The 47,128-nt window shown below is 34.7% G+C and carries 43 protein-coding genes, 2 tRNA genes, 1 pseudogene, 1 riboswitch and 1 other annotated feature; of the genes and pseudogenes, 32 read left to right on the top strand and 14 right to left on the bottom strand.

The genetic code is table 11. The features are described 5' to 3' along the window. Positions 1 to 363 precede the first annotated feature (363 nt). Positions 364 to 1,995: an AAA family ATPase gene (locus tag ACFOZZ_RS01440; protein WP_376814535.1), complete on the top strand. Its 1,632-nt coding sequence runs from the start codon at positions 364 to 366 to the stop codon at positions 1,993 to 1,995. Between the two features lie 75 nt (positions 1,996 to 2,070). Here ACFOZZ_RS01440 and ACFOZZ_RS01435 read toward each other — a convergent pair whose 3' ends face one another. From ACFOZZ_RS01435 to pepV, 5 genes are all read right to left on the bottom strand, one after another. After that, a complete protein-coding gene (locus ACFOZZ_RS01435) occupies positions 2,071 to 2,337 on the bottom strand; it encodes a hypothetical protein (protein ID WP_055289488.1) in 267 nt (88 codons plus the stop codon). A 57-nt stretch (positions 2,338 to 2,394) separates the two neighbouring features. Next, positions 2,395 to 4,215 (bottom strand): transposase, encoded by a 1,821-nt coding sequence (locus ACFOZZ_RS01430; RefSeq protein ID WP_376814534.1) that lies wholly within the window; start codon positions 4,213 to 4,215, stop codon positions 2,395 to 2,397. Positions 4,216 to 4,686: 471 nt separating this feature from the next. Next, a complete protein-coding gene (locus ACFOZZ_RS01425) occupies positions 4,687 to 5,268 on the bottom strand; it encodes a hypothetical protein (RefSeq protein WP_055233723.1) in 582 nt (193 codons plus the stop codon). 56 nt (positions 5,269 to 5,324) lie between these two features. After that, positions 5,325 to 5,410: transfer RNA gene (locus ACFOZZ_RS01420), tRNA-Leu, on the bottom strand. Positions 5,411 to 5,456: 46 nt separating this feature from the next. Further along, positions 5,457 to 6,821 (bottom strand): dipeptidase PepV, encoded by a 1,365-nt coding sequence (pepV, locus tag ACFOZZ_RS01415; RefSeq protein WP_376814533.1) that lies wholly within the window; start codon positions 6,819 to 6,821, stop codon positions 5,457 to 5,459. A gap of 120 nt (positions 6,822 to 6,941) precedes the next feature. On the opposite strand from pepV, the gene ACFOZZ_RS01410 reads away from it, so the two are divergent. Continuing rightward, the gene (locus ACFOZZ_RS01410; RefSeq protein WP_055233721.1) at positions 6,942 to 7,391 is read left to right on the top strand and encodes an NUDIX hydrolase; all 450 of its coding nucleotides are present in this window, start codon (positions 6,942 to 6,944) and stop codon (positions 7,389 to 7,391) included. A gap of 8 nt (positions 7,392 to 7,399) precedes the next feature. Here the strand turns inward: ACFOZZ_RS01410 and ACFOZZ_RS01405 are convergent, their stop codons facing one another. Continuing rightward, positions 7,400 to 7,900, bottom strand: coding sequence for a flavin reductase (locus tag ACFOZZ_RS01405; RefSeq protein ID WP_376814532.1), 501 nt, complete (start codon positions 7,898 to 7,900; stop codon positions 7,400 to 7,402). Between the two features lie 90 nt (positions 7,901 to 7,990). Further along, positions 7,991 to 8,071: riboswitch (ZMP/ZTP riboswitch) on the top strand. Positions 8,072 to 8,185: 114 nt separating this feature from the next. Between ACFOZZ_RS01405 and ACFOZZ_RS01400 the strand changes: the two genes are divergently transcribed. The 16 genes from ACFOZZ_RS01400 to ACFOZZ_RS01325 all read left to right on the top strand — a co-directional run bounded on the left by ACFOZZ_RS01400 (position 8,186) and on the right by ACFOZZ_RS01325 (position 28,261). After that, positions 8,186 to 9,856, top strand: coding sequence for a formate--tetrahydrofolate ligase (locus ACFOZZ_RS01400; RefSeq protein WP_376814531.1), 1,671 nt, complete (start codon positions 8,186 to 8,188; stop codon positions 9,854 to 9,856). 79 nt (positions 9,857 to 9,935) lie between these two features. Further along, the gene (gene purE / locus ACFOZZ_RS01395) at positions 9,936 to 10,424 is read left to right on the top strand and encodes a 5-(carboxyamino)imidazole ribonucleotide mutase (protein WP_006506993.1); all 489 of its coding nucleotides are present in this window, start codon (positions 9,936 to 9,938) and stop codon (positions 10,422 to 10,424) included. 15 nt (positions 10,425 to 10,439) lie between these two features. Then, the gene (gene purC / locus ACFOZZ_RS01390) at positions 10,440 to 11,147 is read left to right on the top strand and encodes a phosphoribosylaminoimidazolesuccinocarboxamide synthase (RefSeq protein ID WP_006506992.1); all 708 of its coding nucleotides are present in this window, start codon (positions 10,440 to 10,442) and stop codon (positions 11,145 to 11,147) included. Positions 11,148 to 11,168: 21 nt separating this feature from the next. Then, positions 11,169 to 12,194 carry a phosphoribosylformylglycinamidine cyclo-ligase gene (gene purM / locus ACFOZZ_RS01385; RefSeq protein ID WP_055233718.1) on the top strand — a complete coding sequence of 342 codons (1,026 nt, stop codon included), beginning with the start codon at positions 11,169 to 11,171 and terminating at the stop codon, positions 12,192 to 12,194. Beyond that, on the top strand, positions 12,188 to 12,778 hold the full coding sequence (gene purN / locus ACFOZZ_RS01380; protein WP_055233717.1) for a phosphoribosylglycinamide formyltransferase: 591 nt from the start codon (positions 12,188 to 12,190) through the stop codon (positions 12,776 to 12,778). Before purM ends, purN begins: the two co-directional genes overlap by 7 nt. Beyond that, positions 12,775 to 14,298, top strand: a complete 1,524-nt coding sequence (purH, locus tag ACFOZZ_RS01375) for a bifunctional phosphoribosylaminoimidazolecarboxamide formyltransferase/IMP cyclohydrolase (protein ID WP_055289588.1) — start codon at positions 12,775 to 12,777, stop codon at positions 14,296 to 14,298. The genes purN and purH overlap by 4 nt, the downstream gene beginning before the upstream one ends. Positions 14,299 to 14,309: 11 nt before the next feature. After that, on the top strand, positions 14,310 to 15,560 hold the full coding sequence (purD, locus tag ACFOZZ_RS01370) for a phosphoribosylamine--glycine ligase (protein ID WP_376814530.1): 1,251 nt from the start codon (positions 14,310 to 14,312) through the stop codon (positions 15,558 to 15,560). Positions 15,561 to 15,569: 9 nt separating this feature from the next. Next, entirely contained in the window at positions 15,570 to 19,325 is a 3,756-nt protein-coding gene (locus tag ACFOZZ_RS01365) for a phosphoribosylformylglycinamidine synthase (RefSeq protein WP_278778949.1), read from the top strand. Between the two features lie 3 nt (positions 19,326 to 19,328). Next, positions 19,329 to 20,708, top strand: coding sequence for an adenylosuccinate lyase (gene purB, locus ACFOZZ_RS01360; RefSeq protein WP_147556488.1), 1,380 nt, complete (start codon positions 19,329 to 19,331; stop codon positions 20,706 to 20,708). A gap of 82 nt (positions 20,709 to 20,790) precedes the next feature. Then, positions 20,791 to 21,336, top strand: coding sequence for a TetR/AcrR family transcriptional regulator C-terminal domain-containing protein (locus ACFOZZ_RS01355; RefSeq protein ID WP_147556487.1), 546 nt, complete (start codon positions 20,791 to 20,793; stop codon positions 21,334 to 21,336). 225 nt (positions 21,337 to 21,561) lie between these two features. Beyond that, positions 21,562 to 22,272: an LPXTG cell wall anchor domain-containing protein gene (locus ACFOZZ_RS01350; RefSeq protein WP_376814529.1), complete on the top strand. Its 711-nt coding sequence runs from the start codon at positions 21,562 to 21,564 to the stop codon at positions 22,270 to 22,272. A 200-nt stretch (positions 22,273 to 22,472) separates the two neighbouring features. Further along, positions 22,473 to 23,621, top strand: a complete 1,149-nt coding sequence (gene fucO / locus ACFOZZ_RS01345; RefSeq protein ID WP_055233711.1) for a lactaldehyde reductase — start codon at positions 22,473 to 22,475, stop codon at positions 23,619 to 23,621. Positions 23,622 to 23,771: 150 nt separating this feature from the next. Beyond that, positions 23,772 to 25,055 carry an HlyC/CorC family transporter gene (locus ACFOZZ_RS01340; protein ID WP_278861569.1) on the top strand — a complete coding sequence of 428 codons (1,284 nt, stop codon included), beginning with the start codon at positions 23,772 to 23,774 and terminating at the stop codon, positions 25,053 to 25,055. A gap of 29 nt (positions 25,056 to 25,084) precedes the next feature. Then, positions 25,085 to 26,071: a YihY/virulence factor BrkB family protein gene (locus ACFOZZ_RS01335; protein WP_238703676.1), complete on the top strand. Its 987-nt coding sequence runs from the start codon at positions 25,085 to 25,087 to the stop codon at positions 26,069 to 26,071. Then, the gene (rlmD, locus tag ACFOZZ_RS01330) at positions 26,068 to 27,351 is read left to right on the top strand and encodes a 23S rRNA (uracil(1939)-C(5))-methyltransferase RlmD (RefSeq protein ID WP_376814537.1); all 1,284 of its coding nucleotides are present in this window, start codon (positions 26,068 to 26,070) and stop codon (positions 27,349 to 27,351) included. The genes ACFOZZ_RS01335 and rlmD overlap by 4 nt, the downstream gene beginning before the upstream one ends. Before the next feature lies 1 nt (position 27,352). Further along, entirely contained in the window at positions 27,353 to 28,261 is a 909-nt protein-coding gene (locus ACFOZZ_RS01325; RefSeq protein ID WP_376814528.1) for a DNA recombination protein RmuC, read from the top strand. Between the two features lie 49 nt (positions 28,262 to 28,310). Here the strand turns inward: ACFOZZ_RS01325 and ACFOZZ_RS01320 are convergent, their stop codons facing one another. From ACFOZZ_RS01320 to aroF, 3 genes are read right to left on the bottom strand one after another with little or no spacing between them, the layout of a single operon-like run. After that, a complete protein-coding gene (locus ACFOZZ_RS01320; RefSeq protein ID WP_055233707.1) occupies positions 28,311 to 28,757 on the bottom strand; it encodes a hypothetical protein in 447 nt (148 codons plus the stop codon). Next, positions 28,757 to 29,746 carry an ornithine carbamoyltransferase gene (gene argF / locus ACFOZZ_RS01315; RefSeq protein WP_278861498.1) on the bottom strand — a complete coding sequence of 330 codons (990 nt, stop codon included), beginning with the start codon at positions 29,744 to 29,746 and terminating at the stop codon, positions 28,757 to 28,759. Before argF ends, ACFOZZ_RS01320 begins: the two co-directional genes overlap by 1 nt. A gap of 19 nt (positions 29,747 to 29,765) precedes the next feature. Further along, positions 29,766 to 30,782 carry a 3-deoxy-7-phosphoheptulonate synthase gene (aroF, locus tag ACFOZZ_RS01310; protein WP_376814527.1) on the bottom strand — a complete coding sequence of 339 codons (1,017 nt, stop codon included), beginning with the start codon at positions 30,780 to 30,782 and terminating at the stop codon, positions 29,766 to 29,768. A 40-nt stretch (positions 30,783 to 30,822) separates the two neighbouring features. Then, positions 30,823 to 31,057: a binding site (T-box leader), on the bottom strand. Positions 31,058 to 31,286: 229 nt separating this feature from the next. Here aroF and ACFOZZ_RS01305 point away from each other — a divergent pair. Further along, a tRNA-Leu gene (locus ACFOZZ_RS01305) sits at positions 31,287 to 31,373 on the top strand. Positions 31,374 to 31,436: 63 nt separating this feature from the next. Here the strand turns inward: ACFOZZ_RS01305 and ACFOZZ_RS01300 are convergent. Beyond that, the gene (locus tag ACFOZZ_RS01300; protein WP_278860643.1) at positions 31,437 to 31,847 is read right to left on the bottom strand and encodes a C-GCAxxG-C-C family protein; all 411 of its coding nucleotides are present in this window, start codon (positions 31,845 to 31,847) and stop codon (positions 31,437 to 31,439) included. 5 nt (positions 31,848 to 31,852) lie between these two features. Next, positions 31,853 to 32,056, bottom strand: coding sequence for a DNA-3-methyladenine glycosylase I (locus tag ACFOZZ_RS01295; protein ID WP_376814536.1), 204 nt, complete (start codon positions 32,054 to 32,056; stop codon positions 31,853 to 31,855). 260 nt (positions 32,057 to 32,316) lie between these two features. Between ACFOZZ_RS01295 and ACFOZZ_RS01290 the strand changes: the two genes are divergently transcribed. Then, the gene (locus tag ACFOZZ_RS01290) at positions 32,317 to 33,714 is read left to right on the top strand and encodes an IS1182 family transposase (protein ID WP_376814526.1); all 1,398 of its coding nucleotides are present in this window, start codon (positions 32,317 to 32,319) and stop codon (positions 33,712 to 33,714) included. 48 nt (positions 33,715 to 33,762) lie between these two features. Here ACFOZZ_RS01290 and ACFOZZ_RS01285 read toward each other — a convergent pair whose 3' ends face one another. Next, a complete protein-coding gene (locus ACFOZZ_RS01285; RefSeq protein WP_376814525.1) occupies positions 33,763 to 34,128 on the bottom strand; it encodes a DNA-3-methyladenine glycosylase I in 366 nt (121 codons plus the stop codon). Between the two features lie 90 nt (positions 34,129 to 34,218). On the opposite strand from ACFOZZ_RS01285, the gene ACFOZZ_RS01280 reads away from it, so the two are divergent. The 3 genes from ACFOZZ_RS01280 (at position 34,219) to ACFOZZ_RS01270 (ending at position 37,386) form a co-directional block, all read left to right on the top strand. Then, complete coding sequence (locus ACFOZZ_RS01280; protein ID WP_055234235.1) at positions 34,219 to 35,532, top strand: RsmB/NOP family class I SAM-dependent RNA methyltransferase; 1,314 nt, start codon at positions 34,219 to 34,221, stop codon at positions 35,530 to 35,532. Further along, on the top strand, positions 35,529 to 35,969 hold the full coding sequence (locus ACFOZZ_RS01275) for an HD domain-containing protein (RefSeq protein WP_279068525.1): 441 nt from the start codon (positions 35,529 to 35,531) through the stop codon (positions 35,967 to 35,969). Before ACFOZZ_RS01280 ends, ACFOZZ_RS01275 begins: the two co-directional genes overlap by 4 nt. 70 nt (positions 35,970 to 36,039) lie before the next feature. Beyond that, positions 36,040 to 37,386 (top strand): C40 family peptidase, encoded by a 1,347-nt coding sequence (locus ACFOZZ_RS01270; protein ID WP_055234237.1) that lies wholly within the window; start codon positions 36,040 to 36,042, stop codon positions 37,384 to 37,386. A 378-nt stretch (positions 37,387 to 37,764) separates the two neighbouring features. Here ACFOZZ_RS01270 and ACFOZZ_RS01265 read toward each other — a convergent pair whose 3' ends face one another. Then, positions 37,765 to 38,040, bottom strand: a complete 276-nt coding sequence (locus ACFOZZ_RS01265) for a hypothetical protein (protein ID WP_055234238.1) — start codon at positions 38,038 to 38,040, stop codon at positions 37,765 to 37,767. Between the two features lie 183 nt (positions 38,041 to 38,223). Between ACFOZZ_RS01265 and ACFOZZ_RS01260 the strand changes: the two genes are divergently transcribed. The 6 genes and pseudogenes from ACFOZZ_RS01260 (at position 38,224) to ACFOZZ_RS01235 (ending at position 43,166) form a co-directional block, all read left to right on the top strand. Continuing rightward, positions 38,224 to 39,456 (top strand): M15 family metallopeptidase, encoded by a 1,233-nt coding sequence (locus tag ACFOZZ_RS01260; protein WP_055234239.1) that lies wholly within the window; start codon positions 38,224 to 38,226, stop codon positions 39,454 to 39,456. 43 nt (positions 39,457 to 39,499) lie between these two features. Beyond that, positions 39,500 to 40,015, top strand: a complete 516-nt coding sequence (locus ACFOZZ_RS01255; RefSeq protein WP_055234240.1) for a tRNA (mnm(5)s(2)U34)-methyltransferase — start codon at positions 39,500 to 39,502, stop codon at positions 40,013 to 40,015. A gap of 119 nt (positions 40,016 to 40,134) precedes the next feature. After that, a pseudogene (locus ACFOZZ_RS01250) lies at positions 40,135 to 40,632 on the top strand (HAD family hydrolase); the annotation flags it as partial. 31 nt (positions 40,633 to 40,663) lie between these two features. Beyond that, entirely contained in the window at positions 40,664 to 41,218 is a 555-nt protein-coding gene (locus ACFOZZ_RS01245) for a Sir2 family NAD-dependent protein deacetylase (RefSeq protein ID WP_055234242.1), read from the top strand. Beyond that, the gene (locus ACFOZZ_RS01240; protein WP_278860655.1) at positions 41,218 to 42,105 is read left to right on the top strand and encodes a hypothetical protein; all 888 of its coding nucleotides are present in this window, start codon (positions 41,218 to 41,220) and stop codon (positions 42,103 to 42,105) included. Before ACFOZZ_RS01245 ends, ACFOZZ_RS01240 begins: the two co-directional genes overlap by 1 nt. Positions 42,106 to 42,137: 32 nt before the next feature. Continuing rightward, complete coding sequence (locus ACFOZZ_RS01235) at positions 42,138 to 43,166, top strand: M42 family metallopeptidase (RefSeq protein WP_055289777.1); 1,029 nt, start codon at positions 42,138 to 42,140, stop codon at positions 43,164 to 43,166. Positions 43,167 to 43,197: 31 nt separating this feature from the next. On the opposite strand, the gene ACFOZZ_RS01230 is transcribed toward ACFOZZ_RS01235, so the two are convergent. Further along, positions 43,198 to 43,401 carry a cold shock domain-containing protein gene (locus ACFOZZ_RS01230; RefSeq protein ID WP_055289779.1) on the bottom strand — a complete coding sequence of 68 codons (204 nt, stop codon included), beginning with the start codon at positions 43,399 to 43,401 and terminating at the stop codon, positions 43,198 to 43,200. 238 nt (positions 43,402 to 43,639) lie between these two features. On the opposite strand from ACFOZZ_RS01230, the gene ACFOZZ_RS01225 reads away from it, so the two are divergent. The 3 genes from ACFOZZ_RS01225 to ACFOZZ_RS01215 are packed head-to-tail and all read left to right on the top strand — an operon-like array spanning position 43,640 to position 47,103. Continuing rightward, entirely contained in the window at positions 43,640 to 44,857 is a 1,218-nt protein-coding gene (locus ACFOZZ_RS01225; RefSeq protein ID WP_376814524.1) for an aminopeptidase, read from the top strand. A 9-nt stretch (positions 44,858 to 44,866) separates the two neighbouring features. Further along, a complete protein-coding gene (locus ACFOZZ_RS01220) occupies positions 44,867 to 46,456 on the top strand; it encodes a peptide chain release factor 3 (protein ID WP_006505441.1) in 1,590 nt (529 codons plus the stop codon). Positions 46,457 to 46,488: 32 nt separating this feature from the next. After that, positions 46,489 to 47,103 (top strand): hypothetical protein, encoded by a 615-nt coding sequence (locus tag ACFOZZ_RS01215; protein ID WP_376814523.1) that lies wholly within the window; start codon positions 46,489 to 46,491, stop codon positions 47,101 to 47,103. Positions 47,104 to 47,128: the final 25 nt, after the last annotated feature.

The following is a 47,128-nucleotide window of genomic DNA, read 5'->3' as shown; positions in this document are numbered from 1 at the left end:
TTTGCCTTTAGAGGAGTCCATGCCAACATAAAGAATATAATTGTTTTCCATAAATAATGACCTTCTTTCATATGTAATCGGTTTTGAATTGCACCTCTAAATCAAGACAAACGCAACCTCGCAAATACGGAGACAAGTGTAGAAACACTGCTGCAACAAACTAATTCGGGTATAAAGTGATGTCAAGTCTAAAGGATTAAGTCTTTTTGAAGTGGACGTACATGAAGTAGCCACAGGGAGTGTGAATAAAACCTTCATTCAAAACAAAACTATTATCTAGAAATTAGAATGTACAATCAATGATGAATTTAATAAAATTCATTAACTGATTACGTACATATTATACGAGAAAGGAGTGTCCATATGAGAAAAGCTATACCTTTAGGAGTAGTAGATTATGAAACCTTAAAGAATCAGAATTATTTTTTTATCGATAAAAGTATGATGATTTATGATTTTTTAATGAGAAAAAGTACTGTCACTCTTATTACTCGACCTAGAAGGTTTGGAAAAACAATCAATATATCAATGATGTCTTCATTCTTTGATATTACTAAAGATTCTAAAGAAATATTCAAAGATACAAAAATTGTTGAAACAGAGTATATATCAGAAATGAATCAATATCCTACAATCTTCATTTCGTTTGCGAATGCGAAGAATGATAAATGGAATGTTGTAAAGGAAATTAAATTACAACTGCGTAAAGAATATGATCGATATGCTCATGTATTTGAACAAAAAATGACTGTATTTGAACAAAACGAGTATGAATCTCTTGTACAAGGATTAATGACAAAAAATGATGGACTTCTAGATAATATTATCGATGCACTTTCTTTTTTGATGGAACGATTAGAGAAATACTACCACAAAAAAGTAATGGTATTCATAGATGAATATGACACACCTTTTATTGAAGCTCATGTTGGAGGATATTATGACGAGTTGCGAGGGGGATTATCTTCTCTGCTGCATAATGCATTAAAGACATCTACGAGTCTACATTATGCAATGATGACTGGTATTCAAAGAGTTGCGAAAGAGAACATCTTCAGCGATTTGAATAATCTGGTTGTATGTACAGTAAAAGATTCAGAATATTCTCAATACTTTGGCTTTACAGAAGAAGAAACGAAACAAACATTAGAATATTATGATTTATCACTCAATGATGAAGTGAAATCTATGTATGATGGATATCATTTTGGAGAACATGATATCTATAATCCATGGTCTATCTTGAATTATGCTTCTAGAAAAGTATTAGAACCTTATTGGGTGAATACGAGCAGTAATACAATGATTAAAAAAGCAATATCTAGCAGTGATGAAGCTTTTGAGAGAGGCTATGAGGAGCTTATTCGAAATGGTGAACTCGAAACCACTGTAAAAATGGATACGAGCTTTTTTGAAGTAAACAATACAGAAAACTTGTGGGGTCTTTTGGTTAATGCTGGATATCTAACATTACACAAAACAATATCTATTCAAGATAGCCTGTATATCATAAAAATTCCTAATCAAGAAGTTCAATTAGAGTTTAGAAAACTTACAGCCTATCATTTGAAAGCGACTGAAACAGATCTGACAGTACTATTCAATTCATTAAAGCGTTGCAAAAAAGAAGATTTTGAAGATAGATATCGAAAGATTCTACTCACATTACCTTCTTATCATGATTTAAAAGATGAAAATAGTTATCATATGATGCTGCTTGGAATGTGTGCCTGGCTTTCTAGTGAGTATGAAGTAATCAGTAATCGAAAAGTAGGAAAGGGAAGATGTGATATCATACTAAAATCCAAGAAAAATCAAATATCATATATTCTAGAATTTAAGTATACAAATGATAGTTCAGTTGATTTGAAACAACTTGCAAAATCAGCAATAGATCAAATTAACAGTAGAAGATATGATAGTGAATTAAGTGGAACAGTGATTCGCATAGGACTAGCACATTATCAGAAAAATGTAGAAATTGAATGGCAATAGGAATATCGGATATTATTTCTGATATTCTTTTTCTATGAAAAAGAACTGTAACGCTCAAGTATTCGTTACAGCCTTTCACAAGTATTTTCCAATTTTACTATTCTTATTCTGCTTAATTTCTTCGACAGTTCCCATCGCAATAATCTCTCCACCAAGTTGACCGCCCTCAGGTCCCATATCAATAATATAATCAGAATTTCTACTGACCACTCCCACGGGCAAGCCCGTGGGGTTCTGATTGCCAAGTGTAGCTTGTAATCGTACATCATTTTCAGACTTTGGAGTTACAAGTGTAAATCTATTTGAATCAGAACTTTCATTACCAAGCAGTCCAACGACCACATTAACGGTAAATTTCTACTTTCGTAAGGAAGTATAATCAATCTCCCTGAATATGTTTTACGCTGTCTTAATTCCGCTATTTAATATTTTGATCTCGTTAACCTTAATCCATTCGATTAGAGCTTTTTCTTTGCTGTAACACTTATCAAATTCAGAAATACATTTGTTTTTATCTATATCCTGGGTTCTGTAATCGTAACAGTATAATAGGAATGATGAATACCAGTCTCTTTGTACTTCAGTACCATCTTGCAGCTTATACATTCGGTCAGATAATCTCTTTTTAATATAGTCATCAACAGTATGATCATATTGACTTGATCTGTAATCATTAGATACTTCAATATATGTGCCACCTGATACCTTGAATTTCTGTTCTACAGCAGCTTGAAACCCGGAAGGACATCTGTTCTTTATGGATTTGCCAAAACGCTTTTTCCTGTTAAACTTGCCTTTACTATTGACCGTAGTTTCTTTAGCTCGTCTCATAAGCCTGCCTGCATTTTTAGGTTCTGTGATAAATACATCTCCAAGACTTCTTAAATGGTTAGCGTCTTCATTTATTGCAAGCTGTCTGTTTATGGCATTGATGCGACATAGTTCAGAGTGCTTTGATTTCAGCTTCTTATAATGATTAGAATATTTCCAGGTTTTGCGGCCTTTTTTAACAGTACCATCATCATTATAATTCTGCGGATTAGTTGCACGTCTTGACCTGTCCATTGCACGGTATAGCAGACGTTCTTTTCTCTCGGAAGTCTGAATACTATTGCCACGCTCTGAAAGATTCTTCAAGCCCACCTCCGTATCAGATGTATAAGCAACAGTCTGTGTACCAATATCAGCACCGATCATTCCTTTGCCATATTTATGTCTTGGATTGCCATGCTTATCATATTTTGGCTTTGCTTTACCCTCGATAGTAAGATGCAGATATACTCTGTATTTACCTCTTATCATCCTGGGAACAAGCGTAGCATAGCAGGGTCTGTATGTATCTATGCAACAGCCATCTTTAATAAGAGTATTAACAGCCCTGTCATCCAGAATCTCAGATTCGGCAAGATATGATAAAATCGCATCTACTTCATCCTGTTGGAATCTATCATTTATTTGTATTCCAAATACCATCCTGCCAAGTTTGAACTGTAGTTTATTATCTATAACGGATATAGGTATACCACGATTCATCTGCTTTGCACGAATACAAGGCAGTTCTCCATATCTTGAGAAATGAATGGCATTGCCATTACCATATAAGCATTTTTCAATACCACGCCAAATATCTTCGGCTTTAGTCAGAGCAAATACAGCGTCTACACCATATTTCTTGCCTATTGGAATCATGGACGTTCTGCAGTATTCCCATGTAATATTATAAGCTTTCTGCATTTCATTAAGTTGTTCAGCATAAGTTTTTCGTTTAGCCTTATCTTTAGAATTACCATAAAGAAAGAGTAATTTACGGTATCTCTTTGTACGCATAAGCTGGTCATAATTCTTTCTCATAAGACCAACAAGCTCATTCCCAGCTTTGCGCATCTTATCAGAAAGAGCCACTACTTTAAGTACATCAGAATAAGACATATCGGTTTCTACAGCCATGATATGCCTGTCAGAAAGTTTATGAAATCGTTTAAGAATCCTTTTGTATTCTTCGTCAGTCATCATTTTTCTGCTCCTTAATATTATCTTAATTACTGTAGATACAAAATATCCTCTAGACCATAAAATACCGCATCCTGCATAGGATTGTATTAATTGTGGAAATGCCTTGAATAGTTCAATAGCACTTATATCTTTAAAAGTCCCTACAACATCACAGGGAGCAGCAGTTTGTGGTACATCTACAAAGACATGTATATGGTCAGGCTTCACTTCAAGAGCCTTAATGTGGTAATAGATTTTTCTGTAATATCTGTTTCAATATTTCCTCTACATTACCTTTTAATACCAGAAATATGAATTTAGAATATCTGATGATGTGATACTGTATCAGATATTTTCAATACGAATCAAGTCAAGAAATATGATACTCTCACCTTCCTCAACAGAATAGATACGTGCAGGGTTTTCAAGTTCTATTTTCCATCCAGCAGGAATGGAAATATTTATTTGTACATTGTCACTTTTAGTTCGTGCCGTTACTTATTTCCACAACTTGAATGATATGCTGAATTATTAGGATAGCACTGTTATGCATGGTTATTATTGTTCGCTATATGTGCAGCATTATTAGGATTTTTCTGATTACAGTGATGGTTGTTTTGTTGTATGTGTATTCATATCATAGTTACTTTTACTAATGATCTGTTTACTTTCTATACTTTAATATACATAGATTATATATCATTTTTCTAAGTATTTATCAAGTGAAATGTGGCTTTCATCCCACACGCAAGCGTGTGGGATGAAAGCCACAAATTTATAACCATGGTACATTATAGAATCCTCATCATTGCTGTACCGTGTACCATCACAATGTTCACAAGTCATTTCTATATCTAGAAGAAACTGTATATCCATAGAAATAGTACCAGTACCTTCACACACAGGACATCTTAACTTACCTGTATTATAAGAAAAATCACCTGCACTATATTGATCACTTAATCTTCCATACAACCTTCTTAAATGATAAAATACACCAGAATAAGTTGCAACAGTACTTCTGACATTATTTCCAATAGGGGAGGCATCAATCAAATCAATCTTATTGACCCATGATGCATCCAATTCTTTTACATGATTAGGAAGTGTTTCATGATTTAATGAAGCCTTTATGGCAGGATATAAAGATTCAAGAATCAATGTTGTCTTACCACTTCCTGATACACCAGAAATAGCTACAATCTTATTTAAAGGAATATCAACGTCGATATTTTTTAAATTATGTACCTTTGCGCCTCTTATTTCCATATGATCAATCATACAAAATCCTCCTAAACAAAAAAACTAGCTATCTCTAGCTAGTTCATCTTAATTAATGGTGCGGCCGATGAGATTTGAACTCACACAGACGTACGTCCACAAGTCCCTCAAACTTGCGTGTCTACCATTCCACCACGGCCGCAACTTTGTGCAACTAAAATTATACTTGAGTTGCACATAGAATTCAACTATTTTTTAAGAAGATTATAGAGAGACTGAGCGTAGATAGCAGCTGCAGTTAATAAATCATCTAATGAAATTAATTCATTTTCTTCATGCATATGATGGTTTTTACCAGGGAATTCACAACCAAAAGCAACACAGTTAGGCATTTCTTTTGCATAAGTTCCACCACCGATAGTCTGAGGACCATGTTCATGATCATTTGTGAACTGTACATATGATTCATGAAGCTTCTGAACTAATTCACTATTAGGATCTACATATAATGCAGGACCAATATCATGTTCTTCACTCAAGCCATACTTATTAACAGCTTCATCTACATTCTTAACAAGTTCATCATTGTCTGAGTCATGAGGAAGACGTAAATCAAGAGTTAATGAACCTTCATTATTTTCATAATCTAAGATACCTAGGTTAACAGTTAAAGCACCCATTTCACCAGTAAATGCGACATTGAACTTTTCGCCTAAATAATCATTGTATAAATATTCATCAACGAATTTTGCGTAGCTATTATCAGTTACACTTGCAATATAATGACATAAGTTACTTGCGGCATTATTACCTAACTGAGGCTGAGATGCATGGGCACTCTTACCTTTTAAGAATAAGTGTGTGTTACCATCTACAACTTCTAAAGAACCTTTGAAGTTATTTTCTTTTAAGAATGCATTATATGATTCTTCATAGTCAGTACCCTTTAATACAGCTTTAGCCTGATCTGGTACGATATTCACTACACGTCCTGAATGAATAGAGATTACCTTATCATCATCTGTTTTACTCTTGATGATGAAATGACAGTTACCTTTTTCACCATATACAACAGGGAAATCAGCATCTGGAGTAAATCCCATCTTTGGATATGGACGATGCTGGAAATAGTAATGCATACAGCGAGAACCATTTTCTTCATTACATCCAAAAATGATACGAACCTTCATCTTCTTTTCAAAATCAAGTTCATTAACAATTTTAGCAGCATAATAAGCAGCAATTAAAGGCCCCTTATCATCAGCCACACCACGACCATAGAGTGTATCTCCATCAAGAGTCATATCATATTCTGGATAATCCCATTCCTGACCTTCAGTAGGCACAACATCTAAGTGTCCAAGAATACCAAAACATTCTTCTCCTTCACCAATATCAATAGAACCAGCATATCCATCACAATCATCAGTAACAAATCCATCTCTTTGACCGATAGAAAGCATTAAATCAAGCGCTTTACGGTTATTTTCACCAAATGGCTGATTTTCTTTCGCAGTAGATTCATCAAGAGTTGAAGGAATCAGACATAAGTCCTTTAAATCTTTCAGCATTTCTTCTTTATGCTTTAATACTTCTTCTTTAAAATCAATCATTTTATTCACCTCAGTGACTATTATATACAATTTTTGAATTATTTGAAACACACATACTGCACCTTTTTGTAACGTTCATTCAAGAGTTGTGCTAATATAGTAAAAAGGGGGCAAAAGAATATGGAGAATAAGGACATACAATTTCATATTACAGTCAAAGGTATTGTGATTTATGAAGGCAAGACATTAATCTTAAAACGTGTGAGACCTTCATCAGATGGACTTGGTTATTGGGAATTACCAGGTGGGGGATTAGAATACGGGGAAGATCCTCACCAGGCGCTTGTTAGAGAATTAAAGGAAGAAACAGGACTAGATATTGAAATCATTAAGCCAGTTTATACATTTACGGCTATTAGACCACATTATCAGACAGTGGGTATTGGTTTCTTGTGTATTCCTACAAATGATCAAGTTAAGATTTCATTTGAACATACAGATTATAAGTTTGTGGATGAAGGTGAATTAGAGAAGACACTTGACCCACATATCTTTAATGATATTAAGAAAACAATCGAAGAATATAACCAGATAAGAGAATACAATGAACTAAAAAGAGAAGCGAACTAGCGCTTCTCTTATTTCATATAGATCTTTTCAACTTCACAGATATACATTGTATGGAAATCTTTATTAGGGTAATTCTTATCCACAAGTGTTTCATCTAAGAAACATTCAGGCTTGATTGTATCTTCATAGAGTTTCTTTCCCACAACGATAATGTCTGCTTCTTCAAATGTAGGAAGACCTTCAATAAATGTAGGTGTTAAATCAGTCTTCGCAATCTTATCTCCATCACGTCCAGATTCTCTACCTAATACTGTTAAATCTTTCATATGTTCTCCATTAAAGAATGAAAGAGTCATCTTATCATTAGAATCTATAAATTCCTTTGTATAACGCTGCGGTCTTACAAAACAAGTCATCACTGGCTTATTCCATAATGTACCCATCTCGCCCCATGAAATAGTCATAGTATTAAATGCGTCTTTATTACCTGCACTGAGTAGTGCCCATTCCTTATTCAATTTATTGAATATTTTTAAATCAAATGTCTTTACATCTACTTCTTTAAACATAGTCATTACCTCCGTTTTTATATTATAAACTTATGCCACTATTTAATCAAATTTGTGCTTGTCAAACAATAGGTTATTTGATACACTACAACTGTATTATACGACTGACGGAAGTGGAATTAACCACATGGAGTATAATTTCTTGAAGAGCCGACCGTCTGGGCAACGTCCTGGACTTAGTAGGCTCTTTTTTTGTTTTTTTGAAAAAATGGAAGCATGCAGGTACTGGATTAGTATATAATTGTTTTGAAAGAAAATAACCTGAAAGAGAGGAAAAACAAAAAAATGTTAACAGACGTAGAAATTGCACAGAGTACAGTCATGGAGCCAATTAAAAATGTGGCTGAAAAGATTGGACTGACTGAAGATGATTTAGAATTATATGGTAAATATAAAGCAAAAATCTCTTTAGAAACTATTAAGAAAGTTGAAAATAATCCAGATGGTAAATTAATCCTTGTGACTGCAATTAACCCAACACCTGCAGGTGAGGGTAAGACAACTACAATGATTGGTTTATCACAGGCATTACATCAGTTAGGTAAGAAGTCTATCGTTGCAATGCGTGAACCAAGTTTAGGTCCTTGCTTTGGTATTAAAGGTGGTGCAGCTGGTGGAGGATATGCCCAGGTTGTTCCTATGGAAGATATCAACCTTCATTTTACAGGTGATATTCATGCCATCACTTCAGCAAATAACTTGATTGCGGCAATGCTTGATAACTCTATTCAGCAGGGTAACCCTTTGAATATTGATACTAGACAGGTTGTATGGAAGAGAGTTGTTGACTTAAACGATCGTGCTTTAAGACATATTGTTGTTGGTTTAGGCGGTAAACCAAATGGTGTTCCTCGTGAAGATGGTTTTGATATTAGTGTTGCAAGTGAAGTGATGGGTATCTTATGTTTATCTACTTCTCTTGAAGATTTAAAAGCAAGAGCTGCAAGAATGATTGTTGCTTATAATTATGATGGTGAGCCAGTCACTGTTGATGATATTCATGCAACTGGTGCTGTAACTTTATTATTAAAGGATGCTATCAAGCCAAACCTTGTTCAGACTTTAGATCATACTCCAGTATTTGTACATGGTGGTCCATTCGCCAATATCGCTCATGGATGTAACTCAGTTATGGCTACAAAGCTTGCTATGAAACTTGGCGATTATGCCATTACTGAAGCAGGATTTGGGGCTGATTTAGGTGCTGAAAAGTTCTTAGATATCAAGTGTCGTCAGGCTGGATTAAATCCAGATGCAGTTGTCATTGTTGCGACTGTTCGTGCATTAAAGATGCATGGTGGTGTCAATAAGAAAGAATTAGGTACTGAAAACCTTGAAGCATTAAAGAAGGGTATTGGTAACTTAACTAAACATATTGAAAACATCAAGAAGTTTGGTTTACCTTGTATCGTTGCTATTAACGCTTTCCCTACAGATACAGAAGCTGAATTAAAGCTATTAGATGATATATGTAAGGAATTAAATGTTGAAGTATCTATTTCTGAAGTATGGGCTAAGGGTGGCGAAGGAGGCATTGATCTTGCTAACAAGCTATTAAATATTCTTGATACAGAAGAATCTCATTATGCACCTATCTATTCATTAGATATGCCTATTGATGAAAAGATCAAGACAATCGCCAAAGAAATCTATGGTGCAGATGATGTTGTCTTCACTAAGAAGGCAGCTAACAAGATCAAGAAGTTCACTGCTCAGGGCTTAGGTGATTTACCAATCTGTATTGCGAAAACTCAGTATTCTTTATCAGATGATGCGACTTTACTTGGACGTCCTGAAGGATTCAAGGTAACAATCAATGATTTGATTCCAAATACTGGTTCTGGATTCTTAGTTGCTATTTCTGGAAATATTATGCGTATGCCAGGTTTACCAAAAGTACCAGCTGCTAATAATATGGACATTGATGAAGAAGGTAAGATTACTGGTTTATTCTAATAATTGAGGTCAAGTTTAGGTGAAAGGCCTCTGAGCACCTAGATCATGAAAGTCATAATGAAAATAATGGAGGACTGAAATGAAAGCTGCAGTAATTATGGGTTCTGCCTCTGATGAAGCAAAGGTAGAAAAAGGAATTGCTATATTAAAAGAATATGGCGTAGATGTTGAAGTACGTGCTTTATCTGCACACCGTGCACATCGTGCATTGAGTGAATTTGTAGAAGAATGCAACAACAATGGAACAGATGTTATTTTAACAGCTGCGGGTATGGCTGCTGCCTTACCTGGTGTCGTTGCTTCTATGACAGTGTTACCAGTTATTGGTATTCCAATTAAAGGTGCAAGTTTAGATGGAATGGATGCCTTATTATCAATTGTCCAGATGCCTTCTGGTATCCCAGTTGCAACAGTTGCAATTGATGGTGCTAAGAATGCTGCTTGGTTAGCACTTGAAATCATGGCAATCAAATATCCAGAATTAAGTGAAAAATTAAAGAACAACCGTCAGGCTATGGAAAAAGCCTGCTTAGATACAAATAACGAAATTTCAGAAAAATACAGATAAGAGGAGAAAACAACAATGGAAAAGAAAGAATTAATGTACGAAGGAAAAGCTAAGGAAATTTTTGCAACTGATAATGAAGATGTTATCTTAATGCATTATAAAGATGATGCAACTGCAGGTAATGGTGTAAAACATGATCAGTTTGCTGGTAAGGGTGTATTAAACCACACTATTTCAGGTATTATCTTTGATATGTTAGAAGAAGCTGGTATCAAGACTCATATGATTGAAAAGTTAAATGATACTGATGATTTAGTTAAGAAAGTAGAAATCTTCCCACTAGAAGTTATTGTGCGTAATATTACAACAGGTTCTTTCTGTAAGAGACTTGGGGCTAAGGAAGGTGTTGTTTTAGCAGAACCAATTTTTGAAATTAGTTATAAGAATGATGAATATGGTGATCCATTAATCAATGAAGACCATGCTGTTGCTTTAGGTCTTTGCACTAGAGATGAATATAACACTATTAAATCTGAAACATTAAAGATCAACGAATTACTTAAGGCTTTCTTTTTAAGATTAAACTTAAAGCTTGTAGATTTCAAAATCGAATTTGGTAAGACTAAAGAAGGCGAAATCGTATTAGCTGATGAAATCTCACCAGATTCTTGCCGTTTATGGGATGTAGATACTAACAAGAAGTATGACAAAGACGTATTCAGACAGGATATCGGAGATTTAATTGAAACTTATAAAGCAGTTCTTGCAAGAATGGAAAAATAATAGATAAAAGGATGAAGAAACATGGATTATAAAAAAGCTGGAGTAGACATTGAAGCAGGTTATAAGTCAGTAGAATTAATGAAGAAGCATGTTAAAGCGACTATGAGACCAGAAGTACTTGGTGGTATTGGTGGTTTTGCTGGTGCTTTTGATTTAAGCAAGATCAAGGATATGGAAGAACCAGTTCTTTTATCTGGTACTGATGGCTGTGGTACAAAGGTAAAACTTGCTTTTGTAATGGATAAACACGATACAATTGGTATTGATGCAGTCGCAATGTGTGTGAATGATATTGCTTGTTCAGGTGGAGAACCTCTATTCTTCCTTGATTACATTGCATGTGGTAAGAATTATCCTGAAAAGATTGCGACTATCGTTAAGGGTGTTGCTGAAGGATGTATTCAGTCTGAATGTGCCCTTGTTGGTGGTGAAACTGCAGAACATCCAGGGTTAATGCCTATTGATGATTATGATTTAGCTGGTTTTGCAGTAGGTGTTGTAGATAAGAAAGATATTATTGATGGTTCTACAATCAAGCCTGGTGATGCTTTAATTGGTATTGCATCTACTGGTGTACATAGTAATGGATTCTCTTTAGTACGTAGCGTATTTGAAATGACTAAGGAATCTTTAGATACTTATTATGATGAATTAGGTACTACTTTAGGTGAAGCATTAATTGCCCCTACTAAGATTTATGTAAAAGCATTAAAGAGCGTAAAGAATGCTGGTATCAAGGTTAAGGGATGTAGCCATATTACTGGTGGAGGATTCTATGAAAACCTTCCTAGAATGTTACCTGATGGTGTAAAGGCTGTTGTTAAGAAGGACAGCTATAAAGTACCTCCTATCTTTGGCTTAATTGCAAAAGCAGGAAACGTTGAAGAAAAGATGATGTACAACACATTCAATATGGGATTAGGTATGGTTCTTGCTGTTGATCCTGCAGATGTTGAAAAGACTATCGAAGCAATTAATGCTGCTGGCTATGAAAGCTATGAAGTAGGTTATATTGCTGAAGGTGAAAAGGGAGCAGAATTATGCTAAACATAGCTGTATGCGTATCTGGTGGTGGAACTGATCTTCAGTCCATCATCGATGCGTGTGAAGCCGGAAAAATCAATGGACAGATCCGTCTGGTTATTTCTAACCGTAAGAAGGCTTACGGTTTAGAAAGAGCCCGTCTTCATGGTATTCAGGCAGAATGGATCAAGGATGAAGATGTGATCTTAAAGAGATTTGAAGAAGAAAAGATTGATGTTGTTGTATTAGCTGGTTATCTTGCTATTGTTGGAGATAAGCTGATTGAACAATATAAGAATCGTATTATTAATATTCATCCCTCACTTATTCCATCTTTCTGTGGTCCTGGATTCTATGGAATGCATGTCCATGAAGCGGTGTTTAAAAGAGGTGTGAAGGTATCAGGTGCAACTGTTCATTTCGTTACTGGAGAAGTGGATGGTGGGCCAATCATCTTACAAAGAGCGGTTGATATTTCAGATTTAGAGACTCCTGAAGATATTCAGGCACGTGTCTTGGAAATCGAACATGAAATCTTACCAGAAGCTGTTGCTTTATATTGTGAAGGACGTGTTTCTGTAGAAAATGAAAGGGTGAAGATCAGTTGAAAAGAGCGTTAGTATCAGTTACAAATAAAGAAGGTATTGTTGAATTTGCGAAAGGTCTTGAAGAATTAGGATTTGAAGTTGTTTCTACTGGTGGAACATATAAGAAACTATTAGAAGCAGGTGTAAAAGCTATTGAAATCGATGATGTGACAGGTTTCCCTGAAATTCTTGATGGAAGAGTTAAGACACTTCATCCAAAAGTACATGGTGGTATTCTATTTAGAAGAGATGTAGAAGAACATGTCAAGACTGTAGAAGAAATGGGTATTACACCTATTGATCTTGTTTGTTGTAATCTCTATGAGTTTGAAAAAGCGCTTAAGGCTGGAAAGCCAATGGCTGAAATGATTGAAAATATTGATATCGGTGGACCTTCAATGATCCGTTCTGCTGCTAAGAACTTCAAGGATGTATTGATTGTTACTGATCCAAAAGATTATGATGCTGTATTAGAAGCTATTAGAGAAGATAAGACTGATTTTGAATTCAGAATGAATCTTGCTTATAAGGCTTATAGCTTAACAGGAAGCTATGATGCAATGATTTCTCGTTATTTCGCTGATCAGGTACATGATGAATTCCCTGATATCTTAAATATTTCATTAAAGAAGACAGATCATTTACGTTATGGTGAAAACTCTCAGCAGAGTGCAAATGCCTACGTTGATCCATATGTTCAGCATTCTTTATTAGATTATGAACAGTTACATGGTAAAGAAATTTCTTTCAATAACGTGAATGACTTATATGGTGCAGTTGCCTGCGTAAGAGAATTTGGTGATCAGTTAGTGACTGTTGCAATTAAGCATTCAACACCTTGTGGAGTTGCTATTGGTAAGACTGGTTATGAATCTTATAAGCGTGCTTATGAAGGTGATCCAACTTCTATCTTTGGTGGAATCATCGCTGTAAACTATAAGATTGATAAGGAAACTGCTTTAGAAATGAAGAAGACTTTCTTAGAAATCATTGCAGCACCTGATTTTGATGATGATGCTTTAGAAGTATTAGAAAAGAAGAAGAACTTACGTTTATTAAAGCTTAAGAATCTTGATGCACGTGATGCTAAGTATGATATTAAGTATCTTGAAGGTAAAGCACTTGTTCAGGAATTAAATACTAAGCTTATTGATGAAATGAAAGTAGTGACTAAAAAGCAGCCAACAGAAGCTGAATTATCTGATATGGAATTTGGTTTAAAGGTTGTTAAATATGTTAAGTCTAATGCAATCGTACTAGTGAAAAACGGATGTACTTTAGCTGTTGGTGGAGGACAGACTTCACGTATCTGGGCATTAGAAAATGCAATTCATAATAATCCTGATAAGGATTTCCATGGTGCTGTATTAGCAAGTGATGCTTTCTTCCCATTTAGTGATTGTGCACAGGTGGCTGATGAAGCAGGTATTAAGGCTATTGTACAGCCTGGTGGATCAGTTCGTGATCAGGAATCCATTGACTATTGTGATGAACATGATATGACAATGGTATTCAATGGTTATAGACATTTTAGACACTAAGGAGGCGTCATATGAAGGTTCTTGTTATTGGTAGTGGTGGAAGAGAACATGCAATTGCCTGGAAATTAAAACAGAGTAAACATGTTACTGAATTATATGCTATTCCTGGTAATCCTGGTATGGATGCTGTATGTATTCCAGGTAGTGTAGAAGATATGCCTTTTATCTTAAAGACTGTTGAAGAAAAGGGTATTGATTTAACTGTTATTGGTCCTGAAGTACCATTATGTATGGGACTTGCTGACTATTTAGAAGAAAGAGGACACAAAGTATTTGGTCCTAGAAAAGAATCAGCTATTCTTGAAGGTTCTAAAGCCTTCTCTAAGGATTTCATGAAAAAGCACAATATTCCTACTGCAAAGTATGAAGAAGTGACTGATTATGAATCAGCTGTTGAAGCATTAGATGCTTTTGATCTTCCTGTTGTTGTTAAGGCTGATGGTCTTGCAGCAGGTAAGGGCGTAGTAATCTGTGAAACAAAAGAACAGGCTAAAGAAGAACTTAAAGTGATGCTTGATGGCAGTGCTTTTGGTGATGCTGGTAAAAAGGTTGTTTTAGAAGAATTCTTAACTGGTTTTGAATGTTCTCTATTATGCTTTGTAGACCATGATACAATCGTACCTATGGTATCTGCAAAAGATCATAAACAGATTTATGATAATAATGAAGGTCCAAATACTGGAGGTATGGGTACTGTATCACCTAACCCATTTTTACCTGAAGGTATGGAAGGGACTTTCAAAGAAAAGATTCTTGACCCATTCATGAAAGGCTTACATGAAGATCATATGGATTATCGTGGGGTTGTCTTTATTGGATTAATGATCAAGGATCAGGATGTAAAGGTATTAGAATTCAATGTTCGTTTTGGTGATCCTGAAACTCAGGTTATCTTAATGAGACTTGAAAGTGATTTATATGAAGTGATGTATGGATGTGCTACAAATACATTAAAAGATGTAGATGTTAAGTGGAAAGATGAACAGGCAACATGTGTTGTTCTTGCAAGTGGAGGCTATCCTGGATCTTACGAAAAGGGTAAAGTCATTACTGGTTTAGATCATCTTCCAGAAGGTATTGTTGTCTTCCATGCAGGTACTAAACGTAATGAAAACAATGAAATCGTTACAAATGGTGGACGTGTATTAAATGTTTGTGCATTAGGACATGATCTTGAAGAAACAAGAAAGAAAGTCTATGATGCAATTGAAAACATTCATTTTGATGGCATGTATATGCGTAAAGATATTGGCTTACATTAGGAGGATAACATGGCTAAAGTTTATCGCGTTTATGTAGAAAAAAGAAAAGAAAATGCGGTTGAAGCAGACTCTATCAAACATGATTTGATGACAAGACTTGGTTTGACTGACATTTCTAACTTAACAGTTGTCAACCGTTATGATCTTCAGGGTATTACTGAAGAAGTATTAGAAGAAGGTATTCCTACTATTCTTTCTGAGCCAATGGTAGATGAAGTATATCGTGAAGAATATGCAATTCCAGAAGGAGCTGTAAGTTTTGCGATTGAATATCTTCCAGGACAGTATGATGCTAGAGCTGATGCCTGTGAACAGTGCTTCCAGTTATTAACTGGTGAAAAAGGCGTTAAGGTTAAATGTGCAAAGCTTATTGTGATCGAAGGTGTTTCTAGTGATGAATTACCAGCAATTAAACATTATTTAATTAACCCTGTTGATTCTAGAGAAGCGTCTTTAGAAAAGCCAGTAGATTTAAATGATGCTGTTGTTGAAATCAAGAAGGTTCCAGTTATTGAAGGATTTATTGGTTTCACTGATGAAGAAGTTGAAGCATTACTTGAAAAGATGAGTCTTGCTATGAACTTCGATGACTTAAAAGTGACTCAGAACTATTTCAGAGATATAGAAAAGAGAGATCCTACAGAAACTGAAATCAGAGTATTAGATACTTACTGGTCTGACCATTGTCGTCATACTACATTTGCGACAGTTATTACTGATATTGATATCGCAAATGGTGCATTTAAAGAAATCTTAGAAAAAGATGTAGAAAAATATAAAGCAAGCCGTCATGTTGTTTATGGTGTAGATACAAAGAGACCACTTACTTTAATGGATCTAGCAACTATTTCTATGAAAGAACTTAGAAAGCGTGGCTATTTGGATGATATGGAAGTATCTGAAGAAATCAATGCCTGCTCAGTTCGTTTAAAGGTTCATACAACTGATGGTGATGAAGATTGGTTATTAATGTTTAAGAATGAAACACATAACCATCCAACTGAAATTGAACCATTTGGTGGTGCCGCTACATGTTTAGGCGGTGCAATTCGTGACCCATTATCAGGTCGTGCTTATGTTTACCAGTCAATGCGTATTACTGGTGCAGGTGATCCACGTCAGAAATTAGAAGATACACTTCCTGGTAAATTACCACAGAGAAAGATCTGTGAAGAAGCAGCTCATGGTTTCTCTTCTTATGGTAACCAGATTGGTTTAACGACTGGTTTTGTACATGAAGTATATGATCAGGGTTATGTTGCTAAGAGAATGGAATTAGGTGCTGTAGTTGCAGCTGCACCAGAAGAACAGGTTAAGAGATTAATTCCTGAAAATGGACAGATTGTCTTATTAATTGGTGGACGTACTGGTCGTGATGGTATTGGTGGTGCCACTGGTTCTTCTAAGAAACATGAATTAAAGACAACTGAAACTGCTGGTGCTGAGGTACAGAAAGGTAATCCAGTTGAAGAAAGAAAGATTCAGAGATTATTTAGAAATAAAGAATTCTCTAAGAAGATTGTAAGATGTAATGACTTTGGTGCTGGAGGTGTCAGCGTTGCAGTTGGTGAATTAGCACCTGGTCTTGATATTAACTTAGATGCAGTATTAAAGAAATATGAAGGTTTAAATGGTACTGAACTTGCAATTAGTGAATCACAGGAACGTATGGCTATTGTCATCAATGAATGTGATAAAGACTTCTGTATCAAGGCTGCTCATGATGAAAACCTTGAAGTTGTACAGGTGGCTACAGTTACAGATAAGAACCGTTTAACTATGAAATATATGGGAGATACTATTGTAGATATCTCTAGAGACTTCCTAGATGAAGCAGGAGCTAAACGTTATCAGGATATCCATGTAGAATTACCTGATTTTGATAAGGCACCATTCAATCCAGAAGCAAAAGAAAACTTTACTGAAACAACTAAAGAAGTATTATCACGTTTATCTACAGCTTCTCAGAAGGGCTTAGTAGAACGTTTTGACTCTTCTATCGGTAATGGTACTGTTCTTTCACCATTTGGTGGTAAGACTTACCGTACAGAAACTGAAGGTATGGCTGCATTAATTCCAGTATTAGGAAAAGAAACAACTACATGTTCATTAATGAGTTATGGTTATAGCCCACTTATTTCTGAATGGTCACCATATCATGGTGCAATCAATGCAGTTGTAGAATCTGTCGCAAAGATCATCGCAATGGGTGGTACATGGCATACAATCCGTTTCTCATTCCAGGAATTCTTTGAAAAGTTATTAAATGATCCTAAGAGATGGGGTAAACCATTTAGTGCATTACTAGGTGCTTATCGCGCTCAGGAAGAATTATTATTACCTTCAATTGGTGGTAAGGATTCTATGTCAGGTTCATTTGAAGACTTAGATGTTCCTCCAACTTTAGTATCATTCGCAATTACTGGTGGAGATGTACACAAAGTCATCACTCCTGAATTAAAAGAAGCAGGACATGTATTAGTAGAATTTATGCTTCCAAAGGATGAATTCCATGTATTTGATTTTGAAGCTTTAAGAAAACAGTTTGATGCTGTAGAAGCATTGATTCAGTCTGGTAAGGCTTATTCAGCTTATACAGTTAAAGACGGTGGTTTAGTTGAAGCTGTTTATAAGATGGCATTTGGTAATGAAATTGGTGTAGCATTTGATGATGCTTTAACACTTAATGACTTAGTTGAAAAGAACTTTGGACATATCGTTGTGGAAGTAGAAAACGCTGAAGTTGTTGCAGGATATGAAAATGTTCGTATTATTGCTTCTACAAATGAAGAAAAGGCTGTATCATATAAGGGTGAGAAAGTGACACTTGATGATGCATATGAAATCAACTGTGCACCATTAGAATCTGTATATCCTACTACAGCAAAGGCACCTACTACAGAAGTACGTACTGGTGACTGTAATGAAAGAGGCAAGATGTTTGCTTCTAAGAAGTATGATGAAGTCAATGTTGTTATTCCTGTATTCCCAGGAACTAACTGTGAATTTGATTCTAAACGTGCATTTGAAAAAGCAGGTGCAAAGGTTCAGCTTGTTCTTATTAGAAATAAGACAGAAGAAGATATTAAGAAGTCTGTTGATGAATTAGAAGAAGCAATCCATAATGCACAGATCGTGATGCTACCAGGTGGTTTCTCAGCTGGTGATGAACCTGAAGGTTCAGGTAAGTTCATTGCAACTGTATTACGTAACCCAAGATTAAAGGCTGCAATCGATGATTTATTAGACAATCGTGAAGGCTTAATGATTGGTATCTGTAATGGATTCCAGGCATTAGTAAAACTTGGTTTACTTCCTCATGGACATATTAAGGATATGAGCAAAGATGATCCTACTCTAACATTCAATACAATTGGACGCCACTTATCTCAGATGGTGACTACAAGAGTATCTAGCGTGAAGTCTCCATGGCTTGCTAATGTAGAGTTAGGTGATGAACATATTATCCCTATTTCTCATGGTGAAGGACGTTTCGTTGCACCTCAGGAAGTACTTGATCAGTTAATTGATAATGGTCAGGTAGCATTCCAGTATGTTGATCCAAATGGAAATGTGACTATGGAATCTCCATATAACCCTAATGGTTCTATGTATGGTATTGAAGGTATCGTTTCTGAAGATGGTAGAATACTAGGTAAGATGGGTCATTCTGAACGTCAGGGTGAAAACAGAGACCTTAACATCTACGGTGAAATGGATCAGAAGTTATTTGAAGCCGGCGTGAAGTATTTTAAAGGAGAATAACGAATGGATAAATTAGAATTTGAAAGTATGACACTCTGTCCTCTAGATGGACGTTATGGCAAGATTAAAGATCAGTTAGCTGATTATTTCAGTGAATATGCACTTGTTAAGTATAGAGTGTTTGTAGAAATCCAGTGGTTGAAGTTCCAGTTGGATCACCTTCATACAGAAACTTTAGACAAGGTTGATCCTAACAAGGTGGATGATATTCTTGCGATTTCTAAGGATTTCAACTTTGATTCTTTCAAGAGAATTAAAGAAATCGAATCTGTTACAAGACATGATGTTAAGGCAGTAGAATATTTCATTGATGAGAAGCTCAAAGCTTTAGGTTATGAACATTTAGAAAGCTATGTACATATCGGATGTACTTCTGAAGATATCAATAATACATCATATGCATGTATGATTAAACATGGCTTAAAGGATGTTTGGTTACCTGCAGCTAAAGAATTTGCTTCAATGATTAATAAATTAGCAGTAGATCATAAGGATGATGCAATGCTGGCACATACTCATGGACAGCCTGCTACACCTACAACTATTGGTAAAGAATTCAAAGTCTATGCTTATCGTTTCTTTTCTAGTATTGAAAACATTGAAAATATCAAGATTAAAGCAAAATTCAATGGGGCAACTGGTAACTACAGTGCAATCCTAACAGCCTTCCCTAATGAAGATTGGCCTACATTAAATAAGGAATTCGTAGAAGACTATTTAGGACTTACATTCAATCCATTAACTACACAGATTGAATCTCATGACTATACTTGTCATATCTTAGATGGTATCCGCCATTTCAACAATATATTGGCTGACTTAGATGTGGATATGTGGTTATATATCTCAATGGAATACTTTAAACAGATTCCTGTTAAGGGTGAAGTTGGTTCTTCAACTATGCCTCATAAGGTTAACCCAATCCGTTTTGAAAACTCTGAAGCAAACATTGATTTATCAAATAATCTATGTGTCGCATTATCTAACAAGCTTCCTAAGTCAAGAATGCAGAGAGACTTATCAGACTCTTCAAGTCAGCGTAACTTAGGATTATGCTTCGGATATTCATTACAGGCTATTTCTGAAACAACTGGTGGCTTAGCTAAGTGTGTTGTAAATAAAGAAAAGCTTGCAAAAGACTTAAATGAAAAATGGGAAGTTCTTGCAGAACCTATTCAGACAATGTTAAGAAAATATGGTGTACCAGATGCTTATGATACACTTAAGGCCTTAACTCGTGGTAAGAATATTTCTCAGGAAGATATCCAGGCATTCGCAAAGAGCCTAGAACAGTTAAGTGATGAAGATCGTCAGACTTTATTAGATATGACACCTTCTTCATACATTGGTTTAGCTTCAGAACTTTGTGATATCGAACTTTAATCATTAAGAGACAACCTCTATGGGGGTTGTCTTCTTTATTTTTGGAAATAGGTTTGTTATAATGTAACAAAAGGTGGTGATAATGTTGGGAGATACACGATATGTATTTGCAGAATGCATCAAAGAATTGATGAATCATCAGTCTCTTGATAAGATCACAGTGACTGATATTGTGGAAATGAGCGGTAAGACTAGACAGACATTTTATCGTTATTTTCGCGATAAATATGATCTTGTGAACTGGTATTTTGAAGTATTGGCGGATAAGTCTTTCTTGCAGATTGGGAATAGTGAAACATTAAGAGAAGGGCTTATTAAGAAGTTTCAATTTATTTATAATGATAGAGTATTCTTTAAAGAAGCATTTAAATCTAAAGATTATAATAATGTAGAAAACTATGATTATAACTGTATTCTCACTTTCTATCAGAATATTATTAAGAGAAAGCTAGATAATAATATCCCATCAGATATTGAATTCTTATTGGAAATGTATTGTCATGGGTCTATTACTATGACTGTAGACTGGGCAACAGGAGGATATAAGCTGAAGCCTGAAGAATTAGCTGATATGCTGATAGAAGCATTACCACCAAAGTTAGATGAACTTTTACGAGATCTGAAATAAGATCTCTTTTTTTTGCATAATACAACATTCGCTCTAAATAATGCTTTTTTACGATTATGATGGATAGAAGAAATACATATGAAGGGGCACTCTGATTTTTTTGACAAACTTATAGTGTATCGACATGGATTATTTATTCTTAATAGATATTCTATGCCTTTTTTGCATTATTAGAAAAGTGAAAAGACTTCTTTTTGGGACAAATCAAACAAGGAGAAAACGATTATGAACAAGAAATTGATGACTATGTTAGTCGCTTTTGCTTTATCAGTATCAGCATTATCTACTACAACAGTATTTGCAGAAGATGCAGTAGTAACTGGAGAAACTCCAGCTGTAACTGAAACTACAACTACACCTGTAGCTTATGAACCAGAAATCACTTTAACTACACCTAAATGGACAGGTGATAGTGATATTGTCTTTGAAGTAGATGCTAAAGGTGGAGCAGTTTATCCTCAGGAAATGTATGTTTATGGCGCAGATGACGCAGCAATGCCTATTATCAGTGTTCCATCTAAGGTAGAAGTAAATGAAGAAGGTAAAGGTAAGATCACATTTACTAACGATGCATTAAAAAATGCAAAAACTTGGGATGATACTTTTACAAACCAGATTTCAGTAGATTGGACTAAGTATTCTAAAATTGAATTTGCTTTTGCATTCGAATTAAACGGTCAGGATAAATATAAGTCTATGTATGTAGAAACTTCAGTAAAGGCTCCAGCACCAACTGTAACTCCTACTACACCTACAAAACCTGCAAAACATGCAAAACCTGCAGAAAATAAAGGTACAACAACAACTACTACAACTACTAAGAAAGAAGCACCAAAGACTGGTGATACTATGAATGTTCCATTATATGCTTCATTGTTATTAGTAAGTGCTTTAGCAGCAGTTGTATTAACTACAAAAAAGAGAATTACTGAATAATCTGTCAATTAAAGTAAGCGTAAGTAAAATTGAATATTTAGGGAATGAAATGACAATTGAGAAATCGATTGTCTTTTTTTAAAACAAGTTTTTGTAAAAATATTCACAAAGTGACAAATCCACTTATCTGTCACTTGAATGATAACACTTACAATGTTAACATGAAGTCAGAAAAGTTAATTAAAAGGAGATTGATAATCATGTATAAGTTCATGTTAAATGAAACAAGTTATCATGGAGCAGGTGCTATTAAAGCTGTTCCTGAAGAAATTAAAGCAAGAGGATTTAAGAAAGCATTTGTTGCTTCTGACCCTGATTTAGTAAAGTTTGGTGTTACTAAGAAAGTAACTGATTTATTAGATGAAGCTGGTATTGAATATGTTCTTTACAGCAACATTAAACCAAACCCAACTATCGAAAACGTACAGACTGGTGTTGCTGCATTTAAAGAAGCAGGCGCTGACTGTATCGTAGCTATCGGTGGTGGATCTTCAATGGATACATCTAAAGCAATCGGTATCATCATTACAAACCCTGAATTTGCTGATGTACGTTCATTAGAAGGTGTTGCACCAACTAAGAATCCTTGTACTCCAATCATCGCTGTTCCTACTACTGCAGGTACTGCTGCTGAAGTTACAATCAACTATGTAATTACTGATGTTGAAAAGAAACGTAAATTCGTATGTGTAGATACTCATGATATTCCAGTAGTTGCTGTTGTTGACCCAGAAATGATGTCTTCAATGCCAAAAGGATTAACTGCTGCTACAGGTATGGATGCTTTAACTCATGCTATCGAAGGTTATATTACTAAAGGTGCTTGGGAACTTTCAGATATGTTCCATATTAAAGCTATCGAAATCATCGCTCGTTCATTAAGAGGTGCTGTTGAAAACACTGCTGAAGGACGTGAAGGTATGGCTTTAGGTCAGTATGTTGCTGGTATGGGATTCTCTAACGTAGGTTTAGGTGTTGACCATTCTATGGCTCATACATTAAGTGCTTACTATGATATGCCTCATGGTAAAGCTTGTGCAATCTTACTTCCAACAACTATGGAATACAATGCTGAATATACTGGTGAAAAGTATAAAGACATTGCTAAGGCAATGGGTGTTGAAGGTGTTGATGGTATGACTCAGGAAGAATATCGTAAGGCTGCTGTAGATGCTGTTAAGAAGTTAGGTGAAGATGTAGGTATCGAAATGACTCTTAAGGGTGTTGTTAAGGAAGAAGATATTCCTCAGTTAGCTAAGGATGCATATGCTGATGCTTGCCGTCCTGGTAACCCAAGAGATACTTCAGTAGAAGATATTGAAGCATTATATAGATCATTACTTAAATAATAATCATTCATCGGGAGGAACTTTTGTTCCTCCTTTTTGTTTTTTATTGATGTTTCTTATAAAAAATGTATAATAGACTTGTGCTTTTATATATAGCACTCAATAGAGTTATTAAAGGAGTATGATAGTGTCGTGGACTCGAGTCAGATAATGATGGTTGTTATTTTTATTATATTGATAGGATTGTCAGGCTTATTTTCTAGTGCAGAAACTGCATTTATGTCTGTTTCTAAGATTAGAGTAAAGACTGTAAGTGAGGATGAAGAAGATCCTCATCACGCCAAGGCTTTAATTGTTTCTAATCTTTTAGAAGATACAGACCATTTATTAAGTACAATTCTAGTAGGCAATAACCTTGTCAACATTTTAGCTTCTTCATTGACTACATCATTTGTGATCAGTGTATTTGGTAATGAAGGAACAGGTGTTGCGGTTGCAACAGGGTTTGTTACGTTAATGATTCTTATTTTTGGTGAAATTACACCAAAGACTTTAGCTGTAAGTAAAGCAGAAGCATTATGTTATAGATTCTGTCGCTTTATTCAATTAATAAATTTCATATTTACACCAGTTGTTGTTATCTTAACAGCTGTGTCTCATGGCTTGATTCATATATTAGGTGGTAGTATTGATCAACAGCCTACACTTTCTGAAGAAGACTTAAAAACAATTGTAAATGTGTCTCATGAAGAAGGTGTATTAGAAGATGAAGAAAAAGAAATGATGCATAATATCTTTGATTTTGGTGATACTGATATTAAAGAAATCATGACGCCACGTATTCATGTGGCTACAGTTGATTATGATGCGACTTATGATGAAGTGGTTGCTGTATTACAGGAATCACAGTATTCTCGTTTACCTGTTCTTTCAGAAGAGGGTGATGAGATTGTTGGTGTATTACATATCAAGGATATCTTAATGAATCCTGTTGATCATGAACATTTCCAGGTAAAGGATTATATGCGTGATGCTTATTTCGTTTATGAATTTAATCATATTTCAGATGTTTTTGCTTCTATGCGTAAGGAGCATGTTTCTTTATCAGTTGTATTAGATGAATATGGTGTTATGGCTGGTATTGTGACATTAGAAGATATTGTCGAAGAAATCGTTGGTGAAATCGATGATGAATATGATGACAATAGTGAAGAAGTAAAGAAGATCTCTAAAAACGTCTATTTAGTAGATGGCAGTTTAAACATAGATGAAGTCAATGACCGCTGTGGTACAGAATTTGCTTCAGAAGAATTTGAATCTATTGGTGGTCTTGTCTTAGGTCAGGTGAATGGTTCACCAAATCCTCATCAGAAGGTTTATGTTGATGACTGTATGTTTATTATTGAAAAGATTGATAAAAACAGAATTGAATTATTGAGACTTATTATCCCAGAAGAGGAAAGTCAAAAAGAAAATGAAGAAAAACACGATTAAAGTGTTTTTTCTTTTGGAGGGGAGCAGTCATGAAAGATATATATAATAAGGCAATGGCTATATATGATGACTATCGTTATTATGTACCTAGTTTCTCTAGCGCTGCTTTATCATTTTATTTAATCATCCTGCTGATCCCTGCTACAACTATTATTGCAGTTGTGACATCTTCTTTACATATTAGCGTAGAGATTCTAGAGATGGGTATTAAAGAGTTTATTCAGCCCGCTTATGCAGAGATGCTTCTTGATACATTAAAGGGCAGCTCTTTAAATACAGTCTCTATATTAGTGTTTATTTGGTCTTTTTATGCTGTATCTAGAGGTATAGGGAATATCTATGATATTTCTAAGAAGATGTTTTCAGTAGAAGAGAGAAGTGAATCAGTGATTGCCTGGTATATTTATGTCTTTAAGGTGACAATGCTACTACTTGGGACATTACTGATTTCAATTGTATTACTTGCGACAGGACCTATATCAAGAGTATTTCATTTTTTATATGGCATTGCATTTATGCGCTTTGTCCTATTATTTCTTATTATGGTCCTATTTTTTATGGCTATCTATATGATAGTGCCTAGAGAACGTATCACATATCATGAAGCCCTTCAGGGAGCTTTTGTAACTTCTGGTGGGATAGTGATTTTATATATTGCATTAAACTATTATTTTAAATATGCAGATCTTACATCTTTATATGGACCACTTACCTCAATCTGTGTTATCTTATTTGTATTTGATTGGGCAAGTGAGATTTTCTATGTAGGAATGTATTTGACTCATATTGCATATTTAAGGAGGAACAACGCGAAATGGCAAGAGAAGATTTTGGAAAGAGTAAACCAAGAAGAAAAAAATTTGACAAAGACAAAAAACCTAGAAAGGATAGCCGCAAAAGCTTCAAGAAGGGGTCTGATAAAGGCTATAAGAAAGAAAATAGAGGGCCAAGAAAAGATTTTGACAGAAAGCCAAGAAGATTCACTTCAAAGCCAAGAAAAGATAGAGAAGAAATAAATATCAAGAAACTTGGTATTAATGGTGAAGGTATTGGTTATATTAAGAAGAAGGTTATCTTCGTACAGAATGCTTTACCATTAGAAATGGTTGAAGTAGAAATCGATAAGAAGACACAGACTTATATGTTAGGTCATGTGACTGCATATAAGAAGCTTTCATCAGCAAGAAAGGATCCTGAATGTGATCAGTACAATCAGTGTATGGGATGTGCTTTAAAGCATATGAATTATGCTGATCAGTTAGTTCATAAACGTGAATTATTAAAAGAAACACTTCATAAATATACAGATTTATCTGTAAAAGACTTGGATATCAAGCCTGTTGTAGGAATGAAAGAGCCAGAACATTATCGTCATATCGTTGCTTTCCCAATTACTTACTTCAGTGGAAAGCTATGTGTGGGCGTTTACCAGCGTGAAACAAAATTCCTTACTTTAATGGATCATTGTCCTCTTCAGACACAGAAAATCAATTCCTTACTTGTGAAGATTGAAGATATTCTTAATGAAAATAAATGTCGTGATTATAATGATAAGTTCAAGAATGGCTTAAGATTCTTAATCATTCGACAGATTGGTGAAGAAATGCAGGTGGCATTCGTTACTGGACAGGATGGTATTAGCCAGACTGTGACTAAAGAGATTGCTGCATTAGATGAAGTCACTGCATTATATTATACAGTGAATACATCTCGTTATCAGGATTTCTATGAACAGGGATTTAAGAGAATCTATGGTCAGACACATGCTCAGTATAAGGATTTCAAGATTTCAGTACGTTCTGATATGATTCTTAATCCAGAAATGGATGATGAAAAGACAAGACAGATTTCTTCTTTATTAGATAAGAAGGAAGATGTTTTATCTATGGGGTGTGGTTCAGGAATCATGGAATTACAGTTAGAAAATAAGGTTGTTGCAATTGATGACAATAAGGTAAGTATCCATGATGCCACTGAAAATGCAAAGAGATTAGAGTTAGACAATAAGCTATTTATTGCTGGAAATGTCAATGATCAGGCAGCACATCATTTAAAGAATCATAGTTATGATGCATTAATCATTAATGAAACTGTTGATGGAATGACTGATGACTTATTAAAGTCTATCACTTTATCAGGTATTAAGCATGTCATTATTGTTTCTGATAACATGAGTACTCTCGCAAAGACATTACATCAGTTAGAAGAAATGTTTGATGTGAATACTATAATTTCTTTAGATAAAGAACCTCATACACCTCGTTTAGAAATTATTGTAGATTTAAAGCGTAAGTAATATGGAAATAGTATTAAGTATTATTTGTATTGTATTATTGGTGGTTGTAATCTATCTTCTCTATACATCACAGATGAAAATTCATGATAAGATGATTCAGACAGAGGCTGTTCATTCATCACTTGATGGACAATATAATTCTATTATTTCTTTATTAAATGAAACAAATAGATCACTTGGTCAGTCCGATGTAAAAATCAATCATATGATTGATGGTATGCATGAAATCAATGTGATTATGACCAATACAAAAAAGAGAGGGACTTTTGGTGAGTATCAGCTCTACCATATCCTATCTCTTTATTGTGGTGATAATCAGCATATCTATGAGGAACAGTACCGTTTAAGCAATGGTAAGATAGGTGATGCAGCTTTACACTTACCTGGTAATACAAAAGTATTAATTATTGATTCTAAGTTTCCTATGGAAAACTATTTAAAGATAGTAGATAATCCAAAGGATATTTCTTATCAGAATGAATTCAAGAAGAATGTTAAGAAACATATAGATGATATTTCTAATAAATATATTACCGATGAAACATTGGAAGAAGCGGTAATGTTTATTCCAAGTGAGGCCATCTATCTCTATTTATGTGATGAATGTGCTGATCTGTATGATTATGCGCATAATAAGAAGGTATTAATGACTTCTCCTTCTACACTTATGGGAGTTGTCTTTACACTTATTAACATCACTAAGGACTTTAACCGTTCAGAGAATATTAAAGAAATAGAAAAACAAATTATCAAGCTTAAGAGTGATACTGATCGTTTAGATGACCGTTATGGTAAAGTTATGAAGAACCTAAGTACTCTTGAAAAGAGTCTGAAAGAACTAGAGAAATCTAAAGATAAAATCAGTAAAACAATCAATCAAGCTTATGATGGTGCTATAGAAGAGGAATAATCCTCTTCTTTTTGCGTAAAAAAAACTGGAGGGAAATTCCTCCAGTAGACTAATTAAGTGAATTACTTTTATTCATGCTTTCAAGATATGTCATAATATCTTTCGCGTTATCACTATAATCACAACTCAAAACAGCCAATGACATCAATAAGAACAGATCACTATAATTACTTAATTCTAAGTCTATACCAATCGCATTCTCATCTCTTACTCCCACTAACTCCTGTGATTCATTCGCAAAGCCACGATCTACTGCCTGTGAAATAAGTAGTTCATAGCTTCCTTCATAATAACTAGAAACAAAATCATTAAAATCCTTACCTACAATCTCAATTACATTCTCAATTGTTTCATCGGATTCTTCTGCGAGTGTATTGATAAATTGTTCTAACATAACAATCACATACTCAATCACACTATCTGCATTTGCAGTCTCTTCGTTATATATGACATACATGCCTTTGTCATTATAGTAAGATGTAAATAAATGTTTCATTAATCTTCTTTACCTAAAGTTGCAACCATAACAGCTTTAATTGTATGAAGTCTATTTTCTGCTTCATCAAATACAACAGAGTTCTTGCTTCTGAATACTTCATCATCCACTTCACGAACATCTAATCCCTGTTCATGTTTTACTCTTGCTGTTTCTGTTTCGAAATCATGGTAAGATGGAAGGCAATGCATAAATAATGTATTGTCATTATGTGTCTTACTCATTAATTCTTTGGTTACTTTAAATGGACTTAATAATTCCACTCTTGGCTTATACAATGATTCATCTTCACCCATTGAAACCCAGATATCAGTATAGATAACATCAGCACCATCTACTGCATCTGTATCATCAGTAATAGTCAAACTTCCACCAGACTTTTTACATTCTTCCTGACAATAAGCCACCACTTCTGGATCCATTTCTAATGATTTAGGACCTAAACATACAAAATGCATTCCCACCTTACATGCACCATACATTAATCCATAACATACATTGTTTCTAATATCACCAGTAAAGACAAACTTGATCTCATTTAAAGGTTTATCTAGATGTTCCTGAATAGTAAGGAAATCAGCTAAAGTCTGAGTAGGGTGGTCAACATCTGTTAAACCATTCCATACAGGTACTCCTGAATACTTAGCTAATGCTTCAACATTTTCCTGCTTAAATCCTCTAAATTCAATCCCATCAAACATTCTACCTAGTACTTTTGCTGTATCTTCAATTGACTCCTTCTTTCCCATCTGTGACTGAGTCAAGAAAGTAGCATGTCCTCCTTCATCAAGAACACCTACTTCAAAAGCACATCTTGTACGTGTAGATGTCTTTTCGAATAATAAGGCAATATTCTTACCTTCGAGTGAATGACCAATCTTTCCTGCTTTCTTCTTAGACTTTAGCTTTTTAGCCAAGTCTAGAAGATAATAGATTTCTTCCTTAGTATAATCCTTAAGTGTTAAAAAACTTCTCCCGTGTAAATCCATAACTATACTTCCTTTCTACTTATATTTCTTTACCTACTACTTTACCAATTTCTCGTAATTCTTCAATAAGTTTAGTATATTTTTCAGGTTTTAATGACTGAGCCCCATCACATAATGCATGCTCAGGATCATTATGTACTTCAATAAGTAATCCATCACATCCTGCCGCAACACTTGCCTTAGCCATTGGTTCTACTAACCACCATTTACCACCAGCATGTGATGGGTCAATGATTACAGGGAGATGAGTCATTTTTCTAAGTACTGGAATAGCCTGTAAGTCTAGAGTGTTTCTTGTATATGTTTCGAATGTTCTTACACCTCTTTCACATAGGATGACATTCTCATTACCACTTGCCATGATATATTCTGCACTCATGATCCATTCCTGATATGTTGCACTTAGTCCTCTCTTTAATAGGATAGGCTTCTTGACTCTTGCACCTACTTCCTTAAGTAAAGTGAAGTTCTGCATATTTCTTGCACCAATCTGAACTAAGTCTACCTTTTCATTGAATTCATCAATATCATCAGCACTCATAAGTTCTGATACGATTGGTAAGCCTGTTTCTTTCTTAGCAGCTACTAAGTAATCTAAACCAGTAGAACCTAATCCCTGGAATGCATATGGAGATGTTCTAGGCTTGAATGCACCACCTCTAAGCATATTAGCACCAGCTGCTTTTACTTCCTTGGCAATCGCAATAACCTGTTCTTCTGATTCTACAGAACAAGGACCAGCAATAAGAGCCATATGGCCTCCACCTACTTTTACACCATCTACATCCACAATAGTATCTTCTGGATGGAATGCACGGTTAGCTAATTTATAAGGCTGTTCAACTCTCATAACCTTTTCTACAGAAGGTGAAACTTCAATATCTCTAGGATCTACTTTAGTCGTATCACCAATTACACCGATAATAGTTGTTTCATGACCAGTAGAAACATGTGGTTCTAAACCATAGCTTTCAATCTTGTCAGTTACTTTCTTAATATCATTTTCATCACATTTTGGTTTCAATACAATAATCATAATCTTTTCTCCTTTGGATATATAAAAAGTCCCTCTCGATTATAAGGACGAGAGGGACTTCGCGTTACCACCTTATTTTATCCATATATCACTATATAGACCTCTGTGAGTACTATCATACTCTGACGATATAACGGTCGTACCCGTGGATACCTACTTTATTTCAATATCCCGACTCCTTGATGTATTTCATCCACATGAATCATTCCCTCTCAGCACTAGGAACTCTCTGTAAATCCAAAAACTGAATGTTCTTTTCAATTCGCTGTCTTTTTTGTATATGAATCTAATATAAGAGCCTTAAAACTAAATGTCAATCATTTTTATAAAGTAAGCGAATACATTTAGAAAAAAATAAAATAATTTCTTTTAATACTAGCAATATATACAAAATGAGATGTAGCTAAATATATCGTAGAGACATGAGTTAACATTTTGCTGAAATAAAACTATTTTTTTCTTGAAAACATCCCTTATGCATACTATAATAATAACGTTGTCAGTGCCCTTGTGATGAAATTGGTAGACATAGCAGACTCAAAATCTGCCGGCTTCAAACCCGTACCGGTTCGAGTCCGGTCAAGGGCACCAACTATTAATGATTAAGCTGGGATATATTCTCAGCTTTTTTTTCTCTAAAAAAGGAATAGATGACTATTTCTCACTAAATAATACTTCTTCTACAATAGCAGCGGCATCTCTAATACAGTCAGGACAAGTTCTTAACAACTTACCTGTCTCTACACCTTTTAATACTTTACATGTAGTTGTAGAATTCTTTTCTTTAAATTTCTGCATGATCTCTCTAGATAACTTATAAGTACTTGCTTTACTATTTGGCTTATCTAGATTACCTGTACTATTCTTATATCCTGCAAGAAGACATGCACCAGTAACAGCACCACAAGTTCCTTCCATGCAGCCTACACCTAGACCTAAGCCTTCAGCTACCTTAAACATTGTTTCTTCATCCATACCTACAAGATCACAATAAGTACATGCAATAGCCTGTGCACAGTTATAACCCTTATCATGTTTCTTAATAGTTTCATCAATACGTGTCATATCCTTTACCTCCATTCACAATTCAATAGATGATCATTATAAATGCCAATAGCCTGTAAATAGCTATAGATAATCACAGGACCAACAAACTTGAAGCCACGCTTTTTCATATCTTGAGATATCTTAGTAGACAATGCATCACTTGCAGGTATCTCTTCTTCATCTACATAACGATGATCAATCACCTTGAAATCTACAAAAGACCAGATATAATGATCAAAACTGCCAAACTCTTCCTGTACGCTTAAAAAAACTTTCGCATTGATTGATTATAATGCTGCAGACTGTTGACAAACTAAATGTTAACAGTCTTTTCTTTTAAATTTGAAGAGTATATGATAATATAGTTACTGTCGTAAGTGTCCACACTCCAATTAAGCAAAATTTGTGGCCTTACGGCCTTTTTCGTTTCCTGTCAATTATCGCCTGAAAATGGTATAATTAAGGTGCTTAATTGGAGGATATAAATATGGCTATGACTAATCGTGCAAACATTAAACATGATGGACTTATCATGAGTACTTTAGATGACCTAGTACCACAGGATCATTTGGTTAGAACACTGGAAGCTACGATAGATTGGAAATTCATCTATCCGTTAGTGAAATCACTTTACAGTAATTTCGGCAGACGTTCTATTGATCCTGTGGTACTTTTTAAAATGATTTTTATCAATTATACATTCGGCATCAACTCTATGAGAAAGACCTGTGAAGAGATCAAGGTCAATATAGCTTATAGATGGTTTTTAGGTATCAGCATTTATGAAGATGTTCCAAACTATTCTACATGGTCTAAGAACTATCAGAGAAGATACAAGGATAGTGAAGTCTTTGACCAGATCTTTAATCATATCATCAGGCACGGCATTGATAATGGTTTTATTGATACCACTACTGTCTTTGGTGATGGCACACATAGAAAAGCTAATGCGAATTCTAGAAAAGCTACAGATAAGGAAGTAGAGATTGTAGCTAAGGCATATGAAAAAGAATTACTTGAAGAAATCAATGAACAAAGAGCAGAAAATGACAAGAAACCATTTGAATCATTAGACAAGAAAGAATATGCATTTGATGAAGAGACTGGAGAAGAAATTGAATTAAAGAAAACAAAGCATATCAAGGAAAGCACTACAGACCCAGAATGCGGTCTGTTCCATAAGGGTGAGAAGCAGAAGTGCTTTGCCTATTCACATATGACAATATGTGACAGATACGGCTATGTTCTCTTTAATAAGGTGGCACCAGGAAACATGCATGACAGTGCAATATTCTCGCAAATATATAATGAACTTATCCAGAAATATGATGCCATCAAAAACGTATGTCTAGATGCAGGATTCAATACATCACCGATCTGTCATCAGATACTAACAAGCGGTAGAGTGCCATTTCTTCCATATAAGAGACCAATGACCAAAAAGGGATTCTTTAAAAAGTATGAGTATGTATATGATGAATATTTAGACATCTATATCTGTCCTAATGAAAAAGATCTTCACTATAAAACAACCAACAGAGAAGGATACAGAGTCTATGAAAGCAATCCAAAGGACTGTGAAGGATGTCCTTTCCTATCAAAATGTACACAATCAAAGAAACATGTAAAAACGATTACAAGACATGTATGGGAATCTGATAGAGAAGAAGCAGATTATATAAGACAGACCGATGAATGGAAAATCGTCTATCCACAAAGAAAAGAAACAATTGAACGTGTGTTTGCGGATGCCAAGGAAAATCATGGAATGCGATTTACGCGTTTAAAAGGGCTAGTGAAAAATCAGCATGAATCGCTGATTATTTTCAGCTGCCATAATCTCAAGAAACTGGGATTGTGCAAGCGAAGAATGGGGCTAATATAACCCCAATATGCTTGCCTTTTTTTATATTTAGAATGATATATGAATATTTCAAGCAAACAAAAAATGAAAATACCAATTTGGGATAGCCCAATTGATATTTTCATCTAATTTGTCAACAATCTGCGCATTGATTATAATGCTGTTGATCTTCAAATGATTATGAATAATCCCTTCAGCTTCATAGAGAGATTCTATTTTTTCTTTAGAATAAGAGGCAATCTTATGATAATCAAAATCATCAAATGCCTGATTATACGCTTCTTCCTTCTTTAAAATAGTATCCCAGGATAATCCTGCCTGCATGCCTTCAAGAACAAGCATCTTAAATAACATTTTTTCATCATGTGTTTCTTTACACCATCGATTATCATGATATTTGATTGCTTCTTTACTTTTAGCCCATGAACATCTCATTAAATAATCCCTCCTTTTCATATTGTAGCATATCAAAAGTAGTCAATACATCTATTTTTTTGTATAATAGTTCAGAAAGGACGTGAGTTTATGGAACAATTTGATGCCCGTATGAAGTCTTTATTAAAAGATGAATATGATGACTTTAAGAAGGCTTTATTAGAAAAGCCGGTTAAAGGTCTCTATTTAAATAGAAATAAGAAGAATGTAGAAAGGGTATTAGAAGAGCAGTATATTGAACATCATCCTATTGTAGAGAATGGTTATCTCTATGATGAAAACTATCATCCAGGAAGAAGTGCTTATTTTCTTGCAGGACTCTATTATATCCAGGAACCGAGTGCGATGCTTGTAGCAGATGCATTACCTATTGAACCTGATGATTTTGTGTTAGATATGTGTGCGGCTCCAGGAGGTAAAAGCTGTGAGATTGCATCTCGATTAACAGGAGAAGGTGTATTAATTGCGAATGATATTGAAGCCTCTCGTGCACGCATTTTAAGTGAGAATATTGAACGTTTTGGATTAGACAATACAATTGTCACAAATGTTGATCCAATGCGCTTTACAAAGCAATTTCAGGATGCGTTTGATAAGATCGTCCTAGATGCACCATGTAGTGGAGAAGGAATGTTTAGAAAGCTTGAACAGGCTGTAGATACCTGGAGTGAAGACAAGGTATTAGAATGTGCGCATATTCAAAAGAACTTGTTAAAAGGTGCCTATGATATGTTGAAACAGGGTGGTATGGTCATCTATTCTACATGTACTTATTCCTATGAAGAAAATGAAGCAATGGTTCATTATGCAGTTGATGAACTTGGCTTTGAACTACTTCCTCTTAGTAAATCTCATGGTTTATGTCCAGGCGTTGATCTAGATGAAGTAGTAAGATGTTATCCGCATCATTATCGTGGAGAAGGGCATTTTATAGCCTTACTAAGAAAGCCTGGAAACAGTCCAAGAAAAGTAGTCAGACCAATGAAACCTCAAGTGAGCCCGGCTGATTTAAAAGTATTAAAAGCCTTCTATCAGGAGACTCTCAATAAAAAAGTACCTGCTTATATCATAGAAAATAATGGTCATCTCTATGCAATCAAAAAGAACTTTCCAGAACTAAAGGGGATCAGAGTGTTACGCAACGGGCTCTATTTAGGTGAAGTAAGAAAGAATAGATTTATTCCAAGTTATTCTCTTGCCTTAACTTTGACTAAAGAGGATGTAAAAAGAAGTTATGATTATTCATGTGATAGTGAAGAAATCAAGAAGTATATCCATGGTGAAACATTAGAAGGAACAGGGAACAAAGGATTTGGCGTCATCTTTGTTGATGGTTATCCACTTTCTTTCTACAAAGAAAGCAATCAGGTTAAAAATTTATTTCCTAAGGGACTCAGACGATGAATCGTTATTTTAGTTTACGTGATGAGGTATTACATCTTTTAGATGAAAAGAGTCATGGCTATTATAAAAGAGAGGCAATAGCGCATATGTTTCAAGTAGAAACACTGTGTGTACTTCTTGCGAAAGAAAGAGGACTTGATGAAGAATTATGTGCAATTATTGGTCTTCTTCATGATGTAGCAGTGCCTATTTATTCTTCTAGTTTCCAGCATGCGACGCGTTCAAGTGAATTGGCGAAAGAACTTCTTGGTTCAATATTTAGTGATGAAGAAAAAAATATCATTTTCACTGCAATTAGTAATCATTCACGTAAAGAATGCATAGATGATGCTTATAGTGAACTGATTAAGGATGCAGATTGTTGGAGCCATTATCTTGAAAAGGCAGTTTTAAAACACGAAGAATCAAAAAGACTGAAACTTCTTAAGATTATGTGAATTTCTATATGAGATTGGGTTTTAATATAACTTGTGTTATAATTACTTGTGCGTGAAGGAAGGTGATTTTGTGAAAAGAAGACGTAAAATTGTGTCATTGCTTATTGCCGCTGCGATGGTAACACCGCTTGCTTTGTCCAATGTGAATACAGTTGAAGCAGCTAATAAGTTTGCTGGTCAGGAATCAAAGTATTATAGACTTTGTTCATCAAAGACTCTTACTCGTTCAAATCAGAATACTTGTAAAGAGTTTAATAAGTACTTAAAGACAAAAAGTGCAAGTTTAAAAAATGAAATCAACAGTAAACAGAATAGTGTTAATAGTGCGAAGTTATCTATCTCAGATGTAGCAAATAAGATTAATACTTTAAATAGTCAGATCAATGAAGCCAATCAGAAGATTGCTTATATGAATACTGCAATCACAAATGCAGAAAATAATCTAAACCAGAAAAAGGCTCTATTAAAAGATAGAATCTATTCAATGCAGAGTCAGATGAATTCTAATGCATATGTAGATTATTTATTTAATGCCAGCTCATTCTCTGATTTCTTCTCAAGAGCTGCAACTCTTAAAGATTTAACGGCTTATGAAACAGATTTGATGAATGAAATCAAAGAAGAACAGAAGCAGCTAGAAGTACAGAAGCAGACACTTGTTGATACTCAGACTGCATTAAATGCACAAAAGAGTGAAGCTGAAACATTACAGAAATCATTAGTAGCTAAACTTGAAGCCGAACAGAAAGCTTTACAGGATAAGCAGAGTGATTTATCTGATAATGAAAATAGTATAGGCACAATTGCACAGAACTTAGTTGAATTAAGTAAAGCATCAGATGAATCTAAAGTAAATGGTGTCACTCATGCAACACCTAATACAAATAGTGGTTCTTCTAGCAATAGTGGATCATCAAATAACAGTGGTTCATCAAATCATGGTGGTTCTTCTAATAATGGAGGAGGCAGTCAGAATACAACACCTGCACCAGCTCCAAATGCTAATCAGTCTGCAAGAGGGCTTGCAATTGCGAATAAGGCATTAACACGTCAGGGCTATATGTATGTGTGGGGTGGATGTCACTCTATGAGTCAGATTTCTAATCCTAATTGGACTAAGTTTGACTGTTCTGGTCTTGTAAACTGGTCTCATTATCAGGCTGGTGTAAATATTGGATCAAATACAACAAAGTCATTATGTGGTGTAGGATCATATGTAGATCGTGGTTCTATGCAGGCTGGTGATATTATCTTATTTAGTTCAAATGGTTCATATTCTGGTGTTCATCATGTAGGTATCTATATTGGTGGTAACCGTATGGTGCATGCGCCTTCATCTGGTAAACCAGTACAGGTTGCATCACTAGCAAATAGCTATTGGCAGAGAAGTTTCTACCAGGCAAGAAGATGTTATTAATTACTGGCGAAAAAAACATAGGCTTGCCTATGGGATGAAAACCACATAATTTTTACTTAAGTTTTCTACCCGAATTGAGATTAATAGAATCAAAGTATTGAATAGTGGAATCAAAATAGCATAAAATAAACATCAGGGAGATTGACTATACTTCCATATCGCAAGATAGAAATTTACCGTTAATGTAGTCGTTGGACTGCTTGGTAATAGAAGTTCTTACTTAAATAGATTTACACTTGTATTCCGAAGTCTGAAAATGATGTACGATTATAAGCTAAACTTGACAGTAAGAACCCCATGGGCAAGCCCGTGAGAGTAGTCAGTAAAAGGAATGCACGGGCATTCCTTTTTTTTGCAGTGTATAATAAAAAACGGTTATTAACCGTTCTTCTTTTTTAAGATTACTTTTGTAACGATGATGATTAATACTAATACGATTGCAGATGAAATATAGAAAGTATTCATTAGTGGTGGTTTGCTGAACCACTTAGTAGAATCTGCAATCATACGTGCAGCTAAGGCAATTGAGTAACCAGTAGAAGCAGCACCTACTAAAGCAAGTAATGCTTTGAATAGTTTTCCAGTAACTTCAGTAAATAGAATTGCGATTGCAAGAGTACATAACGCAATGAATATATAAATGACTAATTGCATCGGGGAAACCTCCTTTTCACACTTAGTAAAAGATATCATAAAATCTATATTTTTGCAATTGTGTTCTCATAATTAAACATTAATATGTAAATTATGTGAAATCATAAGATAATATTCTTGTATTATGGACAAATTATGTGCCATTTGGTACTATTACTTGTGATATAGAAAGAGGTAACAAGTATGAGAAGAAGAAAGAGAAATTATAATTATTCTCCTTACAGACGTCGTAGAAGAATAAGATGGGATAACGTCTTAAAAGTTGTTATTCCTGTAGTTGTTGTATTGGTATTAGTTATTACATTTAACTTTTCACGTATTAGATTGGCTATGAAGGGTTATTCATGGTCTCAGCAGTCTGCTGTATTAAAACTAACAAGTGACAAAGTGAAGATGGTCATTGATGATGATTATTTAGATCATCTTGATTCATGGTTAAAGCATTCTAAGGATGTTAAGTATTATGCTGATTTTGAAAAGTATCAGTCTCTTCATAAGAAGATGAAATCTGCAGATGTTGTTGACACATTAACACCTATGTTAGATGATCAGATTCCTACTTTAAAGAAGAAAGGCTTTACTGAAAAACAGATCTGGGCAATCTTAAAAACAGCTGATAGCGATGATTTGGATTATATTCTAGATAAAGGCTATAGCTATAATAAGATGAAGAATTATATGGCTGTTTCTGGTTTTAAATTCCAGGATTTAGATAAATATGAAGCAGCTTATAAATCAAGTAAGAATTATAACTATGCTGTATTAAGTACGTCTTATCCTTTTATTGGAGATTCTACTAAGGAAGCGACTAGACATACTATTACTAATCCAGCTCGCTACACTACACTTGTAAAGAAAGGCTTATATCTCCCTTCAGATTATAAACCAACTGATCTCGTGACACCTGATAAGAAATATATTACTAAAAAGTGTGATCATCCAAAACTTAGAAAAGAAGCCTATAAAGCATTCCTTGCTATGCGTAAAGCAGGTGAACAGGAAGGCTATTATATCATGATTAATAGTGGTTATCGTTCTTATCGTGAACAGAATGAAATCTACAAAGAATATAAGCAGAAGTGGGGAGAGCTTTATGCAATTCAGCACGTTGCTTTACCTGGTGCAAGTGAACACCAGACAGGACTTGGTATTGATATGAGTTCTGAAAGTGTCAATGAAGGTAAGAGACTTGTATTTGGTGATACATCAGAATATAAATGGGCATGCAAGAATGCGCATAAATATGGCTTTGTATTACGTTTTGCAGATGGTACTTCTAAGATTACAGGTATTACACAGGAACCTTGGCATTTCCGTTATGTAGGTAAAAAAGCGGCTAAGATCATGTATGAAAATAACTGGACATTAGAAGAATATTGTCTTTATACAGGAGACCTTCCTGCATTAAAATCATAATGAATCCGGCATTTGCCGGATTTTTTTAAAGGAGGAAAGAGATATGTTAAGTATGGTAGAGTATGTTCATGAACGTATGCATACATATGATAATCTAGAAATAGGTGTAGATTTCACAATGGGTAATGGTCATGATACAAAGGCTTTAATTGAATGCTGCAAGGAAGTCTATAGCTTTGATATACAAGAAGAAGCATTAATACATACAAGAGAATTAGTAGGAGACAAAGCACATCTTATTCGTGATTCTCATGAGAATTTTGATCGTTATGTTGATACATTTGATATTGGTATTTTTAATCTCGGCTATTTACCAGAAGGAGATCATAACATCACAACAACACTTGATGTTACTCAAAGAACTCTTATTAAAGCTGTTGAACATATGAAAAAGGTCATCTTTATAACTTGTTATATTGGACATCCTCAGGGTAAAGAAGAAGCTTTATGGATTAATAACTATGTATCAGATTTAGATACACATATATATAATGTATCAAGTTTTAAAATGATGAATAAAAAAAATGCACCTTATGTAATAGAAATAGAGAGGAAATAATAGTGAAATATAAAGCCCTTATTTTTGACATTGATAATACTTTAGTCAATACACTTGATATGAATATGATTCCGTTACAAAAGATTATTCAGGAAGAAAAATGAGAAAACTGGACGTTAGAGGAAGTGTACCATTTTGCTTCTTATCCAGGTATGAAGGTCATGGAAGAACTAGAAGTCAACAATCCTGAAGAAGTATATGCAAGATGGGTTAAATATGTGAATGAATATCAGGCAAGCCCTTATGAAGGAATGGATGACGTATTAAAGACATTGCATGAAAAGTTAAGATTTAGTGTTGTCTCTTCTAAAAATAAGAAACAATATGATATTGATGTAGTTTCTTTAGGACTAGATGATTATATGGAAGTTGTTGTGCTGGAGGATGATACCTCTAAACATAAACCGGATCCTGAACCATTATTATTGTGTATGGAACGTTTAGGATTAAATAAAGAAGATGTTATTTATATTGGAGATGCTTATTCAGATCTTCTTGCTTCAAGAAATGCAGGGATTGATTTTGCATTCGCAAAATGGGGTAGTGTAGAAAGCAAGGATATGAGTGATTCTGATTATATACTAGAGAAGGTAGAAGATTTATTAAGACTCCTATAAGTGTTATAATAAGTCACAAGGAGATGATGTTATGAAGATAATCGCATTTACAGGTGCAGGAATATCTAAGCAGAGTAATATTCCTACATTTATGGAAAGACCGGATGTCAGAGAAAAACTATTTAGAAGCTATGCACAAAGGCATCACGAAGAATACAATGAAGTTATTAGACAATTAAAAGCGAATATGAATGGCGCAAAACCAAATGATGCACATTATGCCTTGGCAGAGTATCATATTCCTATTATCACAATGAATATTGATGGCTTACATAGACTTGCAGGCAGCGATGCATTAGAACTACATGGTGGTCTTCCTGCTGATGATGAAATGGATATTGCCTATTCTTTATACAATAAGCCAGTTCTTTATGGTGATCCAGCACCAAATTATCAATTAGCTTATGAAATGGTTTATACATTACAACCAGGAGATGTATTTTTAGTAGTAGGATGTTCATTCCATACAGGAATATCTGTAGATTTAAGAGAAGTAGCCAAGTCTAGAGGAGCTCGTATTATTGAGATACAGGAAGATGCAGCTCATAATGTAAGAAAAGTGTTGAAAGAATTAACGGAAGAATGATGAATCAAACAATTTATTACCACTTACCAGGATTATTTGAATTCTATGAATTATATAAGAAATTCCTTCCTCTTTTTTATAAACATAGAGAATATTTTTATGACTGGTGTGAAATAGGTTCTATTTATGGTGCTCCAATGGACTGTTTATGGGGTGGAGGAAGACTAGGAGAAGGAGAAGATAACCCTCGTGAGGTATTAGACTTGATGAAAACATATCATATTTCTGCAAGACTTACTTTTAGTAACTCTATGCTAGAAGAAGAACATCTCTTAGATCCTAAATGTAATACATTATGTAGATTGTTTAATGAGGCAGGCAACAATGGAGTCATTGTACACTCTGATCTCTTGTTACACTATTTGATGGAGAAATATCAACAGCTTTATTTTGTCTCTTCTACCACTAAAGTCATCACTGACTTTAATGAATTTAAAGAAGAATGTGAAAGAGAAGAATTCCGTCATGTTGTGCCTGATTTCCGTTTGAATAAGAAATTAAAACTCTTATCTACAATCAAACAGAAGGATAAAGTAGAATTCTTATGTAATGAATGCTGTTATGTAGGATGTCAGGATAGAAAGAAATGTTATGAAACGGTGAGTTTACAGAATTTAGGTAAAGATATCCCTGATCATATTTGTAAAGCACCAAATTCAAAGCAAGGCTATCGTTTTTCTCATGCCATGCATAATCCTTCGTTTATCAGTATTGAAGACATACAGTCTATTTATAAGCCATTAGGCTTTACACAGTTCAAGATAGAAGGTAGAAGTCTAGGCAGTGCTCTTGTATTAGAGTTTCTGTTATATTATATGGTGAAGCCAGAATATTCAATTCATGTGAGAGAAGAAATCTATCTTGATAATATGCTTGATCTTTTTTAGATGTTATAATCAGTAAGAAAGAGAGGATTCATATGAACGCCTTAAAAGTAATGGAATTTGCGAAAGAACTGCTTTTAATTGATTCTCCTACAGGATATACAAAAGCAGTCATTGACTTTTATGAAAGAGAAGTCAAAGCCTTAGGTTATGAGACAATGCATACCAATAAAGGCAATCTGATTGTTAAGGTACCTGGTATCGGTCATCATACAAAGGCATTATGTGCTCATGCTGATACTTTAGGACTTATGGTCAGAAGTATCAAAGAAGATGGTACACTTGCATTCACTTTAGTAGGAGGCCCTATTGTTCCTACATTAGATGGTGAATATTGTAAAATAGTAACAAGAGATGGCAGAACTTATACAGGAACAATTCTATCTAATTCTCCAAGTGCACATGTCTATGACGATTCTAAGAATGCCCCTAGAACTGATATGACAATGCATGTACGTATTGATGAATGTGTGTCATCTAAGAAGGAAGTAGAAGAATTAGGTATCATGCCAGGAGATTATATCTGTATTGATCCTAAAACTACAATTACTCCAAGTGGCTTTATTAAATCTAGATTCTTAGATGATAAACTCAGCGTAGCTATTCTATATGGCTTATTAAAGACAATGAAGGAAGAATTCATTATTCCTCGTGATACTTGGTATTTCTTGATTTCTACTTATGAAGAAGTAGGACATGGATGCGCTTATATTCCTGAAGAAATTGAAGAATTTATTGCGGTGGATATGGGATGTATTGGTAAAGACTTAAGCTGCACTGAAAGAGCTGTTTCTATCTGTGCGAAGGATTCTAGTGGTCCTTATGATTATCAGATGACAACAACGCTCATCAATCTTGCAAAAGATAATGAATTATCTTTTGCTGTTGATATTTATCCATTCTATAGTTCTGATGTCTCTGCATCTTTAAGAGGTGGCCAGGATATTAGAGGTGCATTGATAGGTCCAGGTGTAGCTGCAAGCCATGGTATGGAACGTTCACATGTAGATGCAGTAGAGAACACAATGAAGCTGTTAATTGCTTATGTGACAAAAAAAGACTGATGCTTATTGCATCAGCCTTTTTTTATGATGATTATTCAATTACTGTAACGTTAGCTGCCTGTGGTCCACGATCGCCTTCAACAACGTCAAATTCAACAGTCTGACCTTCTTCTAAAGTCTTGTATCCATCAGCGTTGATTGCAGAGAAATGAACGAAGATATCTTTGCTCTGTCCTTCTACTACAATGAATCCATAACCTTTTTCGGCCTTAAACCATTTTACTTTACCTGTCATCTGACATACCTCCTGTAAATTGCAATACATCAAGCAACTTTATTATAGGCTTTTGCAATCGATAGTGTACTACTGATAAAAAACCAATACAAAATGTCCTGTGTAACTGCTATCTATATCATATCACATGTGTAAAATAATAACAAGAAAAATGGAAATTCAACACGTAATATGTTATGCTTTTTCTGTTGACAAAGAATAGAAAATTCTTAGAATAATGGAGATGGGGTGTATTGATATGATGAATAAATATGCTGAATTGATAGTGAAAAAGGGCGTTAATCTTCAAAAAGGCCAGAAACTTGTAGTTACTGCGGATGTTGAATGTGCCTCTTTAGTGAAAGCTATCGCCAAAGAAGCGTATAAAGCAGGGGCTCAGGATGTAATCGCTCATTACGTAGATGAGGATATTACAAGACTTAGATATGAACATAATGATGTTGATTACTTCAAAAATGTGCCTGATTATCTTGTGGAGTTACGTAATAAGTATGCATTAGAACATGCGGCTGTAGTTACTATTACATCAGAAAATCCTGATGGTTTTAAAGGTATTGATCCTTTAAAGATGGCAACATACAGTAAAGCAATGCATGAACAGGCTAAGACATTCTATGACCATTTAGATCTAGGTATTGATCGCTGGTGTATTGTTGGGGCACCTTCTCTTAAGTGGGCGAATAAGGTATTTCCTGATATGAATAATCAGGAGGCAACAGAAGCCTTATGGAAGGCTATTTATCATGTATGCTATGTAGATACAAAAGATCCTTTGAATGCCTGGGAAATGCATCGTGCGTCTTTTGAAGAACGTGTTAAGACACTTAATGAGATGACTATTGATTACTTACACTATACAAATAGTCTAGGAACTGATTTAAAAGTATATATGAATAAAGATTATTTATTTGCAGGTGGAGGAAGTTTTACAACTGATGGAGTTTATTCTTTCCCTAATATGCCTACAGAAGAAATCTTTACTTCTCCAGACTATCGAAAGACAGAAGGTATTGTTTATTCTTCATTGCCACTTAACCATGGTGGTTCACTTGTCGATGATTTTTATATTCGATTTAAGGAAGGTCGTGTTGTAGACTTTGATGCTAAGACAGGTAAAGATGTACTTGCAAGCATCATTGATACTGATGATGGAGCTCATTATTTAGGTGAAGTGGCACTCGTGTCTGTTGATTCTCCTATATCAGAAATGGGGCTATTATTCTATAACACATTATTTGATGAGAATGCAGCATGTCATCTTGCTCTTGGTAAAGGGTTTAATGAATGTATTAAGGGCGGTTATGAGATGACTAAAGAAGAATTATATAAATATGGTGTTAATGATTCGTTCACACATGTTGATTTTATGATTGGGACAAAAGACCTTGATATTGAAGCTGTGACTCAAGATGGAAAAACAGTGCAGATCTTCAAGAATGGTCAATTCGTAATTTAAGGAGGCTATATGTCAGAATTTGTAGATAAAGTAAGTAAACGTCGTACGTTTGCGATTATTTCTCACCCTGATGCTGGTAAAACAACATTAACAGAAAAGTTCTTATTATATGGTGGAGCTATTCAAGAAGCCGGTATGGTTAAGGGTAAGCAGAATATGCGTCATGCAGTCAGTGACTGGATGGAAATTGAAAAACAGAGAGGAATCTCTGTTACATCTTCAGTATTACAGTTCAACTATGATGGGTTCTGTATCAATATTCTAGATACTCCAGGCCATCAGGACTTCTCAGAAGATACATATCGTACTTTAATGGCAGCTGACTCAGCAGTTATGGTTATTGATGCATCTAAGGGTGTCGAAGCACAGACACGTAAGTTATTCAAGGTTTGTGCAATGAGACATATTCCTATCTTTACTTTCATCAACAAGATGGATAGAGAAGCCAAAGACCCTTATGAATTAATGGAAGAAATTGAACAGGAATTAGGTATGGATACATGTCCTGTTAACTGGCCTATTGGATGTGGTAAACAGTTCAAAGGTGTTTATGAAAGAGAATCTAAGAAAGTGATTCGTTTCGTACCAGTACAGGGTGGTAAGAAGGAAGTACAGGAAATCATTACTGATTATGATGATCCTGAATTAATTAAAGAAATTGGTGAAGATTATTATGCTACTCTTCAGGATGATGTCGAATTACTAGATGGTGCAGGTGCAGAATTTGATCTAGAAAGAGTACATCGTGGAGAATTATCACCCGTATGCTTTGGTAGTGCTTTAACTAACTTTGGTGTAGAGCCATTCTTACATCATTTCTTAGATTACTCTATGCCTCCTCAGCCAAAACAGAGTGATGATGGGCCAATTGATCCGTTCAATGAAGACTTCAGTGCATTTGTATTCAAGATTCAGGCAAACATGAATAAAGCACACAGAGATAGAATGGCATTCATGCGTATCACTTCTGGTAAATACACTAAGGGTATGGAAGTATTCCATATGCAGGGAAATAAGAAGATTAAACTAAGTCAGTCTAAACAGTTAATGGCTGATGATCGTGAAGAAATCCAGGAAGCTTATTCTGGAGATATCATCGGTGTCTTTGATCCAGGTATTTTCTCTATTGGTGATACAATCTGCACACCTAAGCACAAATTCAAGTTTGAAGGTATCCCTACATTCGCTCCTGAACATTTCGCACGTATCCGTAATACAGATACAATGAAGCGTAAACAGTTCGTTAAGGGTGTAGAACAGATTGCCCAGGAAGGGGCTATTCAGATCTTCACTGAAATTGGTGGTTCAATGGAAGAAATCATTGTAGGTGTAGTAGGTGTCCTTCAGTTTGAAGTACTTGAATATCGTTTAAAGAACGAATATAACGTAAATATCAAGAGAGAACCTCTTGGATATCAGTTCATCAGATGGATTGATAATGAAGAAATTGATCTATATAGCTTGAATTTATCTTCAGATACAAAGAGAGTGCAGGATTTAAGAGGAAAGTATTTATTACTCTTCTCTAATCAGTGGGGAATCAACTGGGCGACTGATAAGAACAAGGAATTAATCTTGTCAGAATTCTCTAAAAACTAATGAAAAAGAATTGGCGTTACTGGTGGACGTTTTTGTACTTTGTAGTTTATCTGGTATGTTTCTTCTTTATTGAACATTTCATGCCAGTGACGCAATATCATATGATTTCTACACCAATAGATCATATAATTCCATTTAATGAGTGGTTTGTTTTCTTTTATATCAGCTGGTTTGGGTATATCTTCTTCTCTTTCTGGTATTTCTTCTTCAAAGATAAGAAAGAATACTTGCAGATGATTACATTCCTATTTACTGGTATGACACTCTTTATAGTGGTATCAGTCATCTATCCTAATGGTTTGGATATTAGACCAAAACATTTAGGTCATAGCAATATTGCGTTAATACTTGTTGATTTGCTTTATAAGCTTGATACACCAACCAATGTGTTGCCAAGTATTCATATCTTTAATTCTATTGGTATGTGCATGGCATTTAGTAAATCAAAGCATGCAACTAGTATTATGAAGAAGGGAACTATAATTCTTACAATAAGGATTATTATCTCTACTTTCTTAACCAAGCAACATGGAATTATTGATGCACTCTCTGCAGTTGTGTTATCAATTATTTTCTATGTTATTGTTTATAAGAAAAATATTTTTGAATACCCACAATCTACAGGTAACGATTTAAGAAAAGTGTGAAGCAGAAATATTCAGGATATAGACT

This window comes from Catenibacterium sp. GCM10023432 (assembly GCF_042651925.1).
In the GTDB taxonomy this organism is placed as follows: domain Bacteria; phylum Bacillota_I; class Bacilli_A; order Erysipelotrichales; family Coprobacillaceae; genus Catenibacterium; species Catenibacterium mitsuoka.
Note: the sequence above shows the minus strand (reverse complement) of the source record. Positions and strands in the feature narration are given on the sequence as shown.

Coding starts and splice junctions, on each gene's coding strand:
- ACFOZZ_RS01440 (WP_376814535.1), top strand. CDS start 364: ATGAGAAAAGCTATACCTTTAGGAGTAGTAGATTATGAAACCTTAAAG.
- ACFOZZ_RS01425 (WP_055233723.1), bottom strand. CDS start 5,268: ATGATTGATCATATGGAAATAAGAGGCGCAAAGGTACATAATTTAAAA.
- pepV (WP_376814533.1), bottom strand. CDS start 6,821: ATGATTGATTTTAAAGAAGAAGTATTAAAGCATAAAGAAGAAATGCTG.
- ACFOZZ_RS01410 (WP_055233721.1), top strand. CDS start 6,942: ATGGAGAATAAGGACATACAATTTCATATTACAGTCAAAGGTATTGTG.
- ACFOZZ_RS01405 (WP_376814532.1), bottom strand. CDS start 7,900: ATGTTTAAAGAAGTAGATGTAAAGACATTTGATTTAAAAATATTCAAT.
- ACFOZZ_RS01400 (WP_376814531.1), top strand. CDS start 8,186: ATGTTAACAGACGTAGAAATTGCACAGAGTACAGTCATGGAGCCAATT.
- purE (WP_006506993.1), top strand. CDS start 9,936: ATGAAAGCTGCAGTAATTATGGGTTCTGCCTCTGATGAAGCAAAGGTA.
- purC (WP_006506992.1), top strand. CDS start 10,440: ATGGAAAAGAAAGAATTAATGTACGAAGGAAAAGCTAAGGAAATTTTT.
- purM (WP_055233718.1), top strand. CDS start 11,169: ATGGATTATAAAAAAGCTGGAGTAGACATTGAAGCAGGTTATAAGTCA.
- purN (WP_055233717.1), top strand. CDS start 12,188: ATGCTAAACATAGCTGTATGCGTATCTGGTGGTGGAACTGATCTTCAG.
- purD (WP_376814530.1), top strand. CDS start 14,310: ATGAAGGTTCTTGTTATTGGTAGTGGTGGAAGAGAACATGCAATTGCC.
- ACFOZZ_RS01365 (WP_278778949.1), top strand. CDS start 15,570: ATGGCTAAAGTTTATCGCGTTTATGTAGAAAAAAGAAAAGAAAATGCG.
- purB (WP_147556488.1), top strand. CDS start 19,329: ATGGATAAATTAGAATTTGAAAGTATGACACTCTGTCCTCTAGATGGA.
- ACFOZZ_RS01355 (WP_147556487.1), top strand. CDS start 20,791: ATGTTGGGAGATACACGATATGTATTTGCAGAATGCATCAAAGAATTG.
- ACFOZZ_RS01350 (WP_376814529.1), top strand. CDS start 21,562: ATGAACAAGAAATTGATGACTATGTTAGTCGCTTTTGCTTTATCAGTA.
- fucO (WP_055233711.1), top strand. CDS start 22,473: ATGTATAAGTTCATGTTAAATGAAACAAGTTATCATGGAGCAGGTGCT.
- ACFOZZ_RS01340 (WP_278861569.1), top strand. CDS start 23,772: ATGATGGTTGTTATTTTTATTATATTGATAGGATTGTCAGGCTTATTT.
- ACFOZZ_RS01335 (WP_238703676.1), top strand. CDS start 25,085: ATGAAAGATATATATAATAAGGCAATGGCTATATATGATGACTATCGT.
- ACFOZZ_RS01325 (WP_376814528.1), top strand. CDS start 27,353: ATGGAAATAGTATTAAGTATTATTTGTATTGTATTATTGGTGGTTGTA.
- ACFOZZ_RS01320 (WP_055233707.1), bottom strand. CDS start 28,757: ATGAAACATTTATTTACATCTTACTATAATGACAAAGGCATGTATGTC.
- argF (WP_278861498.1), bottom strand. CDS start 29,746: ATGGATTTACACGGGAGAAGTTTTTTAACACTTAAGGATTATACTAAG.
- aroF (WP_376814527.1), bottom strand. CDS start 30,782: ATGATTATTGTATTGAAACCAAAATGTGATGAAAATGATATTAAGAAA.
- ACFOZZ_RS01300 (WP_278860643.1), bottom strand. CDS start 31,847: ATGACACGTATTGATGAAACTATTAAGAAACATGATAAGGGTTATAAC.
- ACFOZZ_RS01290 (WP_376814526.1), top strand. CDS start 32,317: ATGGCTATGACTAATCGTGCAAACATTAAACATGATGGACTTATCATG.
- ACFOZZ_RS01285 (WP_376814525.1), bottom strand. CDS start 34,128: ATGAGATGTTCATGGGCTAAAAGTAAAGAAGCAATCAAATATCATGAT.
- ACFOZZ_RS01280 (WP_055234235.1), top strand. CDS start 34,219: ATGGAACAATTTGATGCCCGTATGAAGTCTTTATTAAAAGATGAATAT.
- ACFOZZ_RS01275 (WP_279068525.1), top strand. CDS start 35,529: ATGAATCGTTATTTTAGTTTACGTGATGAGGTATTACATCTTTTAGAT.
- ACFOZZ_RS01265 (WP_055234238.1), bottom strand. CDS start 38,040: ATGCAATTAGTCATTTATATATTCATTGCGTTATGTACTCTTGCAATC.
- ACFOZZ_RS01260 (WP_055234239.1), top strand. CDS start 38,224: ATGAGAAGAAGAAAGAGAAATTATAATTATTCTCCTTACAGACGTCGT.
- ACFOZZ_RS01255 (WP_055234240.1), top strand. CDS start 39,500: ATGTTAAGTATGGTAGAGTATGTTCATGAACGTATGCATACATATGAT.
- ACFOZZ_RS01245 (WP_055234242.1), top strand. CDS start 40,664: ATGAAGATAATCGCATTTACAGGTGCAGGAATATCTAAGCAGAGTAAT.
- ACFOZZ_RS01240 (WP_278860655.1), top strand. CDS start 41,218: ATGAATCAAACAATTTATTACCACTTACCAGGATTATTTGAATTCTAT.
- ACFOZZ_RS01235 (WP_055289777.1), top strand. CDS start 42,138: ATGAACGCCTTAAAAGTAATGGAATTTGCGAAAGAACTGCTTTTAATT.
- ACFOZZ_RS01230 (WP_055289779.1), bottom strand. CDS start 43,401: ATGACAGGTAAAGTAAAATGGTTTAAGGCCGAAAAAGGTTATGGATTC.
- ACFOZZ_RS01225 (WP_376814524.1), top strand. CDS start 43,640: ATGATGAATAAATATGCTGAATTGATAGTGAAAAAGGGCGTTAATCTT.
- ACFOZZ_RS01220 (WP_006505441.1), top strand. CDS start 44,867: ATGTCAGAATTTGTAGATAAAGTAAGTAAACGTCGTACGTTTGCGATT.